Here is a 56,380-nt window from a genome sequence, read left to right as displayed (position 1 = left end):
CGGGCCGCGCCTCGGCCGGGCCGACCACAGGCGCCGGGCGCCGGGCCGGCTCCGAACTAGGGGAGGGGGCCGGGGTCATCACCACCGGGGCGGCGACGACCTGCGGCTCATCGACCGGCACCGGCACCGGCACCGGGCCGACCACCTGCGGGACCGGCTCGGTGACCGGCATCGGGCCGGCATTCACGGCGGGGCGGAGGAAGGAGCCGGGGATGTTCACCGCGCGGCGCTGCGCCTGGGTGGGGCCGGGCTGGCTGGCCGGCGCCTGGGCGACGGCCGGACGGCCCGTGGCACCGGCGGTGCGGCCGCCGGGGACCACGGTCAGCCCCTCCGGCTTCGCCCCGGCGACGGGCTGCGGCACCACCGCATCGATGCCGGTGGCGACGACGGAGACGCGCAGCCTTCCGTTCAGGTCCTCCTCGACCGAGGAGCCGAAGATGATGTTGGCGTCCTCGTCCACTTCCTTGCGGATGCGGTTCGCGGCCTCGTCGACCTCGAACAGGGTCATGTCGTAGCCGCCGGTGATGTTGATCAGCACGCCGCGGGCGCCGCGCAGGGAGGCGTCGTCGAGCAGCGGGTTGCTGATCGCCTTCTCGGCCGCCTTCACTGCGCGGTCGTCGCCCTCGGCCTCGCCGGTGCCCATCATTGCCTTGCCCATCTCCGCCATGACGGTGCGGATATCGGCGAAGTCGAGATTCACCAGGCCCGGCTTGATCATCAGGTCGGTCACGCCGCGCACGCCGTCGTACAGCACGGCATCGGCCATCTTGAAGGCCTCGGCGAAGGTCGTGCGCTCATTCGCCATCCTGAACAGGTTCTGGTTCGGGATGACGATCAGCGTGTCGACATGCTGCTGCAGCTCCTCGATGCCCATATCGGCGCCGCGCTTGCGCTTCGGTCCCTCGAAGTCGAAGGGCTTGGTCACCACGCCGACCGTCAGCACGCCCCGCTCGCGCGCCATCCGGGCGATCACCGGCGCCGCGCCGGTGCCGGTGCCGCCGCCCATGCCGGCGGTGACGAAGACCATGTGGCAGCCATCGAGGTGCTTCGCCAGCTCCTCGGTCGCTTCCTCCGCCGCGGCGCGGCCGATCTCCGGCTTCGCACCGGCGCCGAGCCCCTGCGTCAGGTGCGGGCCGAGCTGCACGCGGCGCTCCGCCTTGCTGTGCATGAGCGACTGCGCATCGGTGTTCGCCACCACGAACTCCACGCCCTCCAGGCCCATGGCGATCATGTTGTTGACCGCATTGGTACCGCCGCCGCCGACCCCGATGACGGTGATGCGCGGGCTGAAATCGGTGTGCTGGGCGACGGGCAGGGTGAGGTTGAGCGTCATGCGGGCATCTCCTCAGGCGTTCCTAGCGGCGTGAAGCGATTCGTGTCCTGGTAACGAAACCGTGAGTCGAATTTCATCCACAGGAATTTCCGGCGGGGTGTGTCCTGACTCCATCATCAGGCGCGATCCCGGAGCCAATTGACGATGCGGCGGAACAGGCCCGGCGGGCGGTCGAGGCCGGGCAACAGGTCGATCAGCGGCCGGCCTTCGCCGGCGCACCAGGTGAGCAGGCCGAGCGGCGCGGCGAAGGCGGGGCCCTGCGCCGTCTCCGGCAGGCCGCGCACCGGATGCGGCCGGCCGCTGCGCACCTGGCGGTCCAGCACGCGGGCCGCGAGTTCCCGCGCCCCGACCAGCTGGCTGGCGCCGCCGGTCAGCACCACGCGGCGGCCCATCTCCTGGCTGAGGCCGGCCGCGTCGAGCCGGTCCTTGATCAGCTCGAAGGTCTCTTCCAGCCGGGGCCGGATGATGCCGACCACCATGGCGCGTGGGATGCGGGCGATCTGGTCGTCCTCCTCCCCCACCAGCGGCACGGGCAGCCATTCCTTCTCGTCCTCCGGCGCGCCGAGCACGCCGCCATGCAGCGTCTTCAGCCGTTCGGCATGCGCGACCGGCGTCGAGAGCAGCCGCGCCAGGTCGTTCGTCACATGCCAGCCGCCGACCGGGAGCTGCGCGGTGTGCAGCAGGTGGCCCTCGGCGAAGACGGCGAAGGAGGTGGTGCCACCGCCCATGTCGATGACCGTGGCGCCGAGCTGCTTCTCATCCTCCACCAGCGTGGCAAGGCCGGCGGCGAAGGGGGCGGAGACCAGTTCCTGCACCTCGAGGTCGCAGCGCAGCAGGCAGGCGCCGAGGTTGCGCAGCGCGGCCTGGGCCGCATCCACCAGGTGCAGCCGCGCGATGAGCTGGTCGCAGATCATCCCGCGCGGATCATTGGCGCCCGGCGTCGCATCCACGGTGAAGCCGAGCGGAAAGGCATGCACCGTCTCCCGCCCGTCCTCCGCGCTGCGCCGGCGCCCTTCATGCAGGATGGCGCGCAGATCGGCCTCGGTCACCGCGCGGCCGTTGATCGGCCACTGGATGTTCTGGTGGCGCGATTCGGGCTGGCCGCAGGAGAGATTGACCACCACGCTCTTCAGCTGGGTGTCGGCCATGTCCTCGGCCTGGCCGACCGCGGCGCGGATGGCGCGCTCGGCCTCCTCCAGGTCGATGATGCTGCCGCCCTTGATGCCGCGCGCCCGCTGCCAGCCGAAGCCGAGGGCGCGCGGCTCGCCGTCATTCTCGATGCGGGCGATGATGCAGACGATCTTGGTGGTGCCGATGTCGAGCACGCCGAAGGTGCCAGGCTTGGCGCCGCGGCGGCGGCGGCTCGGCGCCGGCGGATCGATGGCGGGCGGCAGGCGGGCGAGCTGGTTCATCCGCGTCCGCTCCTTCCGCGCTGGGTGGCGGGCGCCTGCTGCTCGGCCGGCTGCTGCCCGGGCGGCAGGCGCAGCACCAGCTTGTCCGGCAGGCGGAGGTCGATCGCCACCAGCGGCCGGTCGAGCAGCCCCTGGACCTTCTGCAACTCCGCGAGCCGGGTGATCGCCGCCGGCTCCTGCCCTTCCGGCAGCAGTACATCGGCGCCGTTGCGCAGCCTGAGGTTCCACCGCCGCTCGGAGACGCGCACCAGGGCGTGCACGCGCTCCTGCACCTCCGGCGCGCCGCGCAGCGCATCCACCATGGGCGCCGCGGCGCGGTCGGCGCCGGGTCCGACGACCAGCGGCAGGCGGCCGAAGGCGCCGACATTCTCGGTCGCGACCACCTTGCCCTCCCGGTCGATGACCGAGAATTTCCCCTCGCGCTGCCAGATGGCGAAGGGCTGGCGTTCCTGCAGCCGGACGCGGATGCTGCCGGGCAGGTGACGCTCGACATGCGCGCGCTCCACCCAGGCAATCAGCTCCAGCCGCTCCTTCGCCTCATGCGGGTCGAAGGCGAGCATGGGGTCGCCGCGGCGCACCGCCAACGCCTCCCGCACCAGCTCGGGCGGGGTGTTGTGGATGCCCTCCAGCGTGACTTCCTTCACCTGCAGCCCGCCGCTCGCGGCGATTTCCGCCGCGCCGTCCCAGAGGGCGGCGAGGCGACCATAGGGGTCGGCCGCCATCACCGCGAGGCCGGCCGCGACGAGGGCACCGGCGCCGAGCAGGCCGAGGCCGGCCGGGCGCAGCAGGTTGCGCCGGCGGCGCAGCCAGAGCCGCAGCGAGGAGGGCCGCTGCGGCACGCTGCTGACCGCGGCGCGGCTGCGGCCGCCGCCATCGCGCCGGGTGCGGGCCGGGCTAGGGGCCATGGCGGGCCTGCTCCACCATCCAGGCGCAGAGCGCGGGGAAGGGGATGCCGACATGCGCGGCCTGTTCCGGCACCAGCGAGGTCGCGGTCATGCCGGGCTGGGTGTTGACCTCGAGCAGATAGAGGCGGCCGGGTTCGCCGGCCGTGTCGTCATAGCGGAAATCGGCGCGGGAGACGCCGCGGCAGCCGAGGGCGCGATGCGCCGCGACCGCGGCCGCCATCGCCGCGGCGGTCGCTCGCGGGTCGATCTGCGCCGGGATCACGTGGCGGCTGCCGCCATCGGCGTATTTCGCCTCATAGTCATAGAACTGGAGATGCGTGGCGATCTCGGTCACCGCCAGGGCACGGTCGCCCATCACGGCCACGGTCAGCTCGCGGCCAGGAATGAAGGGTTCCACCATGACATGGGGGCCGAAGTGCCATTCGCGGGCGATCGTCGCGCGCCGGTTGTCGCCCTCCCGCAGGATGGTCACGCCGACCGAGGAGCCCTCATTCGGCGGCTTCACCACGAAGGGGCGCGGCATGGGATCGGCCGCCTCCAGCTCCTCCGGCGTGACCAGCCTGTGCTCCGCCAGCGGCAGGCCGGCGGCGGCGAGCACCGCCTTGGCGGCCGGCTTGTCCATGGCGATGGCGGAGGCGCGGACGCCCGAGCCGGTATAGGGAAGCTGCAGCCAGTCCAGCACGCCCTGGATGCAGCCATCCTCGCCGAACCGGCCATGCAGGGTGTTGAAGACGACATCCGGTTTCGCCACGGTGAGGGCGGCGATGGTGGCGGCGAGGTCGGCGCCGACCTCGATCGGCGTCACCTCGAAGCCCGCCTCGCGCAGCGCGGCGATGCACTGCGTGCCGGAGGAGAGGCTGACCTCCCGCTCCGCCGAGATGCCGCCATAGAGGACCGCGACGCGGGTCATTCTTCCGCTCCGATGACCGAAGGGCCGGAGGCCTGCATCGGGGCGCCCGGCTCCGTCACGCCGATGCGCCTGATTTCCCATTCGAGCGCCACGCCCGACTGCGCCAGCACGCGCGCGCGCACCTCCTCGCCCAGGCCCTCCAGCTCGGCGGCGGTCGCGCCGCCGGTGTTGAGCAGGAAGTTGCAGTGCTTCTCCGAGACCTGCGCGGCGCCGCGCGCGAGGCCACGGCAGCCGGCGGCGTCGATCAGCGCCCAGGCCCGGGCGCCCGGCGGGTTCTTGAAGGTGGAGCCGCCGGTGCGGGCGCGCACGGGCTGCGTCGCCTCGCGCGTCGCCTTGATCTCCTCCATGCGGGCGGCGATCTGCGCGGCATCGCCCGGCCGCGCATGGAAGCGCGCGCGGGTGATGACGGCGCGGGGCGGCAGCGTGGCGTGGCGGTAGGCGAAGGCGAAATCGGCGGCGGGCAGCCGGCGGATGCCCTCCGCGGTCGCCACCTCCGCCCAGTCCAGCACGTCCTTCACCTCGGCCCCATAGGCGCCGGCATTCATCGCGACCGCGCCGCCGATGCTGCCCGGGATGCCGGAGAGGAACTCCAGGCCCGCGAGCCCCGCCGCCGCGGCATGCTGCGCGACGGTCATGTCCAGCGCCGCGGCGCCGGCGACGACGCCGTCCGCCTCGGCCATCACCTGGCCGAAGGCGCCGCCGAGGCGCAGCGCCACGCCCGGCAGGCCGCCATCGCGGATGATGAGGTTGGAGGCGGCGCCGAGCACCGCCAGCGGCATGCCGGCCGGCAGGCCCGCCAGCAGCGCCACCAGATCCTGCTCGTCCGCCGGCCGCACCAGCCACTCCGCCGGCCCGCCGACGCGGAACCAGGTGAAGGGCGCAAGCGGTGCCCCGGCCTGCACGCGGCCGCGGATGGCAGGAATCGCCCGATCGCTCATCCGCGTGCTCATGCGCGCCTCGCGGCGGCGAGGCGGCCGCCCGGCTGCAGCGCGATCAGCTGTTCCGGCAGCGCATGCGCCCAGTTGGTGATGCTGCCGGCGCCGAGGCAGACCACATAGTCGCCCGGCTTGGCGATGGCGTTCACCATCTCGGCCAGCGAATCGGGGCCCGGCAGCGGCACCACGCTGCGATGGCCGCGGGCGCGCAGGCCCTCCACCAGCGAATCCTTGTCCATGCCCTCGATGGGCGCCTCACCCGCGGCATAGACATCGGCGACGATCACCGTGCCGGCATCGTTCATGCAGGTGCAGAAATCCTCGAACAGCGTCGCCAGGCGGGAATAGCGGTGCGGCTGCACCACCGCGATCACGTCCCGCGCGCCGGCCTGGCGCGCCGCCTTCAGCACCGCCGCGATCTCGACGGGGTGGTGGCCGTAATCGTCGATCACCTGGATGCCGCCGGCCTCGCCCACGCGGGTGAAGCGCCGCTTCACGCCCTTGAAGCCCGCCAGCGCGCTGCGGATGGTCTCCTCGTCGATGTCCATCTCGACACCAACGGCGATGGCGGCCAGGGCGTTCTGCACATTGTGCTGGCCGAGCATGGGCAGGCGCATCGGCTTCATCGTGCGCACGCGGCCCGTCGCGCGGTCCTGTACCGAAACGGTGAAGGTCGCGCCCATGCGGTCGGTCAGCAGCTTCTCCGCCCGCACATCGGCCTGCGGCGAGAAGCCGTAGGTCACGATGCGGCGGTCGAGCTTCGGAATCATCGCCTGCACCTCGGGGTGGTCGAGGCAGAGAACCGCGAAACCATAGAACGGAATATTGCTGACGAACTGGGCGTAGCCCTCTTTCATCGCCTCCGCCGTGCCCCAGTGGTCCAGGTGCTCGGCATCCATGTTGGTGACAACCGTCACGACGGAGGGCAGGCGGAGGAAGGAGCCGTCGCTCTCATCCGCCTCCACCACCATCCACTCGCCCTCGCCGAGGCGGGTGTTGGTGCCATAGGCGTTGACGATGCCGCCATTGATGACGGTGGGGTCGATCTTGGCGGCTTCCAGCACGCAGGCGACAAGGCTGGTGGTGGTGGTCTTGCCATGGGTGCCGCCGACCGCGATGGACCATTTCAGACGCATCAGCTCGGCCAGCATCTCGGCCCGGCGCACCACCGGGATGAGGCGCGCGCGCGCCGCCTGGACCTCGGGGTTGTCCTTCTTCACCGCGGTCGAGACGACGACGACCTGCGCCGCGCCCAGATTCTCCGCGTCATGCCCGACCGCGACCGGGATGCCGGCCTCGCGCAGGCGGGCGACATTGTAGCCCTCGGCGATGTCGCTGCCCTGCACCTGGTAGCCGAGGTTGTGCAGGACCTCCGCGATGCCGGACATGCCGATGCCGCCGATGCCGACGAAATGGATGGGGCCGATGGTGAGGGGCAGGGCGCGCATTCAGGGGGAATCCTGCCGGGCCTTGGCCCGTACGAGGGAGAGGACGAGATCGGCGAGCCGCCGCGCCGCCTCCGGCTGGGCGAGCTTCGCGGCGGACGCGGCGGCACGGGCGAGGCCACGGGGGTCGCCCAGCAGCATCGCCAGTTGGGCGGAGAGCGCGGCCGGGGTCAGCGCCGCCTGCGGCATGACCATGGCGGCGCCCGCCTCGGCCAGCGCCCGGGCATTGGCGGCCTGGTGGTCATCGATGGCGTGCGGCAGCGGCACCAGGATGGAGGGCCGCCCGGCGCAGGCGAGTTCCGCGACCGTTCCGGCGCCCGCGCGCGCCACCACCAGATGCGCGCCGGCCAGCCGCCCGGCGACATCGGGGAAGAAGGCGGAGAGCTCGGCCGGCACGCCGGCGGCCGCATAGGCCTCCCGCACCCGGTTCAGGTCCTCCGGCCGGCATTGCTGGGCGACCAGCAGCCGGGCGCGCAGCGCCTCCGGCAGGGCGGCGACCGCCTCCGGCACGATATCGGCGAAGATCCGGGCGCCGAGCGAGCCGCCGAGCACCAGCAGGCGCAGCGCGCCATCGGTGCCCGGATAGCCGCCGCCGGCGAGCGCCGCGAGGGCGGGGCGGACCGGATTGCCCACCACCTCGATGCGCGCGCCCTTCGGCACGCCGGCGGTCGCGGCATGGGAGAGGGCGAGCAGGTCGGCGCGCGGCGCGATCAGCCGATTGGCGCGGCCGAGGACCGCGTTCTGCTCGTGCAGCACGGTGGCGGGGCGCGCGCCGAACATGGTCAGCGCGGCGAGCAGGGGCGGGACGCTCGGATAGCCGCCGAAGCCGACCACGGCGGCGGCGTGCAGCCGCTGCAGCAGCCCGCGCGCCTGCAGCGTGCCGGCGGCGAGCGCCATGGCGCCCTTGGCCGCCCGCAGCGCGCCGCGGCCCGAAAGGCCCGATCCCCTGAGCACGAAGCGCTCGGCATTGGCGAAGGCCGGGCTGTCGAAGGCGGAGGAGCGCGCATCGGTCATCAGCGCGATGCGCTCGCCCCGCGCCAGCAGTTCGGCGGCCAGCGCCTCGGCGGGGAAGATGTGCCCGCCCGTGCCGCCCGCGGCGATGACGATGGGATCCACGGCGGGGCCTCTCATTCCCGCCCCTCCAGCCGTGGCCCGCGCTTGCGGGTCAGCGCCAGCAGCATCCCCATGCCGAGCGCGATCGCCAGCACCGAGGAGCCGCCATAGGAGACGAAGGGCAGGGTCATGCCCTTGGTCGGGATCAGGTGCAGGGTGGAGGCCATGTTGACGAAGGCCTGCAGCCCGAATTGCGCCAGCAGGCCGGTCGCGGCCAGCACGACGAACATGTCGCTCTCGGCCATCAGCCGCCACAGCCCGCGGACCACGACGAAGCCGAAGAGCAGCAGGATGACGGCGCAGACGATGAAGCCGAACTCCTCCCCCGCCACGGCGAAGACGAAGTCGGCATGCGCGTCCGGGATCATGTTCTTGACGCGCCCCTCGCCTGGGCCGCGGCCGAACAGCCCGCCATGGCCGAAGGCTTCCATGGACTTGGTGATCTGGAAGGTGTCGCCCGCCGCGGGGTCGAGGAAGCGGTCCACCCGGCTGCGGACGTGGGGGAGGATGAAATAGGCGCTGATCGCCAGCGCCACGCCGCCCGCGGCGCAGACGCCCACCAGCACCAGGTTCAGCCCGGCGACGAAGAACTGCGCCAGGAAGACCGAGACCACCACCATCAGCATGCCGAAATCCGGCTGGGACTTCAGCACCACCGTGACCACCGCCAGCAGCAGCAGGGCCAGCGCCGGCCAGAGCGTGCGGCCATGCAGGATGCCCCAGTCCCGCGGCTTGCCGGCCGCCAGCCGGGCCGCGGCCGCATCCTTGCCCAGCGCCAGCAGCCAGGCCGTGACCACGGCCAGGCAGGGCTTCAGGAACTCGGAAGGCTGCATGGTCCCGAGCAGGGGGATGTTCAGCCAGCGCCGCGCGCCCTTGGTCTCGAAGCCGATCACCAGCGTCGCCGCCGTCAGCGCCAGGGCGCCGAGGCAGCCCAGCAGGGCGAAGCGCCGCACGCCCCTCGGCGAGAGCATCGAGACGATGACCATCAGCGAGGCGGCGAGGCCGAGGAAGACCACTTGCTTCGCCAGCAGCAGGCTGCGCGCCGCGCTGCCGATGACGCGCTCGGCGACCGCCGGGGAGGCGGCGAGCATCATCACGTAGCCGAAGCCGATCAGCGCCAGCAGCGCGGCCAGCGTCCAGCGGTCGATGGTCCACCACCAGCGGCCCAGGACGGAATTGTCGGCGCGGCTGATGGCCATCAGGCGGCCCTCCCTGCGGTGGGGGCGGCGAGCGCGGCGACGAGCTGGCGGAAGCGGTCGCCCCGCTGGTCGTAGCCGGTGAACTGGTCCCAGGAGGCGCAGGCCGGCGAGAGCAGCACCACCGGCGCCGCGCCGGCGAAGGCGGCCGCCGCGGCTGCCGGCAGGGCGGCCTCCAGCGTCCCCGCCATGTCGCAGGGCACGCCATGGGCGGAGAGCGTCTCGGCCAGGATCGGTGCGTCGCGGCCGATCAGCACGGCGCGGGCGATGCGGGGGAAGAAGGGGGCGAGGCTCTCGATCCCGCCCTCCTTCGCCGTGCCGCCGGCGATCCAGACCACGCGGTCGTAGCTCGCCAGCGCGCGGGCGGCGCTGTCGGCATTGGTCGCCTTGCTGTCGTTGACGAAGCGGACGCCCCGGATCTCGCCCACGCGCTCCTGCCGGTGCGGCAGGCCGGGATAGCTGCGCAGCGCCTCCGCGACCGTGGCGCGCGAGAGGCCGAGATCGAGCGCGACGGCGGCGGCGGCGGCGGCGTTCTGCGCATTGTGGCAGCCGGGCAGCGCCGGCGCTTCCCGCAGATCGAGCAGCGCGCCATCCCCGTCGCGCAGCAGGCTCCCCTCGGCCCAGATCCCGCCGGGCTGCGCGGCCTCGCCGGAAATCGGCACGAGTCGCCCCGTCACGGCGCTGCGCATCGCGCGGCTTTCCGCATCATCCATGCCGAGCACGGCAAGGTCGGAGGGCTGCTGGCCGGCGAAGATCCGCCGCTTCGCCGCGGCATAGCCGGCCATGGTGCCATGCCGGTCGAGATGGTCCGCTGACAGGTTCAGCATGACGGCACCATTGAAGCGAATCGAATCGAGGCGCTCTAAACTATAAGACGACATTTCCAAGGTGTATACGGCATTCCCTCCCAACATCTTGAGGGAAAGTGCCGCCGGCCCAAGATTGCCGCCAACCTCGGAGGCGACCTTCCCCTGCGTCAGCATGTGGTGCAGCAGCGCCGTGGTGGTGGACTTGCCGTTGGTCCCGGTGATGCCGAGGAAGCGCGCGGAGGAACCCGCCGCCCGCACCGCGCGGTAGAGATACTCGACATCGCAGAGGATCGGCCGGCCCGCGGCGCGCGCCGCCACCGCCGCAGGATGCGGTTGCGGCAGCAGATGCGGGATGCCGGGGGAGAGCAGCAGCGCATCCCAGCGGAAGGCGCCCTCCGCTGGATTGGCGATCGCGAGTCCGGCCGCCTCGGCCGCCGCGCGGCCTTCCGGCCTGTCATCCCAGCAGGTGACCTCGGCGTCCCATTCGGCCAGCCGCTGCGCGGCGGGCAGGCCCGCCTTGCCGAGGCCGACCAGGGCGATGCGTTCGCCGGTGAAAGGCTTGAATGCGCTCATCGAATCTTCAGTGTGGAGAGCCCGACGAGCGCCAGGACCATCGCGATGATCCAGAACCGGATCACGATGGTCGGCTCCGCCCAGCCCTTCTTCTCGAAATGGTGGTGCAGCGGCGCCATGAGGAACACACGGCGCCCGGTCCGCTTGTACCAGAAGACCTGGATGATGACGCTGACAGTTTCGACGACGAAGAGGCCGCCGACGATCGCCAGCACGATCTCATGCTTTGTCGCCACGGCCACTGCGCCGAGCGCGCCGCCGAGGGCGAGCGAACCGGTGTCGCCCATGAAGACCGCGGCCGGGGGCGCGTTGAACCAGAGGAAGCCGAGGCCGGCGCCGATCAGGGCCGAGCAGAAGACCGCAAGCTCGTTCGCCCCCGGCACCGCATGCAGTTGCAGGTAATCCGCCAGCACGCGGTTGCCGACGAGATAGGCGATGAGCGCGAAGACGCCCGCCGCGATCATCGCCGGAACGATGGCCAGGCCGTCCAGCCCGTCCGTGAGGTTCACGGCGTTGGAGGCGCCCATCATCACCAGCGTCCCGAAGAGCGGGAACAGCAGGCCGAGCGGGACCAGCACCTCCTTGAAGAGCGGGATGGCGAGGCCGCCGGCGATGGCCGGCGGGTGCAGCCACCAGATCCAGGCGGCACCGATGAGGCCGACGCCGCCCTGCACCAGCAGCTTCATCCGGCCGGAGACGCCCTTGGTGTTGCGCTTGGTCACCTTCAGCCAGTCATCGGCGAAGCCGAGCAGGCCATAGGTTACGGTCACCACCAGCACCGCCCAGACCAGGCCGCTGCGCAGATCGGCCCAGAGCAGGGTCGCCAGGACCAGCGCCAGCAGGATCAGCACGCCGCCCATGGTGGGCGTGCCCTTCTTGGTGACGAGGTGGCTTTGCGGCCCGTCCTCGCGGATCGGCTGGCCGCCGCGCTGGAAGCCGCGCAGCCAGTGGATGACGGCAGGCCCGAGGACGAGGGAGAAGACCAGCGCGGTCAGGCAGGCCGCGCCGGCGCGGAAGGTGGTGTAACGCACCAGGTTGAAGAGGGCGAATTCCTCTGCATAGGGTGCTAGGAAATTGAAGATCACGAAATCGACTCCGTCAGCGCCCGAACCACCAGCGCCATACGGCTGCCCAGCGCGCCCTTGACCAGCACCACGTCGCCCGGACGCAGCGCATCCTTCACCAGCGGCGCGAGCGCGGCGCTGTCCGCCGCATGCGCGCCGCGCTTTTCCGCTGGCAGCAGCGCGTGGAGCCGCGCCATCTCCGGCCCGCAGCAGAAGACGAGGTCCGCCTTCGCCGCTTCGGGCGCCAGGCCCGCATGCAGCGCGGCGGAGAACTCGCCCAGTTCGCGCATATCGCCCAGCACCGCGATGCGGCGCGCTCCGGGCCGCAGCGCGAGGGTTTGCAGCGCCGCCCGCATGGCCGGCGGGGCGGCGTTGTAGCTCTCATCGATCAGCAGGGCGGTGCCGCCCGCGACCGCGATCTCCCGCGGGGCGCCGCGGCCGGCCCCCGGCGCATAGGCCGCGAGCGCCGGCGCGGCGCGGGCGGCATCTAGTCCGAGCGCCTCGACCAGTGCCAATGCGCAGCAGGCATTGGCGGCATGATGCAGGCCCATGGCCGGCATGGTGATATCCACCTTGCGGCCCAGCACCGAGAGAACCGCCCGGGTCCTGCCATCGCGCAGGATGCCGGCCTCGAGCAGCCGCACCTCGGCGGCCGGGTCGTGGCCGAAGCCGATGATCCGGCCGGCCCCGGCCGATTCCGCAATGGCGACGAGGCGCGGGAAGAACTCCGAATCGCGCGGCAGCACGGCGATGCCGCCCGGCACGAGGCCGCCGGCGATGCTGCCCTTCTCCTCCGCCACCGCCTCCAGGCTGCCCATATGGCCGATATGCGCCTCGCCGATCGTGGTGACGGCGACGGCATGCGGCCGGGCGAGGCGGGCGAGCGGCAGGATCTCGCCCGGATTGTTCATGCCGATCTCGATGACGGCGAAGGCCGAGTCGGCGGGCATGCGCGCGAGGGTCAGCGGCACGCCCCAGTGGTTGTTGTAGGAGGCGACGGCGGCATGCGTCGGGCCGAGCGCGCCGAGCAGCAGCCGCAGCATCTCCTTGGTGCCGGTCTTGCCGACGCTGCCGGTGACCGCGGCGATCCTGCCGGCGCAGCGCGCGCGGCCGGCGGCGCCGAGGGCGCGCAGCCCCTCAAGCGTGTCCGCCACGCGCAGCAGCGGCGCCTCCGCGGCGACGCCCGGCGGGTTCCGGTCCACCATGGCGGCGGCGGCGCCCTTCGCCAGCGCCTCCGCGACGAAGTCATGGCCGTCGCGCGCATCGCGCAGCGCGACGAAGAGGTCGCCCGGCGCGAGGCTGCGCGTGTCGATCGAGACGCCGGTGACGGCGGCCTCTCCGGGGAGAGTGCCGCCGGTGGCGGCGCGCAGGGAATCGGCGGTCCAGAGGGTCATGCCGCGCCCCCTACCAGTTCCCGCACCACCGCCGCATCATCGAAGGGCGTGGTCACGCCCCGGATGGTCTGGCCGCTCTCATGCCCCTTGCCGGCCACCGCCAGCACGTCGCCGGGGCCGAGCGCGGCGAGCGCCGCGGCGATGGCGGCGCGCCGCTCCCCGGCATCGATCCCGCCCGGACAGCCCGCGAGCACCGCGGCGCGGATCGCCGCCGGGTCCTCGGAGCGCGGGTTGTCGTCGGTCACCCAGGCGCGGTCGGCATGCGCGGCGCAGGCCGCGCCCATCAGCGGGCGCTTGCCCGGGTCGCGGTCGCCGCCGGCGCCGAAGACCACATGCAGCGACGCGCCGGGCCCGACATGCGGGCGCAGCGCGGCCAGCAGCCGCTCGAGCGCGTCGGGGGTATGGGCATAGTCCACATAGACCGCCGCGCCGTTCGGCAGCCGCGCCGCCAGTTCCATCCGGCCGCGCACGCCGGCGAGGCGCGGCAGCAGGGCGAGGGCGCGCGCCGCCGGCATCCCCGCGGCGATGGCGAGCGCGCAGGCCATCAGCGCATTGTCCGCCTGGAAGCGGCCGGGCAGGGGGAGGCGCAGCGCATGGCGGGCCCCGAAGGCTTGCAGTTCCAGCTCCTGGCCGTCCGGCAGCGGGCGCTGGGCCAGCAGCCGCAACTCGCCGCCCGCCTCGCCCACCGTCAGCAGCCTGAGGCCGCGCCGCCCGGCGATGGCGCGGAGGGCGGCGAGAGTCTCCGCCTCCATATCGGCATTCGCCACGGCGGCGGCATCCCGCGGCAGCAGCGCCTCGAACAGCCGCAGCTTGGCGGCGCGATAGGCCGCCATGCTGCCATGGTAGTCCAGATGGTCGCGCGTCAGGTTGGTGAAGCCGGCGGCGGCGAGCCGCACGCCGTCCAGCCGGCGCTGCTCGATGCCGTGCGAGGAGGCTTCCATCGCGGCATGGCCGAAGCCGGCGCGGGCCAGCGCGCCGAGCTGGGCCTGCAGCGCGACCGGGTCCGGCGTGGTCAGGGACGGCCCGGGTGGAAAGCCCTCGGCGATCAGGCCGAGCGTGCCGAGCGAGGCGGCCTTGGCCCCGTCCAGCGTCCAGAGCTGGCGGAGGAAATCGACCGTGCTGGTCTTGCCGTTGGTGCCGGTGACGGCGACCACCGTCGCGGGCTGCGCCCCTTCCAGCGCCGCCGCCAGCAGGGCCAGCGCCCGGCGCGGATCGGCGGCGGTGACCAGCGGGCGGGTGGGAACGCCGTCAGGCCAGGTGGTGCCCTCCGGCGCCAGCACCGCGGCAGCGCCCTGCGCCACCGCCTGGCCGATGAAGGCACGGCCATCGGCGCGCGCACCCGGCAGGGCGGCGAACAGGAAGCCGGGCCGCACCGCCCGGCTGTCCGCGGTCAGCCCCGCGATCGCCGGCCCATCGGCCGGCGGCAGCCCGGCATGGCGGAGGAGTTCATCGAGGTGCAAGGCCGGCCTCGTCCATCGCGGCCGGGACAGCGGCGAGCCGGACCGGGACGGGCGCCGTGACGGGGGCGTCCGTCCGGCGGATTGCCGGGGGCTGCAGCCCGGCCGGCGGCACCGGCACGGGCTGGAGCGGGGAGGCGGGCGCGTTCGCCGCCGGGGTATTGGCGCGGGGCGCGGCGGGCGGCGCGCCCGGGGTGGCGACGGGCGGCCGGGCCGCCGCGGGCGGCCGGCCGGGCTGCATCGGGATGGCGATGGTCTGCTGGATCTGCGGCGCGCGCTCGGTCTCCGGCACCATGCCGAGGATGGGCGCGACGCGCGCGATGACCGCGCCGGCCGCCGGCGCCGCCACCCAGCCCGCCGTGGCATAGCCATGGCTGCGGGCGTTCGGCTTCGGCTCGTCCACCATGACGTAGATGGCGTAGCGCGGCGCATTCATCGGGAAGGCGCCGACGAAGGCGGCGATGCGCTTGTTCTCCAGATAGCCGCCGCGCGGCCCGGTCTTCTGCGCCGTGCCGGTCTTGCCGCCGACGAAGTAGCCCGGCACCTCGGCGCCCTTGCCCGAGCCGTCGGTGACGACCAGGCGCATCAGCCGGCGCATGGTGTCCGAGGTCTTCTCGGAGATCACCCGGGTGCCCTCGCGCTCCGTGCCCTGGGGCTGCGCCACCAGCGTCGGCTGGCGCAGGATGCCGCCATTGGCCAGCGTCGCCACGCCATTCGCCACATGTAGCGGGGTGACGGAAATGCCGTGCCCGAAGCCGATGGTCATGGTGCTGATGTCGCGCCAGTCCTTCGGGCCGGGCGCCAGCGGCCGGGCGGTCTCCGGCAGTTCCACCTGCAGCCGGTTCAGCATGCCCATCCGGGCCATGAACTCGCGGTGCCGCTGCGGCCCCACCGTCATCGCCATATGGGCGGTGCCGATATTGGAGGAATAGGCCATGATCTCGGGCACCGCGAGCCAGCGGTTCTTGCCCTTGAAGTCGTCGATCTGGAAGCGCCCGTAGCGGATGGGGCGGGAGGCGTCGAAGCCGCTCCAGACATTCACCGTGCCGAGGTCGAGCGCCATGGCCGCGGTCAGCAGCTTGAAGGTCGAGCCCGGCTCGTACACGCCGACCGTCGCGCGGTTGAAGCGCGGGTCCTGGTCCTGCTTCGGGGCCTGCGCCGCGGGGGCGGGGGCGCGGGCGGCCACCATGCGGACCGCGGTATCGCCCGTCGGTGCCTCGGCGCGCTTCTGCAGCCCGCCGGGGTCGGAGGCGTCGTAATCCGGCAGGCTGACCATGGCCAGCACCTCGGCGGTGTGGACATCCATGATCACGCCCGCGCCGCCGATGCCGTTGAAGTCGGCGATCGCCTTCTCCACCGCCTCCCGCAGGGCGACCTGCACGCGGACATCGACCGAGAGGCGCAACGGCGCGCGATCGGTCCGCAGACGCTCGTCGAAGGACTTCTCGACGCCGGCAATGCCGTGGCCGTCCACATCGACCTGGCCGAGGATATGCGCGGCCGACCGGCCCTGCGGGTAGAAGCGCCGCTCGGCGGGGCGGAAATGGAAGCCCGGGATGCCGAGGTCGTTGATCGCCTGCTGCTGCCGCGGCGGCAGGTTGCGGGCGATATAGGCGAATTGCACCGGCCGGTCGCTGTCCCCCACCGTGCGCTGGCTGATGCGGGCGATCAGCCGCTCCCGGTCCAGGTTGGGCAGCACGCGCAGCAGGCGGTCCGCCGCCGCGACTGGATCGTTGATCTCCTGCGGGTTGGCGTAGAGCTCCGTCACCTGCAGGGAGACCGCCAGCACCTCCCCGTTGCGGTCGGTGACCGGGGCGCGGCTCACGGTCGGCTCGCCGGTCGGCACCCGCGCGGCGGGGCGCAGCTTCGGCTGCATCGGGTCGATCAGGGTGGCGAGCGACAGCTTCAGCCCGACCGCGCCGAACAGCACGGCGAAGCCGGCGGCGGCGATCAGCAGCCGGCCGCGCGTGACCTCCAGCTGCCCGCGGCGCGCCAGCTCCGGCGCGCTGACACGCACCAGCGCGCCCGCGCCGGGACGGGTGGGTGTGGCGGTCCCGCCACCCGGCAGGGCGCGCCCGGCGGGCGGCGCGTGCGGGGAGGGCGGTGGGCGCAGGTCATCAAGCCCGGAGGCCTGGCTCATCGCATCCCCGCTCCGCTGAGGGTCGAGGCATTGGCGCTGCCGAAGGGCACCGGCGGCGGCAGCAGCGACCGGCCGCCGAGGGCGGAGCCGAGCGAGACGGCCGGTGCATCGGTGACGCGCGGTGCCGCCGGCGCCGCGGTGGCGAGCTGGGTGACGGCCGGGCGGACCACCGGGGCGGAGGGCGGCGGCGCGACCTGGGTGGCGGCCGGCCGCACCGACGGGGCGACCTGCGCGACGGCCGGCCTGACCGGCGCGGCGATCGGCGGCAGGGAGGCGACGTCCGGCGCCTGGCGCGGAGCAGGGCGGGGCGCCGGGGCGACCGGCCGCGGCGGCGCGGCGATGCGGGCGATCTCGACCGGGGCGGGCCGGCTCTCCGGCACGCGGGCAGGCAGTTCGAGCTGGCGCGGCGCCTCGGCCGGGCGGGCGACGACCACGGGCGGCGCGGCGGGGCGGGGCGAGGCGACCTCCGGCGCCGGGCGCGCTGCGGCGCCCTCGGGCGCGGACGGCGCCTCGGAGCGCGGCGGCGCGGCGGGCAGGGCGAGGACGACCGGCTGGGCGGCGGGCGCCGGGGCGGCCACGGGCGGCGTCGCCACCGGCGGCGCGGCGGGGCGGGCCAGTTGCACCGGCTCCGGCACGCGCGGCAGCAGGGCGAGCTGCACCGGGCCCTCCGGCACGGCCGGGGCGCGCTCGGCGAAGAGCGCGGTCGGGCCGTCATAGGCGGCGACCGCGGGCAGCCGCCGCTCCGCCTCGTTCAGCCGGATGAACTGCGCGGGCTGCATGGGCTCGAGCTGCAGGTGGCGCTGCGCCACGCCGCGCAGCCGCTCCGGCTCGTTCAGCCAGGCCCATTCCGCCTGCAGCGCCTGGGTGCGGTCATTCGCCTCGTCGATCGCCCGGGCGATGCCGCGCAGCTCGCGGTCGAGCAGCGCGACCTCGTGCTTGGTCTGATAGAGATGCAGCCCGGCGAGCGCCGCGGCGGTGAAGGTCAGCAGGCTGATCGGGCGGAGGATCATGCGGCGTCCCGGGAAACGAGGCGTTCGATGGCACGCAGCCTCGCGGAGCGGGCGCGCGGGTTGGCGTCGGTCTCGGCATCGCCGGGGCGCAGCGCCTTCGGCGTGAGGAGGCGGAAGGCGGCGGGCGCGGCCCGGCCGGCGAGCACTGCGGGATCGTGGCGCGAGGCGCCGGCACTGCGGCCCGCGGCCTGCACCATGAAGCGTTTCACGATCCGGTCCTCCAGCGAATGGAAGGCGACAACGACGAGTCGGCCGCCCGGTGCGAGCAGCCGCGCCGCCGCCTCGAGCCCGCGCTCCACCTCGCCCAGCTCGTCATTCACCGCGAGTCGCAGCGCCTGGAAGCTGCGTGTCGCGCGGTCGATGCCGGAGGGGTCGCGCGGCGTCACGGCGCGGATGATCTCGGCGAGGCGGCCGGTGGTCTCGATCGGCGCTTCCCGCCGCGCCGCGACGATCGCGCGCGCGATGCGCCGCGCGTGCCGTTCCTCGCCCAGCGTGAAGAGGATGTCGGCCATTTCCGAATCGCCCAGCGTGTTCACCAGGTCGGCCGCCGACCTGCCAGATTTCTCCATGCGCATGTCAAGCGGTCCGTCGGCCCGGAAGGAGAAGCCCCGCTCGGCCTCGTCGAGCTGGTAGGAGGAGACGCCGAGATCGAGCACGACGCCGTCGAGCGCCGTGACGCCGCGCGCCGCCAGCAGCGACGACATCTCGCCGAAACGGCCTTCCAGTAAATGAAGCCGTCCGGCGAATCGGGCGGCGAGCGCGGCGCCGCGGACGATGGCATCCGGATCGCGGTCGATGGCGTAGAGCGTGCAGTTGGCGGCCGCGAGGATGGCGCCGGCATAGCCGCCACCCCCGAAGGTGCCGTCGCAATAGGTCGCGCCATCACGCGGCGCGAGGCTCGCCAGCACCTCGGCCAGCATGACCGGGACATGGCCCTGCGGCGCGGCGTCGCTCATACGTCGCCCCCCTCGTCCTCGGCGGCGAGGCGCGCCTCCTCCTCCGCGAGCTTCGCGGCCGACCAGATCTGGAAGAAGGCGCCGAGGCCGGAGAACTGGATCTCGCCGTCGAGCCCGGCCTTCTCCGCCAGTTCCTTCGGCATGACGATCCGTCCCTCGGCATCCGGGCGCAGCGTGTGGATGCGCGAGACCAGCTTGCGCATGACGTTCTGGTATTCGGCGGAGAGCGGGCTCAGCCCCTCCACCCGGCGCTGGACCTCGGCCATGTAGGCAGGCTCGGGCCAGACCTCGATGCAGGGTGCGTGGCGGGAAGGGCGCAGGACGATCTCCTCGGCGCCGGTGCGGGCCAGGATGGCGCGGAAATTCGCCGGGACCGAGATCCGGCCCTTCTTCGCGTCGAATGTCCCGCCAAAGGTGCCCGCAAAGCCGGACATCGCCCACTGACCGCCCCCCCGGGCCAACGGCGCCCCGCCGGATCAGCGGCCGGCGGGGCCCCCCGACCCCACCGGCTCGCCCGACCATCCCTCTCCGGACCACTCGCCCCCCCGAGCGTCTGGGTCCTTCGCGGGATAGCCTGGGATAGCACGCCACAACCTGGGACGACAAGGGAGAATGCCGTTCCGTCGCACTAACCCTGCGACGCGAAATCTCGGATTCTTAGGCTCTTAGCATGAAGACTCGCGGCGTCCGTAGGAAACGGCGGATTGTCAATGGTATCCGATCTACGTTGTCACTTTGTTCTTTAAGCGGTTCGAACATGGTGTGGCAACCATGTGGACAGGGCTGTGGAAAAAGGGCGCCAGGCGGCCGGTAAGCCGGGTTCTGTCCACCCCGGGAATCCCGGGGATGGGACGACCATTCCTCTGGGACGCGCCTTGCGGCGCGCCTCACGCGGCCAACCCGGGTGGCGGGGCGGGAACGCCCTTGCGTCACGGCCCCGAAGGACCGCCGCCGGCCACCCCTATTCGGCCTTGCTCCCGGTGGGGTTTGCCATGCCGCCCCCGTTGCCGGGGGCGCGGTGCGCTCTTACCGCACCCTTTCACCCTTGCCCGCGGACCTTGCGGCGCGCGGGCGGTCTGCTCTCTGTGGCACTTTCCCTGGGCCTTGGGCCGCCGGCGGCGGACCGCCGGCTTTCCTCTGCCCGCCGGCCGTTGGCCGGCACCGTGTTCCCGTGGAGCCCGGACTTTCCTCCAGCCCTCGCCTCGCGGCGAGGGCCAGCGGTCGTCTGGCCACCTGGCGCGGCGGTGTCATGCCCCCGCGGGGCATGGCGCGTCAACGCCACGAATGCGGCGATTCGGCCCGTTACGCCGCGATCAGCGCAGCGACGGCGGCGAGGCACGCCAGCGTGCCGTCATCGGCGACGCCATCCACCCGCTCCGGCCGCCAGCGGCGCTGGAAGGCGGTGAGCAGCACGGGAAGCGGCAGGTCGGTGCGGTAGCCGATAGCGGCGAGCAGCGCGGGCGCGTCCCCGGCCTGCGCGGGCGGCACCGAATCGGCGTGCGGCCAGAGGCCGACGCCATTCGCCGCCAGCCCTTCCCAGTCGAAGAACTCGCCCGGATCCTCCTTGCGGTCGGGCGCGATGTCGCTGTGGGCGACGACGTTCCGCGCCGGGATGGGATGGCGCGCCAGGATCTCCAGACAGAGATCGCAGGCGGCCGCCATCTGCAGGGCGGGGAAGGGGCGATAGCCCCATTCATGGCCGGGGTTCACGAGCTCGATGCCGATGCTGCGACCGTTCATCCCCGTCTCGCCGCGCCAGTGCGAGATGCCGGCATGCCAGGCGCGGCGATGCTCCGGCACCAGCCGGAAGATTGCCCCATCCTCCTCCACCACGTAATGCGCGGAGACGCGCGCCGCCGGATCGCGCAGCCTGGCGATCGCCTCGGCGCCCGAACGCATGCCGGTGTAGTGCAGCACCAGGACGTCGACCGGCGTGCCGTCCGGCCGCTCGTCATGGTTCGGGCTGGGCAGCTCCCGAATCGAGAGGGTCATGGCTGGTGCGCGTGCCTCACCGCTGGCGTTCGCCTTCGCGCTTCCGGCGGTTGCCGTTATCCGTCGTGGCGGGCGTGCGGGCCGCTCCTTCGTGATCAAAGCGGAGCAGGCGCGGGCGGCGTAGCCCATCCGAAGCGCAGCCGGCCGCGCCTGCGGGCCCACCGGGGCATGCCTGATCGGCGCGACGGAATCTCACAGCTTGCGCTCGCGCTTCACCCGGTCCCAGGCGGCGTTGATCTCGGCCACCTTGTCGGTCGCGCGCTTGACGAATTCCGCCGGCACGCCGCGCGCCGCCAGGCTGTCCGGGTGGTTCTCCCGCATCAGCCGGCGCCAGGCCTGCCGCACCGCATCGTCGCTCGCATCCGCCGGCACGCCGAGCACGCCATAGGGGTCCGGCCCGGTCGGCGCCGCGGCGGCCGATTGCTGCTGGGTGCGGCCGTCCCGGGCCCTTTCCCAGGCCGTCGACGCCAGCCCGAAGCCGAGCTGGACATTCTGCAGATAGGTGACCTCCGCCTTGGTCAGCGGGCCATCGGCGCGGGCGATCTGGAAGAGCGCGGCCAGCACGTCCTCCAGCATCCCCTTGTTGTCGGCGAAGGCCTCGCCCAGGCGCTGGGCGAAGGAGCGGTAGTCATCGGCCGAATCGCGCGCCTGGTCGAAGAGCTGGCCGATCTCCCTCAGGCTCTCGGGCGGGATGCGGAACAGCCGCTTGAAGGCGTCGATCTCCTCCCGCTTCACCGGCCCGTCGCATTTCGCCAGCTTGGCGGCCAGCACGACGACGGAGATGGCGAAGAGCTGCTCCTTGGAGCCGAGCATGGCGGCGAGGTCGGCGGCCTCCTTCACCGAGGGGCGGCCGAAGAGCCCGCCCGGCCCGGCCCGCCCGCCGCCCTGGTCCGCCGCATGGCCGAGTGCCGCGCCCATGACGGCGCCGAGCGGCCCCCCGGTCACGAAGCCCGCCACGCCGCCGATGATCTTGCCCCAGAGGCTCAATGCCCGGAATCCCTGTCCAATGGCGCGGCTTACCACGCCGGGGGCCTCGTCGGGGAGGCTTGCTGCGCCCCCGGCGCCGGCCCCTTGGGAAGAGCTGGGCTGACATCCCCGGCAGACAAGCATGGGAAGGGACAGGCCAGGCGCGCCCACGGCGCCCGCCCGGATGCGCGTTCCCGGACGGCCATCCGGTCGAAGGGGATGGACGGCCGCTCCGCGCCGGCCCGGTGTGGCACGCCTCCGTGATGCGCCGCCCCGGCCATCGCCGGTCCGCATGGCGCAGCCCGGCCTCCGGGCATGGGCCGTGCAGGGCTCCGGCACCGTGCGGCCGGGATGGGCCATGGAGAGGGTGACCGGCCGGAGCCTCAGGGCGGTGTCGCCGTTGCGGCCGGCAGGCGCATGGGTCTCGCGGCTGCGGTCGGCCCTTCCCGGGAGCATGGCGCGCCTGCCGGCGAAGCGCCCCTTCCCGGAGGCGCGCTACAGCGTCGCGGCCGAACGCGAGGCCGCGTCATAGACGCCCGAGAGCGTCCGGAGCAGGGCCGCGATGGCCGACATCTCCGCGGCCGGCGGCCCGCCCTGGCTGACCGGCTGGGCCAGCAGCCGCTCCCGCAGCTCGGCATAGCGGGCGCAGAGCGCGGCGCCCTCCGGCGTGATCACCACCAGCTTTTCCTTCCCCGCGCGGCTGGTCCGCAGCAGCCCGGCCGCGGCCAGCTTGCGGATGGCATAGGTGGCGATATGCGTGTCCTCGATGGCGAGCGCGAGCAGGATCTCCGCCTGGCGCTTCGGCCGGTCGCGGTGCTGCACGGTGTGCAGGATCAGGATCTCGATGGGCGAGAGGCCAGGCCTGCCGGCAGCGGCCATGCAGCGGACCATCCAGCGCTGGAAGGCATGGCCGGCGAGGATCAGGCCATATTCGATCTCCGCCAGCGCGGGCGAGGCGTCGGCGGCAAGATGGGTGGAAGAGATGATGGGGCCTTCGGATGGGTGGCGCTGTGACGGCATGCGGGGTGTCCTCTGCACTGTCACCTTGACAACATAATTATACATATAAAACGAAATGTCTGTGTCCCGGTGGCGGCCTTGCGCCGCGCGCCCGACATTGCCATCACGCAAGCGACGGAGGGTGCGATGAGCGGTTCCTGGCAGTTCTGGATCGACCGTGGCGGCACCTTCACGGACATCGTTGCGCGTGATCCTGCGGGGCGGCTCTCGACCGCCAAGCTGCTCTCCGAGAACCCTGAACGCTATCGGGACGCGGCCGTCGCCGGCATCCGGCAGATCCTCGGCCTAGGGGGCGGCGGGAAGGAGGCTGCCCCCATCGCGCCCGGGACCATCGAGGCGGTGAAGATGGGCACCACGGTGGCCACCAACGCCCTGCTCGAGCGCAAGGGCGAGCGGGTGCTGCTGCTGGTCAACCGCGGCTTCGCCGACTTGCTGCGGATCGGCAACCAGGCGCGGCCGCGGCTCTTCGACCTGAATGTGAGGCTGCCCGACCTGCTGCATGAGCGCGTGGCGGAGGTGGGCGGCCGCGTCGCGGTGGACGGCGCGGAGATCGAGCCGCTCGACGAGGCCGGCGCCCGCGCCGCCTTGCAGGCCGCCTTCGATGACGGCATTCGCGCCGTCGCCATCGCGCTGATGCATGCCTGGGCGCATCCGGCGCATGAGCTGCGCCTCGGCGCGATCGCGCGGGAGGTGGGCTTTCCGCAGGTGAGCCTCTCCCACCAGGCCAGCCCGCTGCCGCGGATCGTGCCGCGCGGGGATACCACCGTGGTGGATGCCTATCTGTCGCCGATCCTGCGCCGTTACGTCGAGCAGGTGGCGGGCGAGCTGCCGGGTGTCCGACTCTACTTCATGCAATCCAATGGCGGCCTGGCCGAGGCAGGCTCCTTCCAGGGCAAGGACGCAATCCTGAGCGGCCCCGCGGGCGGCATCGTCGGCGCGGCGCGCACGGCGGGGATGGCCGGGTTCGACCGGATCATCGGCTTCGACATGGGCGGCACCTCCACCGATGTGGCGCTCTATGCCGGGGAGTTCGAGCGGGCCTTCGAGACGCTGGTCGCGGGCGTGCGCATGCGGGCGCCGATGATGGCGATCAACACGGTCGCGGCCGGCGGCGGCTCCATCCTGCATTTCGATGGCGCCCGCTACCGGGTCGGGCCGGACAGCGCCGGCGCGGTCCCGGGCCCGGCCTGCTACCGCCGCGGCGGGCCGCTGACCGTGACGGATGCCAATGTCATGGTCGGCAAGATCCAGCCGCGGCATTTCCCCAGCCTCTTCGGCCCGCAGGGCGACCAGCCGCTGGATGCCGGGGTGGTGCGGGAAAAATTCGCGGCCCTGGCGAAGGAGATCGAGGCCGCGACCGGCACGCCCCAGGACCCGCGGGCGGTGGCGGAGGGGTTCCTGCGCGTCGCCGTCGCCAACATGGCGAACGCCATCAAGCAGGTTTCCATCCAGAAGGGCCATGACGTCACCAGATACACCCTCCAGTGCTTCGGCGGCGCCGGCGGGCAGCATGCCTGCCTCGTCGCCGACGAGCTCGGCATGGAGACGGTCTTCATCCACCCCTTCGCCGGCGTGCTCTCGGCCTATGGCATGGGCCTCGCCGACCAGACGGTGATCCGGGAGGCGGCGGTGGAGGCGCCGCTCGCGCCCGGGGGGATGGCGGAGCTCGCCGCGACCCTGGACCGGCTGGCCGAGGAAGGCCGGGCCGAGCTGCTGAAGCAGGGCGCGCCGGAGGGGCGCATCGCCGCCGCGCGTCGCCTGCATCTGCGCTATGCCGGCACGGACAGTTTCCTGCCCGTGCCCTTCGGCGCGCATGACGCGGTGCTGGAAGCCTTCACCGCCGCCCATCGCCAGCGCTTCGGCTTCGCCACGCCCGAACGCGAGGTGGTGGTCGAGGCCTGCATCGCCGAGGTGACCGCCGCCGGCGAGGCGGTGGAGGAGGCAAGGCTGCCGGCGCGCGCCGCCGGCGAGGCCCCCGCGCCGATTGACACCGTCCCGCTCTTTACCGGTGGCGAGGCCGCCGAGGCGCCGGTCTTCGACCGCGAGGCCCTGCTGGCGGGCGACCGGCTGGCCGGCCCGGCCCTGATCCGGGAGGCGACCGCGACCACGGTGGTCGAGCCCGGCTGGACCGCCGAGGTGACGCCGCTGAACCACCTGGTCCTGCGCCGGACCACGCCCCGCGCCGCGACCCGCGTCGAGGCGACCGGCCGGCCCGACCCGGTGATGCTGGAGCTGTTCAACAACCTCTTCATGAGCATCGCCGAGCAGACCGGCGCGGTGCTGCAGAACACCTCTCTCAGCGTGAACATCAAGGAACGCCTGGATTTCTCCTGCGCGATCTTCGATGCCACGGGCGCCCTCGTCGCCAACGCGCCCCATGTCCCCGTTCATCTCGGCGCCATGGGCGAGAGCGTGCGGACGGTGATCCGGGAACGCGGCGCGACGCTCCGGCCGGGCGACGTGGTGGCGCTGAACAACCCCTATAACGGTGGCACGCACCTGCCGGACGTCACGGTGATTACGCCGGTCTTCGATGCGGAAGGCCGGGAGATCCTCTTCTTCGTCGGCTCCCGCGGCCACCATGCCGATATCGGCGGCCTGACCCCCGGCTCCACCCCGCCGGTGTCGCGGACGCTGGAGGAGGAGGGTGTCGTCATCGACAATTTCCTCCTGGTCGAGCAGGGGCGGTTCCGGGAGGCGGAGTTCCGCGCCCTGCTCGCCTCCGCGACCTACCCGGCGCGCTCGCCGGACGTGAATGTCGCCGACATCAAGGCGCAGGTCGCGGCCAATGAGAAGGGCGTGCAGGAGTTGCAGCGGGCGGTCCGCGATGTCGGGCTCGACACCGTCCGGGCCTATATGCGGCATGTCATGGACAATGCGGAGGAGAGCGTCCGCCGCGTCCTCGACCGGCTGCAGGACGGCCGCTTCGAGACCAGCCTGGATGACGGCACGCCGCTGAAGGTCGCGGTGCGGGTGGACCGCCCCAACCGCCGCGCCGTCATCGACTTCACCGAGACCGGGGCGCAGCGCCCGACCAATTTCAATGCCCCGGCGGCGGTCTGCCGCGCCGTCGTGCTCTATTGCTTCCGCGCCCTGGTCGGGGAGGAGATCCCGCTCAACGATGGCTGCCTGAAGCCGCTGGAGATCGTGGTGCCGCCTGGCACCTTCCTCTCCCCACTGCCCCATGGGGAAGGCGGGGGCGCGGCGGTGGTCGCGGGCAATACCGAGGTCAGCCAGGTCACCTGCAACGCGCTGCTCGCCGCGCTCGGCGCCTGCGCCTCGGCCCAGGCGACGATGAACAACCTGCTGTTCGGCGATGATGTGTACCAATATTACGAGACGGTCTGTGGTGGAGTCGGCGCCGGCCCGGGCTTCGATGGCTGGGGCCCGGTGCAGACGCATATGACCAACACCCGCATGACCGATCCGGAGGTCCTGGAACTGCGCTACCCCGTCCGCCTGGAGGAATTCTCGATCCGCCGCGGCTCCGGGGGCGCCGGGCGCTGGCGCGGCGGCGACGGGTCGCGGCGGAAGATCCGCTTCCTGCGGCCGATGCAGGCGGTGATCGTCGCCTCCCGCCGCAATGTCGCGCCGCACGGGTTGCAGGGCGGCGCCGATGGCGCGCCCGGCCGGCAATGGGTGGAGCGCGCCGATGGCCGCATCGAGGTGATCGCGGGCAATACCGGCAGCGCCGAGCTCGCGGCGGGCGATGCCTTCGTGCTGGAAACGCCCGGCGGTGGCGGCTGGGGCTCCCCTGTCTGAGGGCCAGTTTCGCGGAGTCCCGGGCCAGGCTTCGGCCCCGGCGGACCGGGCACCCGGCGGAGACGCTGGCGCTTCCGACCGGGACCCGGTGAAGGGGGCGGAGTCCCCTTCATGGTCCCGTAGAATCGCCATCGGCGTTGCGGGTCTGGTGGCGCTGCTGACTGCCGCGCTGTGGGTCGCCCCGCACCTGCTCAATTGGGAATCCTGGCGCCCGCAGCTTGCGGAACTTGCCAGCGCCCGCCTCGGCCGTCCCGTCAGCCTCGACGGCCCCATCACCCTCGTCCTGCTTCCCCAGCCGCGCGTCGAGGCGGCGGCCGTCTCCATCGGCCCGGCCGGGGATGGCGTCAGCGTCGCAGCCCGCAGCATGCAGCTGCGCCTCGATCTCGGGGCTCTCGTCGCCGGCCGGCTGGAGCCGCGCGAGATCGTCCTGATCGGCGGCGAGATCAGCCTGCCCTGGCCGCCCGTCGCGCTGCCCGGCTTCCGCCTCTCGCCCTGGTTCGGCGCGCTCGACGCCCGGCTTGAGGATTGCCGACTGCGCATCGGCACGCTGCAGGCGGAGGCGGTGAATGCCCGCCTCGTCACCGGCGGCCCGGTGGAGGCGATGGTGGCGGAGGGCAGCCTCGCCTGGCGCGGCTATGCCGTGCGTTTCTCCGGCCAGCTCGGCCGCGCCGGCTTCGATGGCGTCGCGCCGCTCGACCTCACCCTCGCCGCCGCCGGCTCGACCGTCTCAGCACGCGGGGTGCTGGCGCCGGAGGGGGGCTTCGATGGGCGGCTGGAGGCGGGCGGCCAGGACCTTGCCGCCCTGCTGCCCGCCCCGGCCGTTGCCTGGCGCGCCACCGGCCGGCTGACCGCCGCGGCCGACCTGCTGGCGGCGGACGGGCTTACCCTCGATCTCGGCGGCCAGCCGGCGCGCGGCGCCGCCACCTTCCGTCTCGCGCCCGAGCCGCGGCTCGACATCACGCTCGCGGCCGGTCGGCTGGACCTGGAGGCCTGGGTGGCGGCGCTGCGCGGCGCGCGCGGCTATGCCCTGCCGAGCGCCGTGCCGGTCAGCATCGACCTCTCGGCCGAGGCGACCGCCTTTGCCGGCCTGCCGCTGCGCCGGCTGCGCGGCGCCTTCTTCCTGGAGGGCGAGCGGCTCTCCCTCTCCGACATCTCCGCCCTGCTGCCTGGCGAGACCGAGATCGAGGTGGCCGGCGCGACGGCCGGGCCGCGCATGGAACTCGCCGTGCAGTTCGCCGGGCGGGCGATGCGGGAGACGCTGGCGGCGCTCGGCCTGCCGCTGGCCGGCACCGATCCGGCCCGGCTGCGCATGGCGGAAGGCCGCTTCAAGCTGGCGCTGGAGGGGAATGAGGCGGCGATCTCCGACCTGACCGCCACGGTGGACGGCGCGCGGGTGGGCGGCGCCGGCGTCTGGCGCCAGGGAGGACAGGCCGGGCCGCGGCCCTCGGTCGGTCTGGGGCTGACCTTCGACCGGCTCGACCTGAACGGGCTGGTGCCGCCGCTGCCGGACGCCGCCGGCCTCCCGGCCGGCCTTGCGGGCTTCGACCTCAACCTCCGCATCGCCGCCGAGCGCGTGGCCTGGCGCGACCTGGTCGCGGAACGGGCGACGCTGGACGCGGCGCTGGAGAATGGCCGCGCCACGCTGCGCCGCCTGGTGCTGCGGGCAGGGGAGATGGATGTCGCCGCTTCCGGCGCGGTGCAGCTCGGCACCCCGCTGCGCGTGGCGGATGTCAGCCTGGACCTCAGCGGCGCCGGGGCGGCGCTGGTGCCCTTCCTGCCGGCGGAGTGGTCCGGCCTCGCCCCGCTGCTGGTGCAGCCGCTCGCGCTGCGCGTCTCCGGCGGCGGCGCGGCGGAGGCGCTGGCGCTGCGGGTGGAAGGCGATCTCGGTGCCCTCCGGGCCGAGGCGACGGCGACGCTCGATGCGGTGCAGGGGAAGGGGACGGGCAACCTGACGCTGCGCCACCCCGGCGCGCCGCGGCTGCTGGCGCCGCTGCTGGGGGAGGAGGTCGGGAGCTGGCTCGGCCAAGGATCCTTCTCCGTCATCGCCACGCTCTCGGGCCAGGGCCGGACATTGACGGCGGAGCATCTGGACCTGGTGGCGGGCGGCTTCCGCGGCCGCGGGCAGGTGACGCTGGCGCGGGACGGGGCGCGGCCGCGCCTCTCCGGCCGATTCGCCGCCGAGGCGCTGCCGCTGCCCTTGCCGCCGCTGCGCGGGGTGGAGCCACTCGGGCTCGACCGCCTGGCCGCGCTGGATGCGGAGCTGGCAGTGGAAGCCGGCCGGGTGGAGGCGGCCGGCGCCGTGCTGCTGCACCAGGCGGCGGCGGCGTTGAAGCTCTCGGCCGGCACGCTGCGGCTGGAGGGGCTGCAGGCGCGGCTCGGCGGCGGCACGCTGCGCGGGGCGCTGGTGCTGGAGGGGGCGGCCAGCCCGCCGCGCCTGGCGCTGGAGGCGCGGCTGGCCGATGCGGCCCTGGCGAGCCCGCTGCTGGACCTGCCCCTGGACCTCGGCGCGGGGCGGGTGGAGGGCACGGCAAGGCTGCAGGCGGAAGGCCACAGCATGGCCGCGATCCTGGCAACGCTCTCCGGCGAAGTCGCGATGGCGGTCCGGGACGGGGTGCTGGTGGGGCTGGATCTTGGCGCCGTGCAGGCGGCGGCGGGGCTGGCGGAGCTGGGCCCGGCCGAGGCAGCGCTGCGGCACGCGCTGGCCAATGGCGCGACGGCCTTCGAGCGGCTGGAGGGCATGGCGCAACTCGCCGGGGGACGGGCGGTGCTGGCGGCGATGCGCCTGGTGACGGAAGGTGGCGGCGAGGCGACCGCGACCGGCGAGATCGATCTGGGACGCGGGGCGCTGGACCTGCGCATCGCCGCGAAGCCGGTGGCGGAGGCGCCGGAGATCGGGTTGCGGCTCACCGGCCCGGCGGAGGCGCCGCGGCGGCTGCCGGAGTTGGCGGACTTCCTGCGCTGGCGGGCGGCGCGCTGAGGCGGCGGTGAGCGCCGGGAAGCCCCGGCCTGCCATTGGCGGGAGCCCCGCCAACCGCATCCGCCCGGAACCCGGTGCCCTGTTCAAGGCAGGTCGTGCCGGTGCACCATGGCGGCGGAACGGCTCCAACCGGAGATGCCGCCATGCCCTTCCTCGACGGCCACAGCAGCCCGCTCATCACGCCCGCCAGCGGCCCGGAGGCCATCCGATGACCCGGCTGACGCGCGACGCGCTGCGCGGCCGTGCCCAGACCGTGCTGGGGCCCATCGACCCCGCCGAACTCGGCCCCACCCTGATGCATGAGCACCTGATCTGGGACATCCGCACGCCGGCGATGCGCGCGGATCCCGACCAGGGGCCGGAGATCACCCTCTGCAACTGCTTCGCCATCAACTATGGCCGCAAGCGTAAGGCGCCGGGCAACCTCCGCTTCCGCTGCGAGCCGACGGCGGTTGCCGAACTTGTCGCCATGCGCGCGGCCGGCGGCCGGACGATGGTGGAGCTGACCTGCGGCGGGCTGGATCCCGACCCGGCGGCGCTGGCCCGGCTCGCGGCCGAGGCCGGCATCCACATCGTCATGGGCTGCGGCCACTACGTCCACGAATACCAGGATCCCGCGAATGCCGCGCGCGGCGTCGAGGACTTCGCGCGCGAGATGATCGACCAAGTGCAGTGCGGCGCCTGGGGCACCGGGATACGTGCCGGCATCATCGGCGAGATCGGCTGCCAGGCGCCCTGGACCGAACAGGAGCAGCGCGTGATGGCCGGCGCCCTGCTCGCCATGGCCGAGACCGGCGCGGCGCTGAACGTGCATCCCGGCCGCCATCCCGACCAGCCGCAGGAGGTCGCGGATTTCGTCCGCGCCCATGGCGCCGACCCGTCCCGCGTCATCATCAGCCATGTCGACCGCACGATCTTCGATGAGGACCGGCTGCTGCGCCTGGCCGATTCCGGCGTGGTGATCGAGTTCGACCTGTTCGGCCAGGAGGCGAGCTTCTATCCGCTCGCCGATATCGACATGCCGAACGACGCCATGCGCCTCCGGCTCATCCGCGCCCTGATCGCCCGCGGCCATCTGGAGCGCGTGGTGATCAGCCACGACATCTGCTACCGCACGCGGCTGACGCGCTGGGGCGGGCATGGCTACGGCCATATCTTCGAGAATGTCGTGCCGCTGATGCAGGCGCGCGGCTTCAGCGAGGCGGAGGTGCAGGCGATCCTCATCGGCAATCCGCGGCGGCTGCTGACCTTCGTCTGAACAGAAGCCGGCGCCGCCGGGCTGAGGGGCGCGCCTGGTTTTCATTCCCGGCGGGTCGGTCCTGCCGGTGGCAAACTGCCATCATGCGGCGGGAGTCCCGGCCCCGGCCGCCAGGTCTCGCGTGCGGGCCGACGTCGTGCCTCGGCGGTGTGGCGACTGCACGCGGGACACCAGGGTCGATCGGCAGGTCCGGGCACCGGTCCCCTGCATTCAACGAAAAAGGGGAGCCCCTTGCCGGACTCCCCCCGCTTTCGCTTGCCCATGGGTTCCAGGAACCCTTGCCTCCGCATCACCCCCGCTGCTGATCCCGGAACAGCAGCAGCCCGGCGCCGACGATCAGCACGGCGCCGGCCAGCAGCGCCGGCCCGGGGACGTCGCCCCAGACCAGCCAGCCGAACAGCGCGGCCCAGAGCAGGAAGCTGTACTGGTAGGGCACCACCACCGAGGCGGGGGCGAGCTTCAGCGCCCGCGTCACCCCCATATGGCCGAGCGTCGCGACGAGGCCCAGCATCAGCAGCAGGGCGAGATCCACAACATCCGGGGCCCGCCAGCCGCCGATTCCGAGCAGCACCAGCCCGACCGCGAGGCCGCCCAGCATCTGGAAGCAGGCCAGCACCACATCCGGCGTCCGCCGCAACTGCCGGCTGGAGAGCAGGAAGAGCGAATAGAGCAGCGCCCCGCAGAGCGCGACCAGGGCGGGCAGCAGCGGCCCCGCGAAATCCGCGCCCAGCGCCACCGCGACGCCGAGGAAGCCCAGCAGCACCAGCCCCCATTGCCGCAGCCCGACCCGCTCGCCGAGGAACAGCGCGGCCAGCGCCGTCACCATGATCGGCGCCGCCATCCAGTAGGTCATGGCATCCGCCAGCGGCATGTGCCCGACCGACCAGTAGAAGCAGGCCGCCTCCGCCGCGCCCAGCAGCACGCGGGCCGCCTGCAGGCCGGGCCGCTCCACCCGGAACCGCGCCGCCCGCAGTGAGCGCCAGGCAAGCGGTGAGAGCACGACGAGCGAGGCGAGGCTGCGCAGCACCATCACCTGCCCGACCGCATAGGTGGCGACCAGCCATTTGCCGAGCACGTCGTTGAGCGAGAAGAGCAGCACGGCGGCCAGCATCAGCAGGATGCCGGTGGCGTGGCCGCGCGGGGCGGCGCTGTCGAAGGGCATGGGAAGGGTCCGGATCACGCCCCGCTCAGGGGGGACGGCACTGCCGCCGAAGGGGCCCGCGCCGGAGGGCGCGGGAGGGGAGGGAGGTAGCGGGTACTCGGTGTCCCTCACGCCGGGCGGGGCGGGGGGCGCGCCGCGTCAATCCAGCCGGATGCCGGCCTCGCGCACCAGCGTGGCCATCTGCTCCCGCCCCTCCCGCACGAAGCGGGCGAATTCGGCCGGCGGGCTGCCGACCGGCACGGCGCCGAGCTGCGCCAGGCGCTGCCGCACCCCGGCATCCGCCAGCGCCTCGGCCAGCGCCGCGTGCAGCTTCGCCACGATCGGCTGCGGCATCCCGCCCGGGCCGAACAGCGCCGCCCATTCATTCGAGTCGAAGCCGGGGAAGCCGTTCTCGGCGAGGGTCGGCACCTCCGGCCGGCTCGGGACCCGCGCCAGCGAGGTGACCGCCAGGAAGCGCGCCCGGCCGCTGTCCACCACCGGCCCGGCGCTGACGGTGGTGGAGAAGGTGGCGTCGATCGCGCCCGCCGCCAGGTCGCGCGCGGCATCCGCGCCGCCGCGATAGGGGGCGTGGATCACCTCGATCCCCGCCTGCTTGCAGAATTGCAGCAGGCCGATATGGCCGGCCGTCGCATTGCCCTGGGTGCCGACGCTGATCGCGCCCGGCCGCGCCTTGGCGAGCGCGATGAACTCGGCGACCGTCCGCGCCGGGAAATCCTGCTTCACCGCCAGCGCGCCGGGGAAGGTCACCACCAGGGAGACGGGGGTGAAGCCGGCATAGTCGAAGGGCAGGCCCCGCATCAGGGCAGGGTTCACCAGGTGGGAGGAGGCATCCCAGAGCAGCGTGTAGCCATCCGGCGCCGCCTGGGCGACCGCGGCGCCGCCGACGCTGCCGCCCGCCCCGGTGCGGTTCTCCACGACGAAGCTCTGACCCAGCTTCTGCGCCATCAGCGGCGTGATGGCGCGCGCCGCGCTGTCCGCCGCGCCGCCGGCGGCGAAGGGCACCACCAGCCGGATCGGGCGGTTCGGCCAGAGGGAAGCGGCATCTCCCTGCGCGCGCGCGCCCATCGGCAGCAGCGCCGCCCCCGCGCCGGCCAGCAGGCCGCGTCGTGTCACATGCATCGTGGCGTTCCCCTGGGGCGGCGCCGGCCGCCCATCATGCGCGGGCGATATGAGCGTTTCGCCGCCCGCGCGCCATGGGGAATTGCCGCCCGGCCTCGCCGCTTCGCTGCCACCAGGCTGGTCGTTCCGCATGCTGATTGTAGAATTGTATTCACAAACCGCTGAGGTCAGTGTTCTTTGGTCTCGCTTACTTGTGAACAGTGGGAGCGAGCCCCGCCCGTGCCCGATACGCACCTCGACAGCCAGACCATGCCGTCGGCCTCCGACTGCCAGACCACCGAGGCGACGCCCCAGGGCTCCGTCCTGCTCTTCGGCGACGAGAAGACCCCGCCTCTCTGGCTCTGGCTCGCCATCGAGCGCGAGGAGCTGGTGGCGCTGGAAGCCGCGCTGCTCGACCATCTCCGCTCGCCGCTCTTCCCCTCCCGCATCGGCGAGGGCCCGCTGCAGGCGGGCGACGATGCCGGGCTGCTGGAATTCGCGCTGCGCTTCGGCACCATCGCCGGCCGTTTCGCCCAGGGCTCGGACCTCGTGCTGGCCGCGACCCGCATCGTGACCGAGCGGGGCGGGCCGCTTGCCCGCCAGGGCGCGCTCGCCTGCGTCGAGGCGCTGCAGTACCGACTGCATGGCGAGGCCCGCGGCCTCGGCGCCGCTGCCGCCAACCCGGCGCGGCTGCGGCATTTCGTGCTCGCCAGCCGGCTCGCCGCCGATCTCTGGCTGCGCCATGTCCAGGGGCCGGACAGCGGCCGCCCGCTGCACCGGCGGATGGCCGAAGCGCTCGGCCTGCCCGCCACCACGGCATCCGCCCCGGCCGTGCCCGAGCCGCCGCCCGCGCCGAGGGCCGGCCCCGGCACGGTGACCGTGCTGCAGCCTTTCGAGCCGCCGAACGACCGCTCCGAGTGGCAGTTCTACCAGCCGCTGGCCGCGCCGCTGCCGCTCCGCCAGGTGCCGCGCGATGCGGTGAAGCGCATCGAGGCGCTGGCCGAGGCGGCACCCGCCTTCGCCGCGCCGCTGAAGGAGATCCGCCGCACCCTGGCGCTCGCCGCCCATGCCGGCCGGCCCTCTCCGCGCATCCGGCCCATCCTGCTGGTCGGCGCGCCGGGCATCGGCAAGACCTGGTTCGCCCGCCGCCTGGCCCAGGCGCTGAACCTGCCCTTCGGCAGCCTCAACCTGGGCGGCGCCACGGACAACCGCTGCCTCCAGGGCACGGCCCGCGGCTGGTCCGCCGCGACGCCGGCCTGGCCGATCGCCGAGCTGGCCCGGCTGCAGGCGCCGAACCCGGTGCTCTTCCTCGATGAGGTCGAGAAGGCCGGCGGCCAGCGCGAGAGCAATGGCCGTGCGCATGACACGCTGCTGGCCATGATCGAGCCGGAGAGCGCCGCGGGCTGGTATGACGAGTGCCTGCGCACCACGGCCGACCTGCGCAACGTGGTCTGGGTGATGGCGGCGAACGAGACCCGCGGCATCCCGGCGCCGCTGCTCTCCCGTGTCTCGGTCCATCATGTGCAGCCGCCGCCGGCCTCGGCCTTCGACGGCACCCTGGCCGGGCTGCTCGCCGGCATCGCCGGTGACATCGGCTGCTCGGCCGCCGAACTCCCGGCCCTGGCGGCGGAGACGAAGCAGGCGCTGAAGCGCAGCTTCAGCCAGCACCGCAACCTGCGCCGGCTGCGGGCCCAGATCGAGGAGTGCCTGGGCATCGCGGCCGAGGAAGCGCTGCAGGTCGCGCACTGAAGCCTGGGGAAGGCCCTGCCTTCCCCAGGCCCCATCCCGGCAGGCCGGAACCCGGCCTGGACCGGCCTGGGTTTGCTCAGCCCACCGGCCGCCACCTCGACACCCATGCGTCGTCGAATCCCATCACCAGTTCATCGGCGCAGCCGCGCACCACCAGATGGTCGTGCAGGAAGGCGAGCAGGTTGTCCGGCCCGATGCGCAGCGGCTTCTCCGCGCCGCGCAGGGCATGCACCACCGGGAAGCGCGCGAGCCAGTCCTCCAGCACCGCCCGCGGGCTGACATTGCGGTTGCACTGCAGGACCCAGGCATTGAACTCCGCGAAGACCGCGGGGCGGAAGCGCTCGAGCGTGCCCTTCGCGCCATCCAGCACCTCCGTCTCGAACCCCTCGACATCGATCTTCACGAAGTCGAGCCGCGCGACGCCGTGCCGCGCCACCAGGGCATCCACCGTCTCCACCGGCACCCGTACCTTGGGCAGCGCCGCGCCGCCCAGCGTCGCCGGGTCCATCAGATGCGCACCCGCCGAATGCTCCGCCTCGTGGAACTCGGCCATGCCCGGCGCGGCGCCGAGCGCGACGGCCTCCACCGCTACCCGATCCTCCAGCCCGTTCATGGCCAGCGTTCGCCGCAGCGCCTCCGCCGTGCGCGGGGAGGGCTCGACCGCCAGGATCCGCCCGCGCTGGACCAGCGGCGCGAGGGCCAAGGCCGAGAGGCCGATATTGGCGCCGACATCCAGCACCGCCCCGTCCTCCGGCAGCACCGCGGCGGCGACCGCCGCCATCTCCGCCATGCCCGCGGCATGGCCTTCCGCATGCTGGAAGAAGCTGTCGCCCTGCTGGCCCGCCACCTGCCAGTCCCGCCCGCCGATGCGGATCCCGCGCGTCCCGATCACCCCTGCCTCCTGCCCCTGCATGCCCTGTCGGGCTAGATTGGACGCCGCACAGCCAGGCAACAACGGGAGACGCCCCCTTGATCCCAGCCCAGTCCATTCGCCGTGTCGCCGTCATCGGCGCCGGCACCATCGGTGCCTCCTGGACCGCCTGGTTCCTCAGCCGCGGGCTGGAGGTGGTGGCGAGCGACCCGTCCCCCGGCGCGCCGGACCTGATCCGCCGCATGGTGGAGGGCGCCTGGCCGATCCTGCAGACCCTCGGCGCGACGCCGGATGCCGACCCCACGCGCTGGCGGTTCGAGGCGGACCCGGCGAAGGCCGTGCAGGGCGCCGATTTCGTGCAGGAAAGCGCGCCGGAGCGCTACGAGGTGAAGCAGCCCCTGCTGCGCGCCATCAGCGGTGCGCTGCCGGCCGAGGTGGTGATCGCCTCCTCCTCCTCCGGCCTGCTGGCGAGCCGGCTGTCGGAGGGCACGACCCATCCCGGCCGGATCGTCATCGGGCATCCCTTCAACCCGCCGCATCTGATCCCGCTGGTCGAGGTGGTGGGCGGCGCCACCGGCAGCCCGGAGGCGGTCGAGGCCGCGGTCGCGTTCTACCGCGCCATCGGCAAGCACCCGATCGTTCTGAAGAAGGAGGTGCCCGGCCACCTAGCGAACCGCCTGCAGGCCGCGCTGTGGCGGGAGGCGGTACACATGGTGGCCGAGGGCGTGGCGACGGTGGCCGATGTGGACGCCGCCATCAGCGAGGGGCCGGGGCTGCGCTGGGCGCTGATGGGGCCGCATGCGACCTTCCACCTCGCGGGCGGCGAGGGCGGCTATGCGCATTTCATGCATCACCTGATGCCGGCGGTGACGAGCTGGTGGCCGAGCCTCGGCAACCCCGAGGTGACGCCGCACCTGCAGAAGGCGCTGATCGCCGGGGTGGCGGAGGGGACGGGCGGCAAGCCGATCCCCGAACTCGCCGGGGCGCGGGATGCGGCGCTGGCCAGGCTCCTGGCGGCGCGGAAGGGTTAGCGAGAGGGGCTTCGCCCCCCTCGGCCTCCCGCCGAATCTGGATGGGTGGGCGTTAAAGCCTGCCCATCAGGGCCATGATGATCAGGATCACCACGATCACGCCGAGGATGCCGGAGGGGAAATAGCCCCAGCCGCGGCTGTAGGGCCAAGTGGGCAGGACACCCAGCAGCACGATGATCAGGATGATCAGCAGCAGCGTCGAGTTCATCACGTCCCTCCCATGGGATGCATGGTTCGGATGGGGAACGTGAACGCACCGCGCCGGTTTCCGCGAGTGAACCGGCGCGACGCGCCCGTTACTGCAGGAACTCCGGCGAGATGAGGCTCGGCAGGAACAACACCACCTGCGGGAAGATGATGATCGCCGCCAGCACCGCGAACATCGGCACCAGCATGATGCAGGTGTCCCGCAGCGCATCCGCCATGCGCATCCCGGCGACCGAGCAGGAGATCATCAGGCAGAGCCCGTAGGGCGGCGTCACCAGCCCGAAGGCGAGGGAGACGATGCCGACCATGGCGAAATGCACGGGGTCCATCCCCACGCCCTGGGCGAGCGGCTGCAGGATGGCGCCGACGATGATGATCGCCGGGATGGCATCCAGGAAGCAGCCCACCACCAGGAAGACGGCGGCGATGAAGAAGCCCGTCGCGATCGGCCCCATGCCCCAGCCCTGCACGCCCGAGAGCAGCGCCTGCGGGATCTGGTAGAAGGCCAGCAGCCAGCCGAAGGCGCTGGCCGTGCCGACGCAGAAGAGCGCGACGCCCGCCAGCCGCCCGGTCTCGCCCAGCGCCCGCACCAGGCCGCGCAGATCCATCTCCCGGTAGACCAGCAGGGACAGGATGCCGGCATAGAGCACGGCGATGCAGGCGCTCTCGGTCGCGGTGAACCAGCCGAAGACCTTGCCGCCGATGATGATCAGCGGGGTGGTCAGCGCCGGGACGGAGACGAGGAAGCTCCGCGCGATCTCGGCCAGCCCGGCGCGCGGATAGGTCGGGTAGCCGCGCGCCTTGGCATAGGCATGCACGGTCGCCATCTGCGCCGCGCCGATCAGCAGCCCGGGCACCACGCCGGCGAGGAAGAGCGCGCCGATCGAGACCGTCAGCACGCCGCCCCAGACGATCATCAGGATGGAGGGCGGGATGATGACGGCGAGCACCGCCGAGACGGCGGTGATGGCGACGGAGAAGCTGTCGTCATAGCCCTCCTTCCGCTGCGCCTCGATGAAGATCTTCGACTGGCTGGCCGCATCGGCCGTGCTGCTGCCCGAGATTCCGGCGAAGAAGAAGGACAGCACCACGTTGATCTGCGCGAGGCCGCCCGGGAAGTGCCCGACCAGGGTACGGGAGAAATGCATCAGCCGGTCGGTGATGCCGCCGATGTTCATCAGGTTGGCGGTCAGCAGGAAGAAGGGCACCGCCAGCAGGATGAAGGAGTTGTAGGCGTTGAAGGTCTCCTGCGCGAGCATCATGGGGGAGAGCCGCGGCTCGATCAGCAGGATCGGCAGGCAGGCGAGGCCGAGCGCGACCGCGACCGGCACGCGCAGCACCAGCAGCAGGAAGAAGACGCCGAAAAGGATCTGTGCCGCCTGCCCGGAGGAGAGGACATTGCCGCCGATCATGCCCGCCCCCGCAGCACGGCGATGGCGTCCAGCATCCGCTCCGCCTCGAACAGCAGCCAGACCGCGCCGGCGACCGGCCAGGCGATGTGGATGATCCAGAGCGGCAGCTCCGCCAGTTCGGAGATGCGCCACCAGGCGAACTCCGTGAACTCCCAGCCCCACCAAAGGAAGACGAAGGCGAAGATCAGGATGAAGACGCCCGAGATCAGCTCCATCACTGCCAGGCCGCGGGGCGAGAGCTTCGGGTACACGTCCACGGTGAAATGCGTCCCCTCCCGCACCGCCAGCATGGCGCCGAGCATGACGGCATAGACCAGGCAGAAGCGGGCCAGCTCCTCGGTCCAGATATAGGCCGGGATCAGGGCGGTGTAGCGCGAGAAGATCTGCAGGCTGACCGGGATGACCAGCACGGCGACCATGATGATCAGCAGCAGCAGGATGACGCCGGCAAGCGCGCGGTTGACGGCGCGCAGCGCCGCCGGGGCGCCGGGAGAGGGATGGTGCATGCGAGGTCCGGGGCTGGAGGCCGGGTTGGGGTGCTGCCCCCACCCCGGCCCTCCCCCGCTGGCGCGGGAGAGGGTGAAAGGCGTTTTCCTCCCCTGGCCTGGGGGAGGGGCAGGGCGGGGGGATGCCCTAGGAGGTCAGCGCGTTGATGCGGTTGAGGATGCCTTCCGCATCGATCTCCTTGGCATAGGCGGCCATCACCGGATCGACCATCCGCTTCATCTCGGCGCGCTCGGTGAACTCGATGCGCTTCAGCCGCCCGGCCTTCTCCAGCGCCTCCAGCTTCTGCCCGTCCTCGGTCGATTCCGCCTGCCGGCCGAAGGCCGCGGCCTCCCGCCCCGCGCGGCGGATCGCCGCCTGCAGGTCGTTCGGCAGGCGCTGCATGCTGGCGACCGAGACGCAGAGCGGCCGGATGGTGATGGCGTGCTGGGTCATCGCGAGGTTGGGCGCGACCTCGAAGAAGCGCATCTGCTCGACGCCCGCCGCCTCGTTCTCGCCCGCCTCGATGACGTTGTTCTGGATGGCGTTGTAGACCTCGTTATAGGCGATGACGGTGGGGGACATGCCGGCGGCCTGGAAGGTGCGGCTCCAGATCGGGGCGCCCTGCACGCGCACCTTCAGGCCGCGGATCTCGGCCAGGTTGCGCAGCGGCCTGCTGGCGAAGATGTTGCGCACGCCGCCGCCGGCATAGCCGATCAGCGCCACGCGGGCGCGCTTCTCGACCTCCTCCGCCACCGGCTTGAACAGGTCCTGCTCCAGCACGCCGTTCCAGTGCGCCAGGTCGCGGAACAGGAAGGGCGCGTCGACGAAGGGCGCGGCACGGGAGAAGGTGGACATGTGCGCCGGGGAGACGATGGCGTAGTCCACCGCCCGGCCCTGCGCCATGTACTCGAAATACTGCTTCTCCAGGCCGAGGCTGCTGTTCTTGTGCAGCACGAAGTTGACCGGCTTGCCGTAGTGCTGCTTCACCAGTTCCTCGAACCGGACCAGGGTGCGGGTGAAGACGTGGTCGTCGTTGAACTGGGAGGCGCCGTTCAGCGTGATGGCGCCCTGGGCGCGCACGGGGATGGAAAGGAGGGCGGGCGCCGCCAGCGCGCCGCCCAGCAGGGCCCTGCGATACATGGACTCTCCTCGGACGTTCCCGGTCGGCCTTGATGGCCGGCTCCGCCGCCGAGCCTAGCCCTGCGGCGCGGCGGAGGGAACCTTTCGGTGACGGTTGCTGCGGGGCGGATCGGCCAGTTCCCGGCTGCCGGGCGGCCGGCATCATGCCTGGCCGATGCGCCGCGCCTCACTGGAAGACGATTCCGGCATCCCGGATCGCGTCGCGGATCAGCATGCGCTCCTGCCGCAGGCGGGCCGCCGCCGCGGCGGGATCGGCACGCGTGGTCACGCTGCCGATCCTTTGCAGGGCCGCTGAGAAGCCGGGATCGGATGTTGCGTGGTTCAGCGCCTCCGCCATGCGCGCCAGGACCGGCGCCGGCGTGCCGGCACGGGCGAAGACCGTGTTCCAACTGGGCACGTCGAAGCCGGGAAAGCCGGATTCCGCGATGGTCGGCACGCCTGGCGGGCCACCGCGCCGCTCCGCGCTGGTCAGTGCGAGCGGCGCCGCCTTGCCGTCCTGCAGCAGCGGGTCGAGCGAGTTGGTGCTCATGATCGCGGCCGGGATCGCACCTGCCGCCAGGTCGCGCGCCAGCTCCGCGCCGCCGCGATAGGGCACGTGCTCCAGCCGCACCCCGGCGCGCTGGGCCAGCAGCGCGCCGGCAAGATGGCCGACGCTGCCATGGCCGGGGGAGCCGAAGGTGATCTCCCGCTGCCGGGCGAGGGCGAGGAAGCCTGCGAGGTCGCGCGGCGGCAAGCCGGTCGCAACGGCCAGCACATAGGGCTGCTCCACCACCACGCCGACCGGCACGAAGGCCGTCTCATGATCGAAGGGCAGGTTCCGCATGGCATGCGGGACGATGAGGAAGGCGGCGGAGTCGATCACGAAGGTGTAGCCATCGGCCGGGGCCTGGGCAACGAGGCCGGCGGCGATGGTGCCGCCCGCTCCGCTGCGGTTCTCGACCACGACCGGCTGGCCGAGGAACTCCGCGACACGCGGCTGCAGCAGGCGCGCCACCGTGTCCGACTGTCCGCCCGCCTGATAGGGGACGATCAGGCGAACCGGACGGTTCGGCCAGCGCGCTTCCCCGGCGGCGGCGAGGCCAGGGGCAAGGACGGCGAGGCAGAGGCCGAGCCTGCGGCGGCCGATCGGCGACACAATGGGCATTGGACCGTTCCCGGCGATGCACCGTAACCGGTATGGTCCTCTCGGCGCCGCGCGCCGCTCAAGCGTCGCCCGCGCCCCTGCCTTTCACATTCAGAGGAGATGCTTGCCGAAGAAGCCGAGCGTCCGCTCCTGCGCCAGCGCCGCGTCCTTCTGCACGTAGCTCCCCCGCTCCTCGCAGCCGAAGCCGTGGCCGGCGCCCTGGTAGACGAAGACCTCCACCCCCGGCTGCGCGGCCCGGATCGCCTCCACATCCGAAAGCGGGATGGAGGCGTCGGTCTCGCCGAAATGCAGTTGCACCGGGCATCGCGGCTGTTCGTCCTTCGCCGCCGCGATGCCGCCGCCATACCAGCCGACGCTGGCCGCAAAGGCGCTGGTCCGGGTGGCGCCGTGCCAGGCGACGGTGCCGCCCCAGCAATAGCCGACGATGCCGCGCCTGGCCGCCTTCGGCAGCGCCGCCGCCGCCGCCAGGATGTCCAGCACCGTCTTGCCGGGATCGATGGTGGCGCGCAGGTCGCGCCCGCGCGCCACATCCTCCGGCCCGTAGCCCAGTTCCACCCCGCGCTGGGTGCGGTCGAACAGGGCGGGGCAGACCACGGCATAGCCGGCCTTGGCGAAGTCGTCGCAGACCCGGCGCATGTGCCGGTTCACCCCGAAGATCTCCTGCGCCACGACCAGGCCGCGGGTCGCGTCCTGCGGGCCGGCGACATAGGCCGAGAGGGTGTGGCCGTCGGCGGCGGTGAGCTCGATCTGCATGGCGTTCCCCCGGGGGTTGGACCGGGCTATCCTGCGGCCATGGGCGAGGTCGTCAACCTGAACCGGGTGCGGAAGGCAAAGGCCAGGGCGGATGCCGCAGCGACCGCCGCTGCCAATCGCGTGAAGCATGGCCGGACCGGGGCCGGGAAGGCCAATGACCGCCGGGCGGAGGAGCGCCGGCAGGCGCTGCTCGATGGCGCGAAGCGCGACCGGCCGGAGGAGGACGGGCCGGCCTGAGCCGCCGCCCGTCCCGCGCCCGACGCCCATCCTGACGGAGAATGTTCCATGTCGGCCCGAATCCGCCTCCTGGCGCTTGCCGCGCCATGCCTCCTCGCCGCCTGCGTGAACGAGACGGTGATTCCGCAGGCGACCGACGCACCCGGTGCGCGTCCGGCCCAGGCCGCGCCAGCCAGGGCGCCAGCCGCCGCGACGGTGACCGCCTTCGATGGCCGCTATGCCGGCGCCTTCACCCTGAACCCGGACCGCACCCGCGCCTGCCCGCCGCCCCCGGCCGGTGAGCGCGAGATCGTGGTGCGCCAGGGTCGCGCCAGCCTGCTGTTCAACCCGGAGACGCGGCAGGTGCTGAGCGGGACGGTCGGCAACGCAGGCGATGTGCGCATGGCGGATTCGCTCGACCGCGCCATCGCCACCACCGGGGTCTTCGCCAATGACCGCTTCCTCGGCGAGCACCGCAACGGGGTCTGCAGCTATGCCGTCACCATGACCAGGCGGTAGCGGGGCACCCCCGCCCACCGCGCATCATGCCGGCCCGTACAGGTCCTGACCTGCCGCCGCGACAGGCGGCCGGGGCCGCGGACCTGCGCTGGCATGCCTGCGGGACGGGATCAGACGTTGAAGCGGAAGAGCAGGACGTCGCCGTCCTTCACCACGTATTCCTTGCCCTCGACCCGCATCTTGCCGGCTTCCTTGGCGCCCTGCTCGCCGCCCAGCGCGACATAGTCGTCATAGGCGATGCATTCGGCCGCGATGAAGCCGCGCTCGAAATCGCCGTGGATCACGCCGGCGGCCTGCGGCGCCTTGGTGCCCCGGGTGATGGTCCAGGCGCGCGCCTCCTTCGGCCCCACCGTGAAGTAGGTCTGCAGGCCGAGCAGCGCGTAGCCGGCGCGGATGACGCGATCCAGGCCGCCCTCATGCAGGCCCAGGCTCTCCAGGAAGTCGCCACGGTCGGCCGGCGCCATCTGGCTGATCTCGGCCTCGATCGCGGCCGAGACGACGACCGCGCGCGCGCCCTGCGCCTCGGCCATCCGGAAGACCTTCTCGGAATGCGCGTTGCCGGTAGCGGCCGAGGCTTCCTCGACGTTGCAGACATAGAGCACCGGCTTGGTCGTCAGCAGCTGCAGCCGCTTCGCCGCCTCTTCCTCGCCCTTCGGCACGGCGGTGCGGGCCGGCCTGCCTTCCTGCAGCGCCCTGACGATCGGGTCGATCAGCGTGAGCTGCTGGATCGCCTCCTTGTCGCCGTTGCGGGCGCGCTTCTGCAGGCCGACCTGGCGCTTCTCCAGGCCATCCAAGTCGGCGAGCATCAGCTCGGTCTCGACCGTCTCGGCATCCCGCACCGGATCGACGCTGCCCTCGACATGGGTGACGTCGCTGTCCTCGAAGCAGCGGAGGACATGGACGATCGCGTCCACCTCCCGGATATTGGCCAGGAACTGGTTGCCGAGGCCCTCGCCCTTGGAAGCGCCGCGGACCAGGCCGGCGATGTCCACGAATTCGAGGCTGGTCGGGATGACCTTCTGGCTCTTGCCGATCTGCGCCAGCTTGTCGAGCCGTGGGTCGGGCACGCCGACGCGGCCGACATTCGGCTCGATGGTGCAGAAGGGGTAGTTGGCGGCCTGCGCCGCCGCGGTTTCGGTCAGCGCGTTGAACAGCGTGGATTTCCCCACGTTCGGCAGGCCGACGATGCCGCAGTTGAAACCCACGGGAACCTCCTAGGAAACACGAACACCCGGGGAAGGCCCCGCCTTTCCCGGACCCCATCCGCCAGGCCAGACCCTGGCCTGGACCGGTGGGAGCTTGCAGGCTGACCCCGCCGACTCGGGCCGGGGCAGGGGCCGCCCGACCTCCTCGCTACAAAGAACGCCCGACCGCTTCTGCGATCGTCGCCGCCGCGATCCTTGCCGCGCCGTCATCCGTCGCCGGCATGAGCGCCGCCGCGCGCAGCGCCGGCACCAGCGCCGCCGGCGACACGCCTGCCCGCTTCGCCGCCGCCGCGATCCGCTCGGCCATCACCGCCGGCTCGCCGCCCGGCCCGATCACCTCCGCCGCCTCCAGCAGCAGCGCCGCCTTGATCGCCGCCTCGCCGGAGGCCGCCATGGCGCCGCGCTGGCGGCGGATGTCCGACAACGGCCCGCCGCTCGGGTCGCCCGGCGTCACCGCCGCCGCATTGCGCAGCGCCGCCGCGGCCGTCGCCAGCGCGCCGGCCTCCCGCACCAGGGCGGCGGCCAGGGCCGCAGCGCCATTGGCCACATCCTCCGGCCCGGGCCCGCCCATGCCGGCGGCGAATTCGGCGACGTCTTCCGGCTCCATCAGCGAACCTCCTGCGTCAGGAAGGCGACCCTGGTCATGAACTCCTCCGGCTTGCCCTGCGCCAGCAGCGGCGCGGCCTCCGCGACCGCCTCCAGCAGGGGCTCCACCCAGGTATCCACCTTGGCGAAATTGCCGAGCACATGGCCATGCACCCGGTCCTTGTGCCCGGGATGCCCGATGCCGAGCCGCACGCGCCAGTATTCCGGGGTGCCGAGGGCGCGCTGGATGTCGCGCAGCCCGTTATGGCCCGCGGCGCCGCCGCCCTTCTTCACCCGCACCTTGCCGGGCGCGAGGTCGAGCTCGTCATGGAAGGCCCAGATGCCCTGGGGCGGGATCTTGTGGAAGGCCGCGGCCGGCTGCACCGCTTCCCCCGAGCCGTTCATATAGGTCTGCGGCTTGAGGGCGAGGATCTTGTGGCCGGCGATCACGCCCTCCGCCACTAAGCCCTTGTAGCGCTGCCGCCAGGGCGAGAAGCCATGGCGGCGCGCGATGGCGTCGAGCGCCATGAAGCCGATATTGTGGCGATGCCGCGCCTGGGACGGCTCGGGGTTGCCCAATCCCACCCAGAGCAGCATCGCCAAACCCTCTCGGGCTTACTTCTTCTTGGCGGCCGGGGCAGCCGCGGCGGCCTTGCCTCCCTTGCCCTTGGCAGCCGGAGCGGCCGGCGCCGCCGGGGCGGCCACGACTTCCTCGACCACCGTCGGCGGGGCGATCGTCGCCACGACGAAGTCACGCTCGATCACCGCCTTGGTGCCGAACTTGTCCTTCACCGCGGACCAGCGCAGCGAGTCGCCGATGCCGGCCTCGGCCAGGTCGAGCTCGAAGGCGTCCGGCACGGCATCGACCGCGGCGAGCACTTCCAACTCGCGGCGGACGACGTTCAGCACGCCGCCGGCCTTGAGGCCCGGGCAGGTGTCCTCGTTCAGGAACTGCACCGGCACGCGGACGCGGATGCGGGCGCCCGGGGCGACGCGCTGGAAGTCCACATGCAGGGGCCGGTCGGTGACCGGGTGGAACTGCACGTCGCGCATCAGGGTGCGCACGGTGGAGCCGTCCTTCAGTGCCACCTCGTACAGATGGCTCTGCCAGCCGCCCTTCTGCAGCTCCTTCATCACGTCGCGCGGGTCGAGGGCGATCAGCGTCGCCTCCTGCTTCGCGCCATAGATGACAGCGGGGACAAGCCCCTCACGCCGGGTCGCACGCGCCGCCCCCTTACCGGCCCGCTCGCGCGCCTCGGCCTCGATCCGGACAGTCTGGACCATGGTCGAACTCCGCTTGCTTGGGAAAAAGCCCTTCGCGGGGCCGCATGCCCCGAAAACAGGCGCGCCGGCCTCCAGGGGTGCCGGCGCAGCGGGGGGGATTAGCGGAAAGGCGGGGGCAGGGCAACGGCGACGAGGCATCGCGCGTGGCCAGGGCCCCGCCGCCGGCAGCGCCGGATGGCCGCGCGCAAGCCGGCCCCCCCCCTCCGGGGGGGGGAAGCTACCGGCCCTCGGCCTGCTGCCACACGCCCACCCACTCGATGCCCAGATCGGCCGGAAAGGGCGTGGTCTCGTCCGGCGGCCCGAACCAGGCGCCGCCGATGGCCAGGTTCAGCAGGAGATAGCAGGCGCGACCCCGCAACTGCGGCGGCGTGGCGACCCGGGCAACCCGCCGCCGGTCGAAATGGAAGTCGCACCATTCCGGGCCCCAGTGCACGGCATACTGGTGCCAGTCCCTGGTGAGGTCCGGCAGGCCGGTGATCGGGTGGGAGGATTCCTGCCGGTTCTCCCGGCTGCCCCAGTGCACCGTCGCGTAGTAGCGCGTGGGGTCGCCGCCATGGGCTTCCATGATGTCGATCTCGGGTGGCCAGGCACCGTCATCGGGCAGGAGCCAGAAGGCCGGCCACAACCCCTTGCCGTGCGGCAGCCTCAGGCGCGCCTCCACCCAGCCATGGGTCAGGGCGTAGCTGCCGCGCGTGATCATGCAGCCGGATGCGTAGGGCTGGGGCAGGAAGCGGGCCAGCGCATCCGGACGCGGCTGGCCGCGGATGACACCGTGATCCGGCATGGCGATGAAGGGTGAATGGGCGGCATGGACGGCGGAGGCGAAGGGATTGACGTAGGCCTGCAGTTCCGAACTCGGATGGGGATTGCCCCGCGCATCCCACCCCCTGATGGCCGAGGCGCCGCGGCCGGGGTGGTAGGTCCATTGATAGCGCGGCGCCCAGGTGGCGGCATCGCCGTTCAGCGCCGCGCGGTTCCGGTAGATGTCGCCCGTCGCGGGCCGCAGCGGGAAGCGGCCACCGAAATGCCAGAACTGCCGGAGGCCGTAGTCCGGCAGCGGCGCCGGCGGCACGGGGCGGGCAGGGGGGCCTCGGCGGCGGCCGGCAGGGCGCGGCCGAGCGTGGGGGCGGGCAGCGCCAGCCCCGCGCACAGGCTGCGCCGGCTGAGGCCCGATCGGGGCCGATCCCGCCCGGGGACAGGGGGCGGCGGGTCCCTGTCGCCAGCCCTGGTCGTCATGAGCCGGGTGTCCCTCGCGGCGGGTGGCCCGCCGGCGCGGGCGGCATCCTGCCGCCGCGCGGTGGCTGGGGCGCCCATTGGCCCGGCATCCTGCTGCCTCAGGCCTCCGGCGCCAGCGCCGCCGGAGTCACCTCCCAGACCCGGCCGCCATCGGCGGGGGGGACGCAATGGATGGGCAGGGCGTTCGGCGTGCGGACATTCGGCTCATGCCCGAAGGCCAGCCGCATGGCGCGGAACAGCGCGCCATGCGCGACGATCAGGACCGGGCCGGGACGGGTGGTCGCGCGGTTCACGGCGGCGACGGCGCGCGCCAGCAGGCCGGCGAAGGTCTCCGCCCCCGCCGGCGTGTAGTCGCCGGCGATCCAGTCGTCATACCAGTCGCCCATCGGCTGGCCTTCCTGCTCGCCGAAATTCACCTCCTGCAGCTCGTCATCGAAGGCGACGGGCAGGCCGAGCGCCTCGGCCGCGATTTCCGCCGTCACCCGGGCGCGGGTGAGGGGGGAGGCGACGATGCTGGCGATGCCGCCGATCCCGGCCAGGGTGCGCGCCGCGCGCCGGGCCTGGGCGATCCCGACCGCGTTCAGCGGGATGTCGGTCCGCCCCTGGGAGAGCATCTGGGCGTTCCAGTCGGTCTCGCCATGGCGGAGAAACCAGAAGGGGATCGGGTTCAGCGTCGCCGCCATCGCGGGGTCTTTCCTCATGCTCGGGCCGGCGGGCGCCGGGGCGGTCCGCCGGCCGCCATGAACCGGTGCGGCCGGGCGCCCGCCTGATGCGGGCGGCCCGGCCGGTCATGGGTTCCTGCGGTCATGGAGAGGCGCGGGTCAAGCCCGCGCCGGCCGATGGCCGGTCAGGCCAGGCCCTCGGCCTTCAGGGTGCGCTGGACGGCGGGGCGGGCATTCATCCGCGCGTAATGCGCCGCGACATTGGGCGGCAGCGGCTTGTTCAACCGGGCGGCCCACCAGAAGGAGACGTAGAAGAGCGCGCTGTCGGCGAAGGAGAACTCGCCCAGCAGGTAGTCCTTGCCCTCCAGCGCCTTGTCGAACAGGGCGAGCCCCTTGGCGAAGATCTCCTCGCCGCGCGCCTTCACGGCCTCATGGTCGGCCTCGGAGGGGGCGAAATTCGCCGGCCGGAAGATGCGGGAGAAGCCCTGCATGTGCATCGTGGCGACGGCGTAGTCGGTATATTCCAGCGCCCTGGCCAGCTTGTCGGCCTCCTTCGGCAGCAGCTTCGCCTCGGGGAAGGTGCTGGCCAGCCAGAGGGCGATGGCGGGGTATTCCGTCAGCACGGAGCCGTCGTCGCGCTGCAGCGTCGGCACCTTGGACTTCGGGTTGACCGAGGTGAATTCGGGCTTGAACTGCGCCCCTTCCCGCAGGTTGACCGGCACCGCCTCATAGGGCTGGCCGATCTCCTCCAGCAGCACGTGGATGCCGATGGAGCAGGCGCCCGGCGCGTAGAACAGTTTCATGCACGAATCCTCCTGGGATGGTCAGGCCGGCGCAGCCTCGCGGAGGCATCCCGGCCGGGCAAGGGGGATTGGCGGCCTTCCGGACCGGCCGGGCAGGGCGGGCCGCGCCGGCGCGCCTTCCGGGCGAGGGATGCCGCGGCACCATCACCTGTTTGCGACATGAAGCCGCTTCCCGGACGCGCCTGATGCCGCGGTTCCCTGGCATCGGTATACGATTCCGGGAACCACAGCGCGCCGGCAGACCAGGAGATCGGCGCCCATCGGTGATGGGCGGTGGCCCCTGCCCGGAGCAGGATCGGCATGAACTCAGAATACCTTGCCTTGTCTCGGGGCACCTCCGGTCGGCCTGGCTGCGCGGCGCGCCGCGCCGGCGCGCCTGCCCAGGCGCCGGCACGCGGGAGGCCGGCGGATCGCAGGAGCCTCGCCGCCCTCCGCCGGCCCGCGAGGCGCGCGCCATGATCCGGGACGAGGTGCCGCCCCAGCCGGCCGCGGGTTCCTCCCGCCGCGACTATGTCGAGCGGACCCTGCGGGAGGTGCTGGCCGCCATGCCGTCGGGCTGGGGCGTGCTGCGGGATGCGGCGCTGCCGGGCTGGGATGGCGGGCCGCCGGCGCGCATCGGCACCCTCCTCGTCCATCCGGAGGTCGGCATCGCCGTGCTGGACCTGCTGCCGGGCCCGACGGTCGAGGATGCCGCGGCACGGCTCCGCAGGCTGCTGGAGAAGTATGGCTGGGGGACCGCCTTCGGGGGCCTGCCGCCGGTGGTCCATCTCTGCATGCCACTGCGGGCCCTGCCGGAGCTCGAAGCCTATCTCGGCCAGGCCTTCAGCCAGGCGCCGCCGCCCATCCTGCTCGGGGGCAACTGGGTGGCCGCACTGCCGCCGCTGCTCGGGGCGACGATGCTCATCCCCCCCGCCGCGCCGGCGCCGGCCATCGCTGCGCGGGCGGCCCGGCCGGTGCCGGCCGACACGGTGGACCATCCGCCGCATCCCCCGGGGCTGCGGGCGCTCGGCTGGTTCTGGGGCGGGCTTGCGCTGGTCGTCGCCGGCGGGGTGGCCGTGCTGCAATATCTCGGCCCGCCCGGATGGGAGGAGCGGCAGGACCTGGCGGCGGTCGGGACGCTGCCCGGGACCCCGCCGCTGACGGCGCCGCCTTCGCTGCTGCTCCCGGAACTTCCGGCTTCGGCGCCCGAGCGGCCGGCGCTGCCGGGGCCGGACAGGGGCGTGGCCCCGCCGACCGCCGGGCCGCTTCCGCGGACGGCGCCGCCCGATCCCGACGCGCCGCGGATCCAGGCGCTGGCCGCGGCCGGGCCGCCCGCCGCCGCGGCGGGGCCGCAATCGATGGGGACGGAAGGGCCGGGCCGCCCGCCCACAAGCCTTCCCGCATCGCCTTCGCTGCCGGATGGGGGGCCTGACCTCCCCCTCCGACCCGACGCGATGATCGACCTCGCGCCCTTCTATGCCGCCGCCTCCCGGGCGGTCCGATCCGCGGACCCGGTGTCTGGCGGGGAGGCCGGTTCGGACCTGCCGCCGGCTGGCGCCACCCTCGGCGCGGGGCGCGGGGCGGCGCCGGTGGACCCTGGCCCATCCGGTGCCACGGTCGCGGCAAGCCCCGAGACCGGCGCCAGCCCGCCCGGGGCGCAGGCGCCGGCCGGGGCGCGGGTTGCGACGATCCCGGATGACCCCGGCGCCGGCCTGGGCATGGTGGCGATGCTTCTGCCCGCGCCCCCTGCCATCGAGGCCCCGGCCCCGATCCGGCCGGTGAAGCCGCCGCCGATGGCCGAGCCGCCCCCCGCCGACGTCACGACGGAGGCGGTCCTCCCGCTGCCCGTGCCGGCGGATGTGCCCGATCGTCCCGGGGATGCCGGTGCGCGGCGCGCCGGAGCGGTCCTGCCGCCACCGGCAGCCCTCCTGCCGCCCCGGCCGGAGGGCGTGGAGCCCGAACCGGCGGGACGCCCCGGGCCTCCGTCCCTGCCTGCCATGCCGGTGCTGCCGGAGCGCGCCGCATCGGCGCCGGTGACCGTGCCGGCCCCGCCACCCCTGGCATCGCCATTACCGGCCCTGGCAAGCCTGCCGGAGGAGGCAGGCGCGGTCGCATCAGCATCGCCGCCGCTCCCGCCGCCGGCGCCCGGCATTCCGGCGCCGGCGGCCCCACCGGTCGATGTCCCGCTCGCTGAACTGCCCCCCGGCCATGCCTCGGCAAGGCTGTCGCCAGCGCCGATGCCGGCCGCCGGCACGGAGCCTCCGTCGGCGGCGCGCTCCGAGGGGGCAGGCGAGGCGCCAGAGGCCGGGATGGCGGCGTCACCGCCGCCGCTGGCCATCCCTGCGAGCCCGGCGGCGACCATGCCGGGTCCGCGGACGCCCGAGGACGGCATGGCCGGGGCGCTCGCCGCAGGGCCACCCGCCGAGCCGGCCGCATCTCCGCCCGCCGCCGTGGCGGCCGAGGCCAGGCCGGCCGATGCGGCAGGGAAGGCAGGAGCCGCCACGCCTCCGGCGCCCGACCTGCCAGGCCAGATGAGGCCCGACGGGGCGCCGATCGGGCCACCCGCCGCCGCCCTGGCCGAGGCGATCCCGGCAATGCCCGGCGACGATACGGCCGAAGCGCCAGCCGCGCGGCCGTCCGCCGCGCCTCCGGCCGCCCTGCCCGCTGCTCCGCTCGCGTCCGGTGAGGCGCCGGTCGAGGCGCCTGCCGCGTCTGTGGGCACAGTGATGCCGCCCCCGGCCGGCCTCGGCGGCGCAACGGCCGCGGCGCCCGGAGCGCCGCCATCGCCGGCGAGGGATGCCGTTCCCGATCCCGCGCCCTCGTCTCTGGCCAGTCCCGAGGCACCGGCCCTGGATCCGCCCGCATCGCGGTTGCCTGCCACGCCACCGCCCGGTGCATCTGCCATCGCTGCGCTGCCGGCCCCGGCAGGATCGGGCGAGGCGAGGGGGCCGGTGACGGCTCCGTCACCGGCGGCCGTGCCGTCCGGAGCCGCCGCCGGGCGGCCGGCGGGTACCGCGCCCGCGCAACCCGGCCCGCAGGCCGATGCGCTGGTCCGCCGGGCCGACGCGCTGCTGGCGCTCGGCGATGTCTCGGGCGCGCGGCTGCTCTACGGCCGGGCCGCGGCGGCCGGCAGCGGCCGGGCGATGCTGGCGCTCGGGAAGGCGCATGATCCGTTGTTCCTGGCGGAAATCGGCGTGCGCGGCGTCATGGGCGATTCCCAGGTGGCGGTGGGCTGGTACCGGCGCGCCCTCTCCCAGGGGGTGGCGGATGCACGTGAGCGGCTGGCGCTGCATGGCGTGCACCCGGGCGACTGAGGCGCCGGACATGTCGACGCGTGTCCCTAGGCCCGGCCGCCGGCGGCGCCTTCGCCGGTTGGGCAGCGCGGCATGGGCCATGGGTGTCCTCGGCCGCCGATGGCGGCTGCAGGTCAGGACTTGTGCCGGTCGGTGGGACAGGCAGGCGACCAGGGCGGCCGCGATCGCCGGGCGGCTGGGTGATGAAGCCCTGCGCGGCAGGATCCGTATCCATGACGCGCCGGGCCGGCATCATGCCTGAGCTTGCGAGGAACGCGCCCGCAGAGTCCTGCGGCGGTTGGGCTTGCCGGCAGCATGACTGTGCCCGTCGTGCCGGACGCCCGAAGGGGCGCCGAAGCAGGTGCGGCCCAGCCCGGCTTCCCGGAGCAGGCCGCCCGGGGATCGAGGGAGGTTGGCGTGGAGCGGCGCCGCCCGTTGCCGGCCCGGTCAGCCCGGGTCGGCGCCGATGCGGAGCACGGTGTCCGCGCCGCTCATCATCTCCGGCCGGTGGGCAACGCTGATGCGCGTGATGGAGAGGCGCCGCAGCCGCTCATTGATCTGCCGCTCCTTCTCCACGTCGAGATGGGCGGTGCCTTCATCCAGGAACAGGATCTTCGGCGCCTTGTAGAGCGCGCGCGCCAGCAGCACCCGCTGCTTCTGCCCGCCCGAGAGCGAGCTGCCCATGTCGCCGATCAGGCTGTTGTAGGCCATGGGCATCGCCATGATCTCGTCATGGATCGCGGCCATCTGGGCGCAGCTCACCATCCGGTCGTGGTCGAAGCCCGGGTCGAAGAAGCAGATGTTGTCGGCGATCGAGCCGGAGAGCAGCTGGTCCTCCTGCATCACCGCGGCCACCTGTTCCCGGTAGACCCGGACGCCGACGGTCTGCAGCGGTATGCCGTCGATCAGCACCTCGCCGCTCGTCGGCTCCAGCAGCCCGAGCATGATCTTGAGCAGCGTCGTCTTGCCGCCGCCCGAGGGGCCCATGATGGTGACGAACTGCCCGGCCTCAACCTTGATGTTGATGTTCTCCAGCACGAAGCGCTCGGTCTCGGCATAGCGGAAGGAGACGTTCCGCAATTCGATGCCGCCCTTGATGGGCGTCGTGTAGATCAGCGGCCGGTCATGGCCGGGCTCGACCGGGTTGGTGGCGATGTCCGCGATGCGCTCCAGGTGCAGTTCCAGCAGGCGGAACTCCAGCGCCTTCTCCACCAGGGCGGAGGCCTTGCCGATGAAATTGCTCTTGTAAGCCATGAAGGCGAAGATCATCCCCACCGTCATCTGATTGCTGAGCGCCAGCATCGCGGCCAGATAGACCGTGATGATGTGTTCCAGCCCGAAGATGGTGGAGTTGATGGTGCTGAACTGGATTTTGGCGCGGCCGAGGCGGATGCCGGCATTCACCGTATCCGCGTAGCGGTTCAGCCACTGGCCCTCCCGGTCGGCCTCCCGGTTGAAGAGCTTCACCGTCTGGATGGCGCGCGCGGTCTCGATGAAGTTCGTCTCCTCCGCCGCCGCCGCGTGGATGGCCCCTTCGCTGAGGTCGCGGAAGCGGCGATAGAGCATGAGCCGCGCGGCGAGGTAGAGCAGCAGCGCGACCACGGCCACCATCGCCAGCATGGGACTGTAGATGAAGATCATCACCAGCGTCGCGATGGCCATGAGGCCATCGATCATGGCGAGGATCAGCCCTTCCGCCAGCGCGGCGCGGATCGGCTCGATCGAGTTGAAGCGCGACAGCACGTCGCCGATATGCCGCTTCTCGAAGAAGGCGAGGGGCAGGCGGATGAGGTGGTGGAAGAGCCGCGCCCCCATCTGGAAGCCCGCGGCATTCTGCACCACGAGCGTGATGTGGGACCGGAGCGCGGTGGTGACGACATTGATGCCGGTCAGCAGCGCGAAGCCGAGCGCGAGCGCCAGCATCAGGTCCACATCGCCGCGCGCCACCACTTCATCCACCGTGAGCTGCATGTAGAAGGGCATGGCGATGACCAGCAGCTCGAGGATGATCGAGAGGGCGAAGACCTGCGCCAGCGGCGTCCCGATCCCGGTCATCTTCCCCCAGAACACCCGCAGCGGCAGGCGGAGCTTCTCATCCTTCCGGACGAAGCCATCGGCCGGCGAGAGTTCCAGCGCCACGCCGGTCAGGTGGTTCGAGGCCTCCTTCAGCGTATAGGTCTTCACGCCCGAGGCCGGGTCGTGGATGACGATTCCCTTGCCGGTGACCGCCTTCAGTACCACGAAATGGCTCATGTCCCAGTGGACGATGGCCGGCAGGTTGAGCTGGGACAGCGCCTCCAGCTCGAACCGCAGGGGCCGGCAGGCCAGGTGCATCTGGTTGGCGACCTGGATGAGCCCGCGCAGCGTCACCCCCTTGAGCGAGACGGGATAGCGCCGGCGCAGCGTGTTCAGGTCGATCCGGTGGCCGTGGAAGCTGGCGACCATGGCGAGGCAGGCCAGGCCGCATTCCGCCGCTTCCGTCTGCAGGATGTTCGGCAGGCGGCGCCGGCCGCCGAAATCCAGAAGGTCCTGGATCATCCCTGGATCCTCGCGCTCAGCAGGGGGTTCAGGATCCAGTCCACCAGCGTCCGCTTCTCGAGGATGATATCGGCCTTGAGGAGCATGTCCGGCTGCAGCGGGATCTTCTTGCCATAGGCGTCCACGTCGGGGCGTTCGAGCATGACGGTCGCGCGGTAGGCCGGCTCGTTCAGCGTCACCGGCGTTGCCACATCGGTGCTGGTGAGGATGGTCTGCGAGACCTTCTCGACCCGGCCGCGATAGGTGCCGAATTGCTGGTAGGGGAAGGCGTCGTAGAGGATCCGCACGGGCTGCCCGACCTCGACGAAGCCGATGGCGCGGGCGGGGATGAACAGCTCCGCCTGCAAGGGGCTCTGCGCCGGGACGATCTGGACCAGCAGGCGCTGCGGATCGGCCGGCTGCCCGACCGAGACCTGCAGGGAGGAGATGCGGCCGGCGATCGGCGCGCGCAGGACATAGGCGCGGCGGCCATTCACCTCGGCCGTCCGCTGCTCCACCGTCGAGAGTTCGTTGCGCAGAGCCTGGATCTTCTCCGCCTGGAGGAAGGGGAGCTGTTCCAGCGCGAAGCGGGTTTCGGTGAGCTGGCCCTGCCGGGCGGTGAGCTGCTGCGCGAGGGAGTTCAGCGCTTGGCGCTGTTCCAGCAGCGCTTCCTCCCGCCGCCGCTGGTCGAGTTCGGAAACCAGGCCGCGCGAGGACAATTGGGCGCCGGAAGCGACGATGCGCTCGACCAGGCGGATGCGGTCCCGTTGCACGGTCACCTGGGCGCTGAGTTGGCCCAGCTCGGTCTCCAGGCTCTGCATCTGGGCGGTCAGCCGGTCCCGTTCGGAGGCGGTGCGGCGTTCCTCGCTGGCGATCTGGCGGAGGAGGGAATCCCGCTGCTGCGCCAGGCTGGCGAGGATGGCGGCGTTCACGTCCTCCCCGTTCAGGGCGATCTGGGTGGTGGTGACTTCCAACAGGGGCTGGCCTTCCTCCACCGCCTGGCCCTGGGCGACATGGATGGCGCTGACGGTGCCGGGCTGGTGCGGGAAGACGCGCGCGGTGCCGGCGGCGGGCATCAGATAGCCGGCGACGGTCTCCTTGCGGGCGTACTGGGCGAAGAAGAGGAAGGCGATGATCGCTGCGGCCGCGCCGATGATGAACCAAACCGTGAGCCGGATCCGCAGGGGCTGCATTGGCACCACGCGGCCCCACTGCCGCTCCTGCTGCTGGAAGGCGAGGACTTCTTGGCGGAAGAGCGGACGTTGTGACGGGACGGTCATGGTTCACTCAATTATGCGACCGAGGCAAGACAGGTTTGAATCAAAATGTTTTTCAAAAAATGTTAAATTGGTAATTTTATCATCAAAGGGCCCTTCCCGGCAGAGTTGCCGGGAAGGGTAGTTTCAGCCTTTTCTCGGCTGGGCTTACACTAGCCGACGTTCACAGTAGTAATATCGTCGCCGGCTCCAACCTGAACCCCAAAATTATTGCCGGCGTTGAGAACGCCAACATTACCCTCAATGATAATAAGAGTCTTAGGCGCTTTGTGGTGCTTCGGGGGCTTCGGGTGCTTCGGGGGCTTGTCGCCGCCGCTAATGAAATCGAGTTCTGCTTCAGAAAGGATCGAGATCAGTTCGGACATCTATAATTCCTCCTTAATGAGCCCCCAGAGGAGCTTTATCGCGGGCTTTCGCCCTCGCACAGTGCTAGTTAGCACTGTACCTGACTGGGTACTGGGCTGAGCGCTCCAGTACCAATTGTCTTATCTGATCCAAGTGCGCGAGCCAGGGATGCAGGATGCACTAAGCACGATGCGTGGGAGTCCTCAGTGACTTCGACAACACCGCAGGATTTCTGTGCATGTGGATAAGCGGTCCACTAATCATCCGCAAGGCTCATCCTCGCCATCGTAAATTACAATGATGCCTTTAAAGTCTTTGTTGTCAATTTTGGTGCCGTTTATAGTGACAGACGCTGCATGGCTTGCACCAACGACAACGGCGTTCTTGTTGGTCGAGTTGACAACAATCGCGGTGCCTCCGGAAATCAAGTCAATCTTGTTTTCTGGAACACTATAAATGAACTTAGGCATCTGCAGTTTCCTTCAAAGCGGCCTTCAGCAAAAACCTTATATGAATCGCCCTCTAGTCTTACTGTGTCACTTGCTTCTTGGCCGTATACGCTGTTTCTGCAGGCAGCAGGGGCAGCGCGGGAGGAGGTGGACAAGGCCGACGGTGAGGCGGCGGCGAATGCTGGCGATTGAGTGCGGCACGTGGCGCTCAGGCCGGACCGGCACCGCGCGGCTGGAAGCCTTTGGATAGCGCAGGTGTCTTGAGCCGCCGCGCGGTGAAGCGGGATTGAGGGGGGAAAAGGCAGCGCTCGGCCACGAGGAAGCCGTAGG

47 protein-coding genes and 1 other RNA gene (1 of these 48 cut by a window edge) are annotated in these 56,380 nt (G+C 72.4%); 8 read left to right on the top strand and 40 right to left on the bottom strand.

What is annotated here, in order from left to right; all coding sequences use genetic code 11:
- The 20 genes from ftsZ to LHA35_RS14735 form a co-directional block, all read right to left on the bottom strand.
- A protein-coding gene (gene ftsZ / locus LHA35_RS14830) for a cell division protein FtsZ (RefSeq protein ID WP_226609139.1) crosses the window boundary here: on the bottom strand, positions 1-1,333 show its 5' portion. 221 nt of this gene lie to the left of the window's left edge; 1,333 of the gene's 1,554 nt are visible here — the first part of the coding sequence; the start codon lies at positions 1,331-1,333; its stop codon lies off the left edge, out of view.
- A 116-nt stretch (positions 1,334-1,449) separates the two neighbouring features.
- Positions 1,450-2,745, bottom strand: coding sequence for a cell division protein FtsA (gene ftsA, locus LHA35_RS14825; protein ID WP_226609137.1), 1,296 nt, complete (start codon positions 2,743-2,745; stop codon positions 1,450-1,452).
- Positions 2,742-3,650 carry a cell division protein FtsQ/DivIB gene (locus LHA35_RS14820; protein ID WP_226609135.1) on the bottom strand — a complete coding sequence of 303 codons (909 nt, stop codon included), beginning with the start codon at positions 3,648-3,650 and terminating at the stop codon, positions 2,742-2,744. The genes ftsA and LHA35_RS14820 overlap by 4 nt, the downstream gene beginning before the upstream one ends.
- A complete protein-coding gene (locus LHA35_RS14815; RefSeq protein ID WP_226609132.1) occupies positions 3,640-4,560 on the bottom strand; it encodes a D-alanine--D-alanine ligase in 921 nt (306 codons plus the stop codon). The genes LHA35_RS14820 and LHA35_RS14815 overlap by 11 nt, the downstream gene beginning before the upstream one ends.
- Positions 4,557-5,498: a UDP-N-acetylmuramate dehydrogenase gene (murB, locus tag LHA35_RS14810; RefSeq protein WP_226609128.1), complete on the bottom strand. Its 942-nt coding sequence runs from the start codon at positions 5,496-5,498 to the stop codon at positions 4,557-4,559. The genes LHA35_RS14815 and murB overlap by 4 nt, the downstream gene beginning before the upstream one ends.
- An 8-nt stretch (positions 5,499-5,506) precedes the next feature.
- Entirely contained in the window at positions 5,507-6,943 is a 1,437-nt protein-coding gene (murC, locus tag LHA35_RS14805) for a UDP-N-acetylmuramate--L-alanine ligase (protein WP_226609126.1), read from the bottom strand.
- Positions 6,944-8,071: a UDP-N-acetylglucosamine--N-acetylmuramyl-(pentapeptide) pyrophosphoryl-undecaprenol N-acetylglucosamine transferase gene (locus LHA35_RS14800; protein WP_226609123.1), complete on the bottom strand. Its 1,128-nt coding sequence runs from the start codon at positions 8,069-8,071 to the stop codon at positions 6,944-6,946.
- Positions 8,068-9,255, bottom strand: coding sequence for an FtsW/RodA/SpoVE family cell cycle protein (locus LHA35_RS14795; protein WP_408902326.1), 1,188 nt, complete (start codon positions 9,253-9,255; stop codon positions 8,068-8,070). Before LHA35_RS14795 ends, LHA35_RS14800 begins: the two co-directional genes overlap by 4 nt.
- Positions 9,252-10,631: a UDP-N-acetylmuramoyl-L-alanine--D-glutamate ligase gene (murD, locus tag LHA35_RS14790; RefSeq protein WP_226609117.1), complete on the bottom strand. Its 1,380-nt coding sequence runs from the start codon at positions 10,629-10,631 to the stop codon at positions 9,252-9,254. Before murD ends, LHA35_RS14795 begins: the two co-directional genes overlap by 4 nt.
- Positions 10,628-11,716: a phospho-N-acetylmuramoyl-pentapeptide-transferase gene (mraY, locus tag LHA35_RS14785; protein WP_226609115.1), complete on the bottom strand. Its 1,089-nt coding sequence runs from the start codon at positions 11,714-11,716 to the stop codon at positions 10,628-10,630. The genes murD and mraY overlap by 4 nt, the downstream gene beginning before the upstream one ends.
- The gene (locus tag LHA35_RS14780) at positions 11,713-13,089 is read right to left on the bottom strand and encodes a UDP-N-acetylmuramoyl-tripeptide--D-alanyl-D-alanine ligase (RefSeq protein ID WP_226609113.1); all 1,377 of its coding nucleotides are present in this window, start codon (positions 13,087-13,089) and stop codon (positions 11,713-11,715) included. Before LHA35_RS14780 ends, mraY begins: the two co-directional genes overlap by 4 nt.
- On the bottom strand, positions 13,086-14,549 hold the full coding sequence (locus tag LHA35_RS14775) for a UDP-N-acetylmuramoyl-L-alanyl-D-glutamate--2,6-diaminopimelate ligase (RefSeq protein ID WP_226609110.1): 1,464 nt from the start codon (positions 14,547-14,549) through the stop codon (positions 13,086-13,088). The genes LHA35_RS14780 and LHA35_RS14775 overlap by 4 nt, the downstream gene beginning before the upstream one ends.
- On the bottom strand, positions 14,536-16,686 hold the full coding sequence (locus tag LHA35_RS14770) for a peptidoglycan D,D-transpeptidase FtsI family protein (protein WP_226609108.1): 2,151 nt from the start codon (positions 16,684-16,686) through the stop codon (positions 14,536-14,538). Before LHA35_RS14770 ends, LHA35_RS14775 begins: the two co-directional genes overlap by 14 nt.
- Positions 16,683-17,696 (bottom strand): cell division protein FtsL, encoded by a 1,014-nt coding sequence (gene ftsL, locus LHA35_RS14765; RefSeq protein ID WP_226609106.1) that lies wholly within the window; start codon positions 17,694-17,696, stop codon positions 16,683-16,685. Before ftsL ends, LHA35_RS14770 begins: the two co-directional genes overlap by 4 nt.
- Positions 17,693-18,652, bottom strand: a complete 960-nt coding sequence (gene rsmH / locus LHA35_RS14760; RefSeq protein WP_226609104.1) for a 16S rRNA (cytosine(1402)-N(4))-methyltransferase RsmH — start codon at positions 18,650-18,652, stop codon at positions 17,693-17,695. Before rsmH ends, ftsL begins: the two co-directional genes overlap by 4 nt.
- Complete coding sequence (locus LHA35_RS14755) at positions 18,649-19,086, bottom strand: division/cell wall cluster transcriptional repressor MraZ (protein WP_226609100.1); 438 nt, start codon at positions 19,084-19,086, stop codon at positions 18,649-18,651. Before LHA35_RS14755 ends, rsmH begins: the two co-directional genes overlap by 4 nt.
- A gap of 361 nt (positions 19,087-19,447) precedes the next feature.
- Positions 19,448-19,889: RNase P RNA component class A (gene rnpB / locus LHA35_RS14750), an RNA gene on the bottom strand.
- A gap of 65 nt (positions 19,890-19,954) precedes the next feature.
- Positions 19,955-20,644 carry an N-acetylmuramoyl-L-alanine amidase gene (locus tag LHA35_RS14745; RefSeq protein ID WP_226609098.1) on the bottom strand — a complete coding sequence of 230 codons (690 nt, stop codon included), beginning with the start codon at positions 20,642-20,644 and terminating at the stop codon, positions 19,955-19,957.
- A 192-nt stretch (positions 20,645-20,836) separates the two neighbouring features.
- The gene (locus LHA35_RS14740; protein WP_226609096.1) at positions 20,837-21,631 is read right to left on the bottom strand and encodes a TerB family tellurite resistance protein; all 795 of its coding nucleotides are present in this window, start codon (positions 21,629-21,631) and stop codon (positions 20,837-20,839) included.
- A 474-nt stretch (positions 21,632-22,105) separates the two neighbouring features.
- Positions 22,106-22,630: a winged helix DNA-binding protein gene (locus LHA35_RS14735; RefSeq protein WP_226609093.1), complete on the bottom strand. Its 525-nt coding sequence runs from the start codon at positions 22,628-22,630 to the stop codon at positions 22,106-22,108.
- 126 nt (positions 22,631-22,756) lie between these two features.
- On the opposite strand from LHA35_RS14735, the gene LHA35_RS14730 reads away from it, so the two are divergent.
- From LHA35_RS14730 to LHA35_RS14720, 3 genes are all read left to right on the top strand, one after another.
- On the top strand, positions 22,757-26,392 hold the full coding sequence (locus tag LHA35_RS14730; protein ID WP_226609091.1) for a hydantoinase B/oxoprolinase family protein: 3,636 nt from the start codon (positions 22,757-22,759) through the stop codon (positions 26,390-26,392).
- A complete protein-coding gene (locus tag LHA35_RS14725; protein ID WP_226609088.1) occupies positions 26,340-29,369 on the top strand; it encodes an AsmA family protein in 3,030 nt (1,009 codons plus the stop codon). The genes LHA35_RS14730 and LHA35_RS14725 overlap by 53 nt, the downstream gene beginning before the upstream one ends.
- A 208-nt stretch (positions 29,370-29,577) precedes the next feature.
- Positions 29,578-30,627 (top strand): phosphotriesterase family protein, encoded by a 1,050-nt coding sequence (locus LHA35_RS14720; RefSeq protein ID WP_226609084.1) that lies wholly within the window; start codon positions 29,578-29,580, stop codon positions 30,625-30,627.
- A 289-nt stretch (positions 30,628-30,916) separates the two neighbouring features.
- Here LHA35_RS14720 and LHA35_RS14715 read toward each other — a convergent pair whose 3' ends face one another.
- Together LHA35_RS14715 and LHA35_RS14710 are read right to left on the bottom strand one after the other, a co-directional pair.
- Positions 30,917-31,807, bottom strand: coding sequence for a DMT family transporter (locus LHA35_RS14715; protein WP_226609082.1), 891 nt, complete (start codon positions 31,805-31,807; stop codon positions 30,917-30,919).
- A gap of 120 nt (positions 31,808-31,927) precedes the next feature.
- Complete coding sequence (locus LHA35_RS14710; protein WP_226609079.1) at positions 31,928-32,908, bottom strand: Bug family tripartite tricarboxylate transporter substrate binding protein; 981 nt, start codon at positions 32,906-32,908, stop codon at positions 31,928-31,930.
- A 219-nt stretch (positions 32,909-33,127) separates the two neighbouring features.
- Here LHA35_RS14710 and LHA35_RS28970 point away from each other — a divergent pair, with 219 nt between their 5' ends.
- Positions 33,128-34,636, top strand: a complete 1,509-nt coding sequence (locus tag LHA35_RS28970; protein ID WP_226609076.1) for an AAA family ATPase — start codon at positions 33,128-33,130, stop codon at positions 34,634-34,636.
- 76 nt (positions 34,637-34,712) lie between these two features.
- Here LHA35_RS28970 and LHA35_RS14700 read toward each other — a convergent pair whose 3' ends face one another.
- Entirely contained in the window at positions 34,713-35,528 is an 816-nt protein-coding gene (locus LHA35_RS14700; RefSeq protein WP_226609074.1) for an FkbM family methyltransferase, read from the bottom strand.
- Between the two features lie 77 nt (positions 35,529-35,605).
- On the opposite strand from LHA35_RS14700, the gene LHA35_RS14695 reads away from it, so the two are divergent.
- Entirely contained in the window at positions 35,606-36,538 is a 933-nt protein-coding gene (locus LHA35_RS14695; RefSeq protein WP_226609071.1) for a 3-hydroxyacyl-CoA dehydrogenase NAD-binding domain-containing protein, read from the top strand.
- Between the two features lie 52 nt (positions 36,539-36,590).
- Here LHA35_RS14695 and LHA35_RS14690 read toward each other — a convergent pair whose 3' ends face one another.
- The 6 genes from LHA35_RS14690 to LHA35_RS14665 form a co-directional block, all read right to left on the bottom strand.
- The gene (locus tag LHA35_RS14690) at positions 36,591-36,746 is read right to left on the bottom strand and encodes a DUF3309 domain-containing protein (protein WP_226609069.1); all 156 of its coding nucleotides are present in this window, start codon (positions 36,744-36,746) and stop codon (positions 36,591-36,593) included.
- A gap of 88 nt (positions 36,747-36,834) precedes the next feature.
- The gene (locus tag LHA35_RS14685) at positions 36,835-38,157 is read right to left on the bottom strand and encodes a TRAP transporter large permease (protein ID WP_226609067.1); all 1,323 of its coding nucleotides are present in this window, start codon (positions 38,155-38,157) and stop codon (positions 36,835-36,837) included.
- A complete protein-coding gene (locus LHA35_RS14680; RefSeq protein ID WP_226609064.1) occupies positions 38,154-38,663 on the bottom strand; it encodes a TRAP transporter small permease in 510 nt (169 codons plus the stop codon). Before LHA35_RS14680 ends, LHA35_RS14685 begins: the two co-directional genes overlap by 4 nt.
- 127 nt (positions 38,664-38,790) lie before the next feature.
- Positions 38,791-39,783, bottom strand: a complete 993-nt coding sequence (locus tag LHA35_RS14675) for a TRAP transporter substrate-binding protein (RefSeq protein ID WP_226609062.1) — start codon at positions 39,781-39,783, stop codon at positions 38,791-38,793.
- Between the two features lie 166 nt (positions 39,784-39,949).
- A complete protein-coding gene (locus tag LHA35_RS14670; RefSeq protein WP_226609059.1) occupies positions 39,950-40,927 on the bottom strand; it encodes a Bug family tripartite tricarboxylate transporter substrate binding protein in 978 nt (325 codons plus the stop codon).
- A 90-nt stretch (positions 40,928-41,017) separates the two neighbouring features.
- Positions 41,018-41,680: a dienelactone hydrolase family protein gene (locus LHA35_RS14665; protein ID WP_226609057.1), complete on the bottom strand. Its 663-nt coding sequence runs from the start codon at positions 41,678-41,680 to the stop codon at positions 41,018-41,020.
- A 39-nt stretch (positions 41,681-41,719) separates the two neighbouring features.
- Between LHA35_RS14665 and LHA35_RS14660 the strand changes: the two genes are divergently transcribed.
- Positions 41,720-41,917 carry a DUF4169 family protein gene (locus tag LHA35_RS14660; RefSeq protein WP_226609054.1) on the top strand — a complete coding sequence of 66 codons (198 nt, stop codon included), beginning with the start codon at positions 41,720-41,722 and terminating at the stop codon, positions 41,915-41,917.
- A gap of 48 nt (positions 41,918-41,965) precedes the next feature.
- Positions 41,966-42,415 carry a hypothetical protein gene (locus LHA35_RS14655; RefSeq protein WP_226609052.1) on the top strand — a complete coding sequence of 150 codons (450 nt, stop codon included), beginning with the start codon at positions 41,966-41,968 and terminating at the stop codon, positions 42,413-42,415.
- Positions 42,416-42,525: 110 nt separating this feature from the next.
- On the opposite strand, the gene ychF is transcribed toward LHA35_RS14655, so the two are convergent.
- From ychF to LHA35_RS14620, 7 genes are all read right to left on the bottom strand, one after another.
- Complete coding sequence (ychF, locus tag LHA35_RS14650) at positions 42,526-43,620, bottom strand: redox-regulated ATPase YchF (protein ID WP_226609048.1); 1,095 nt, start codon at positions 43,618-43,620, stop codon at positions 42,526-42,528.
- Between the two features lie 148 nt (positions 43,621-43,768).
- A complete protein-coding gene (locus LHA35_RS14645; RefSeq protein ID WP_226609045.1) occupies positions 43,769-44,227 on the bottom strand; it encodes a hypothetical protein in 459 nt (152 codons plus the stop codon).
- Positions 44,227-44,802 (bottom strand): aminoacyl-tRNA hydrolase, encoded by a 576-nt coding sequence (gene pth, locus LHA35_RS14640; RefSeq protein ID WP_226609043.1) that lies wholly within the window; start codon positions 44,800-44,802, stop codon positions 44,227-44,229. The genes LHA35_RS14645 and pth overlap by 1 nt, the downstream gene beginning before the upstream one ends.
- Before the next feature lie 18 nt (positions 44,803-44,820).
- Complete coding sequence (locus tag LHA35_RS14635; protein WP_226609040.1) at positions 44,821-45,489, bottom strand: 50S ribosomal protein L25/general stress protein Ctc; 669 nt, start codon at positions 45,487-45,489, stop codon at positions 44,821-44,823.
- A 217-nt stretch (positions 45,490-45,706) separates the two neighbouring features.
- Complete coding sequence (locus LHA35_RS28965; RefSeq protein WP_226609038.1) at positions 45,707-46,561, bottom strand: glycoside hydrolase family 16 protein; 855 nt, start codon at positions 46,559-46,561, stop codon at positions 45,707-45,709.
- A 262-nt stretch (positions 46,562-46,823) separates the two neighbouring features.
- Positions 46,824-47,408, bottom strand: a complete 585-nt coding sequence (locus tag LHA35_RS14625; protein WP_226609035.1) for a histidine phosphatase family protein — start codon at positions 47,406-47,408, stop codon at positions 46,824-46,826.
- A gap of 164 nt (positions 47,409-47,572) precedes the next feature.
- Positions 47,573-48,190 (bottom strand): glutathione S-transferase family protein, encoded by a 618-nt coding sequence (locus tag LHA35_RS14620; protein ID WP_226609032.1) that lies wholly within the window; start codon positions 48,188-48,190, stop codon positions 47,573-47,575.
- A gap of 455 nt (positions 48,191-48,645) precedes the next feature.
- Here LHA35_RS14620 and LHA35_RS14615 point away from each other — a divergent pair, with 455 nt between their 5' ends.
- Positions 48,646-51,483, top strand: a complete 2,838-nt coding sequence (locus LHA35_RS14615; RefSeq protein ID WP_226609028.1) for a hypothetical protein — start codon at positions 48,646-48,648, stop codon at positions 51,481-51,483.
- A 426-nt stretch (positions 51,484-51,909) separates the two neighbouring features.
- Here the strand turns inward: LHA35_RS14615 and LHA35_RS14610 are convergent, their stop codons facing one another.
- The 4 genes from LHA35_RS14610 to LHA35_RS14595 all read right to left on the bottom strand — a co-directional run bounded on the left by LHA35_RS14610 (position 51,910) and on the right by LHA35_RS14595 (position 56,071).
- On the bottom strand, positions 51,910-54,000 hold the full coding sequence (locus tag LHA35_RS14610) for a peptidase domain-containing ABC transporter (protein ID WP_226609025.1): 2,091 nt from the start codon (positions 53,998-54,000) through the stop codon (positions 51,910-51,912).
- Entirely contained in the window at positions 53,997-55,259 is a 1,263-nt protein-coding gene (locus LHA35_RS14605; protein WP_226609022.1) for an HlyD family efflux transporter periplasmic adaptor subunit, read from the bottom strand. Before LHA35_RS14605 ends, LHA35_RS14610 begins: the two co-directional genes overlap by 4 nt.
- Positions 55,260-55,408: 149 nt before the next feature.
- Positions 55,409-55,621 carry a hypothetical protein gene (locus LHA35_RS14600; protein ID WP_226609020.1) on the bottom strand — a complete coding sequence of 71 codons (213 nt, stop codon included), beginning with the start codon at positions 55,619-55,621 and terminating at the stop codon, positions 55,409-55,411.
- Positions 55,622-55,861: 240 nt separating this feature from the next.
- Positions 55,862-56,071, bottom strand: coding sequence for a hypothetical protein (locus tag LHA35_RS14595; RefSeq protein ID WP_226609017.1), 210 nt, complete (start codon positions 56,069-56,071; stop codon positions 55,862-55,864).
- Between the last annotated feature and the right edge of the window lie 309 nt (positions 56,072-56,380).

The sequence above is a fragment of the Roseicella aerolata genome (assembly GCF_020523605.1).
Taxonomy (GTDB): domain Bacteria; phylum Pseudomonadota; class Alphaproteobacteria; order Acetobacterales; family Acetobacteraceae; genus Paracraurococcus; species Paracraurococcus aerolatus.
The sequence above is the reverse complement of the archived record's forward strand: the minus strand, read 5'-3'. Positions and strand labels throughout refer to the sequence as shown.

What these genes read in the sequence shown, in the direction of transcription:
- LHA35_RS14770 (WP_226609108.1), bottom strand. Translation starts at nt 16,686, where the DNA reads ATGAGCCAGGCCTCCGGGCTTGATGACCTGCGCCCACCGCCCTCCCCG.
- LHA35_RS14655 (WP_226609052.1), top strand. Translation starts at nt 41,966, where the DNA reads ATGTCGGCCCGAATCCGCCTCCTGGCGCTTGCCGCGCCATGCCTCCTC.
- LHA35_RS14685 (WP_226609067.1), bottom strand. Translation starts at nt 38,157, where the DNA reads ATGATCGGCGGCAATGTCCTCTCCTCCGGGCAGGCGGCACAGATCCTT.
- LHA35_RS14820 (WP_226609135.1), bottom strand. Translation starts at nt 3,650, where the DNA reads ATGGCCCCTAGCCCGGCCCGCACCCGGCGCGATGGCGGCGGCCGCAGC.
- LHA35_RS14600 (WP_226609020.1), bottom strand. Translation starts at nt 55,621, where the DNA reads ATGTCCGAACTGATCTCGATCCTTTCTGAAGCAGAACTCGATTTCATT.
- LHA35_RS14620 (WP_226609032.1), bottom strand. Translation starts at nt 48,190, where the DNA reads ATGAAACTGTTCTACGCGCCGGGCGCCTGCTCCATCGGCATCCACGTG.
- LHA35_RS14660 (WP_226609054.1), top strand. Translation starts at nt 41,720, where the DNA reads ATGGGCGAGGTCGTCAACCTGAACCGGGTGCGGAAGGCAAAGGCCAGG.
- LHA35_RS14610 (WP_226609025.1), bottom strand. Translation starts at nt 54,000, where the DNA reads ATGATCCAGGACCTTCTGGATTTCGGCGGCCGGCGCCGCCTGCCGAAC.
- LHA35_RS14675 (WP_226609062.1), bottom strand. Translation starts at nt 39,783, where the DNA reads ATGTATCGCAGGGCCCTGCTGGGCGGCGCGCTGGCGGCGCCCGCCCTC.
- LHA35_RS14680 (WP_226609064.1), bottom strand. Translation starts at nt 38,663, where the DNA reads ATGCACCATCCCTCTCCCGGCGCCCCGGCGGCGCTGCGCGCCGTCAAC.
- murC (WP_226609126.1), bottom strand. Translation starts at nt 6,943, where the DNA reads ATGCGCGCCCTGCCCCTCACCATCGGCCCCATCCATTTCGTCGGCATC.
- LHA35_RS14615 (WP_226609028.1), top strand. Translation starts at nt 48,646, where the DNA reads ATGATCCGGGACGAGGTGCCGCCCCAGCCGGCCGCGGGTTCCTCCCGC.
- LHA35_RS14625 (WP_226609035.1), bottom strand. Translation starts at nt 47,408, where the DNA reads ATGGCGGCGACGCTGAACCCGATCCCCTTCTGGTTTCTCCGCCATGGC.
- LHA35_RS14800 (WP_226609123.1), bottom strand. Translation starts at nt 8,071, where the DNA reads ATGAGAGGCCCCGCCGTGGATCCCATCGTCATCGCCGCGGGCGGCACG.
- LHA35_RS14595 (WP_226609017.1), bottom strand. Translation starts at nt 56,071, where the DNA reads ATGCCTAAGTTCATTTATAGTGTTCCAGAAAACAAGATTGACTTGATT.
- LHA35_RS14670 (WP_226609059.1), bottom strand. Translation starts at nt 40,927, where the DNA reads ATGCCCATTGTGTCGCCGATCGGCCGCCGCAGGCTCGGCCTCTGCCTC.
- murB (WP_226609128.1), bottom strand. Translation starts at nt 5,498, where the DNA reads ATGAGCGATCGGGCGATTCCTGCCATCCGCGGCCGCGTGCAGGCCGGG.
- LHA35_RS14720 (WP_226609084.1), top strand. Translation starts at nt 29,578, where the DNA reads ATGACCCGGCTGACGCGCGACGCGCTGCGCGGCCGTGCCCAGACCGTG.
- LHA35_RS14745 (WP_226609098.1), bottom strand. Translation starts at nt 20,644, where the DNA reads ATGACCCTCTCGATTCGGGAGCTGCCCAGCCCGAACCATGACGAGCGG.
- rsmH (WP_226609104.1), bottom strand. Translation starts at nt 18,652, where the DNA reads ATGAGCGACGCCGCGCCGCAGGGCCATGTCCCGGTCATGCTGGCCGAG.
- LHA35_RS14815 (WP_226609132.1), bottom strand. Translation starts at nt 4,560, where the DNA reads ATGACCCGCGTCGCGGTCCTCTATGGCGGCATCTCGGCGGAGCGGGAG.
- LHA35_RS14755 (WP_226609100.1), bottom strand. Translation starts at nt 19,086, where the DNA reads ATGTCCGGCTTTGCGGGCACCTTTGGCGGGACATTCGACGCGAAGAAG.
- LHA35_RS14725 (WP_226609088.1), top strand. Translation starts at nt 26,340, where the DNA reads ATGCCTTCGTGCTGGAAACGCCCGGCGGTGGCGGCTGGGGCTCCCCTG.
- LHA35_RS14780 (WP_226609113.1), bottom strand. Translation starts at nt 13,089, where the DNA reads ATGACCCTCTGGACCGCCGATTCCCTGCGCGCCGCCACCGGCGGCACT.
- LHA35_RS14735 (WP_226609093.1), bottom strand. Translation starts at nt 22,630, where the DNA reads ATGCCGTCACAGCGCCACCCATCCGAAGGCCCCATCATCTCTTCCACC.
- LHA35_RS14690 (WP_226609069.1), bottom strand. Translation starts at nt 36,746, where the DNA reads ATGAACTCGACGCTGCTGCTGATCATCCTGATCATCGTGCTGCTGGGT.
- LHA35_RS14605 (WP_226609022.1), bottom strand. Translation starts at nt 55,259, where the DNA reads ATGACCGTCCCGTCACAACGTCCGCTCTTCCGCCAAGAAGTCCTCGCC.
- LHA35_RS14635 (WP_226609040.1), bottom strand. Translation starts at nt 45,489, where the DNA reads ATGGTCCAGACTGTCCGGATCGAGGCCGAGGCGCGCGAGCGGGCCGGT.
- murD (WP_226609117.1), bottom strand. Translation starts at nt 10,631, where the DNA reads ATGAGCGCATTCAAGCCTTTCACCGGCGAACGCATCGCCCTGGTCGGC.
- LHA35_RS14710 (WP_226609079.1), bottom strand. Translation starts at nt 32,908, where the DNA reads ATGCATGTGACACGACGCGGCCTGCTGGCCGGCGCGGGGGCGGCGCTG.
- pth (WP_226609043.1), bottom strand. Translation starts at nt 44,802, where the DNA reads ATGCTGCTCTGGGTGGGATTGGGCAACCCCGAGCCGTCCCAGGCGCGG.
- ftsA (WP_226609137.1), bottom strand. Translation starts at nt 2,745, where the DNA reads ATGAACCAGCTCGCCCGCCTGCCGCCCGCCATCGATCCGCCGGCGCCG.
- LHA35_RS14730 (WP_226609091.1), top strand. Translation starts at nt 22,757, where the DNA reads ATGAGCGGTTCCTGGCAGTTCTGGATCGACCGTGGCGGCACCTTCACG.
- ftsL (WP_226609106.1), bottom strand. Translation starts at nt 17,696, where the DNA reads ATGATCCTCCGCCCGATCAGCCTGCTGACCTTCACCGCCGCGGCGCTC.
- LHA35_RS14665 (WP_226609057.1), bottom strand. Translation starts at nt 41,680, where the DNA reads ATGCAGATCGAGCTCACCGCCGCCGACGGCCACACCCTCTCGGCCTAT.
- LHA35_RS14645 (WP_226609045.1), bottom strand. Translation starts at nt 44,227, where the DNA reads ATGGAGCCGGAAGACGTCGCCGAATTCGCCGCCGGCATGGGCGGGCCC.